Genomic DNA, 55,844 nt, shown 5'->3' with positions numbered 1-55,844 from the left:
CCGTGTCGTGCGTGCGTCGCGAACCTGCGCGAAACATCGTCATCACTCTCCGTCCGGGCACCCCCTGTGCCCTGCCGAAAAAGCTACGGAGACGCCGGGGCGACCACATTGGGCGCAGAACCCGTCTTGCCGGGTGTACTCAGCGACACCTCCGACGGGGGGCCGGCACCGTCGGCGGACGGCGTTGTCAGTGGCGGGCTGTACCTTCCGACACATGGGGATCTATCTGGTGAACGTCGGCGCGCGGGAGTGGTTCGGCGCGGACGAGGAGGGCCGGGGGGACGTCGCCGCCGCGCTGAACGAGGAGTTGGCGCGGCGCGGGCTCCCGCCGTACACGGGCGTTCCCGAGGAGACGGACTTCGCGCCCGGCTCCGGGACCGCCTTCGAGGAGAAACTCGTCCCGCCCATGGACGGCTTCGTCGCACTGTGCCGGGCGCATCTGTCGAAGGCCGAGCAGGAACTCCTCCTCGGCTGGACGGTGCTGGTGCCGGTGCCGCTCGACGAGGACATCGAGCTGCCGATCGAGTCCGCTTTCGACCTGACGACGACCGTCGCCGGAGCCCCGCAGGTCCTCGCCCTCACCGAACGGCTCGCGGCGGCCGTGGACCTGCCGACCGACGAGATACCGGCGACCTCCGACAACCTGGAGCTGACCGGCTGGTTCCTGGACGGCGAGGCGAAGCGGACCGCGGCGACCCGGCCGGGACGGTGGGCCGACGACCTCGACACCGCCTTCTACACGGCGGTGTATCTGCGCGCCGCCCAGCACTCGATACGACGCGGCTGCCCGATCGTCTACTCCTGACCTCCGGCGGAGGTCGCCGCTCCGTGAAATCGGTGACAGGACTGGTGCCTTGGAAGCCTTCCCCGCGATGCCTCGCTCCCGGTACAGGTGTGCCCATGACGGAAAACGGGGGACGCCACGAGACACGGTGGCGGGGAATGCGGGAGTCGGTCCAGGGGGCGGACACCGAGCTGTGGCCCGAGGGGCTGGCGGATGTGGTGCCGGGTGAGTCGGAGCCCGCCTACGTTCAGTTCGGTGAGCTCTATCCCGAGCAGCAGCTCCAATTACAGCTCCTCTACGGCGCCTCACAGCGCGCCTTCGAACGCCGGACGCGGGTCTCGGCACGGGTCACCGTGGTGCGGGTGCTGGGCAACGCGCTGAGTGACCCACGGCTGCGCGACACCAAGGCCGACGAGCATCTGAGCGAGTATCTCGACCAGGAGATCGCCGACCTGCGGGGCCGGCTGGCCCAGGACAGCGCGACCGCCGTCAGCCGGGGCCTCAACATCGGCCTCGCCATGGGCGCGGCCGCGAGTCTGGCGCTGCTCGTCGTCCCGCTGCTCTGGGGCGTCGACCTGCTCGGCGTCCTCGGCGTGACCCTGAACTGCACCAACCGCTGGAGCCTGTTGGGCGCCTTCGTCTGCGGCGGGGTCGGCGCGTTCGGGGCCGTGCTCAGTGTGCTGGTGCGGCTGCGGGGGAGCGCGGACCAGCTGGCGCGCCGTCAGACCAACGGCCGCGAGGGCATCGTGGTCCCCGGTCAGATGGCCCGCAGCATGCGGCACGAGGGCGTCTACCGGGTGTTCGTCGGCTGGATCCTCGCCCTCGCCGTCTACTTCCTGCTCAGCGGCGGCATCGTGACCGTCTTCGAACCGCCTGCCACCACAGCCGAGATCTGCCCCGCCCCGGGCCACCCGGGATCGGCCGCCGCGGGCACCGAGTTCTGGGGCTTCTGGTGCGCCATCGGCTTCGTGGCGGGCTTCAACGAGCGGTGGGCGTTCGGCATCCTCAGCCGCGACTCCACCAGACGATCGGGTAAGAACTCCTGATTCCGCTTTTGAACGGTTTCAATACCACGCCACTTCGGCTGGGGAGTTCTGTTGGATTCTGCACGCTACTTGTCCTGATCGATGCATGGACACTGACCACTTCTGCCACTAGCTTCAACCGTCGTTCGAGCTGAATCGTTCCAACTCCGAACCGAACCCAGCCGAAGGGACAACGGCATGAACGACGGAGTCGACGGCACGAAGGGCAGAGGGGTGCGCCGCCGCACCGTGCTCACCACAGCACTCGGCGCCGCACCACTGGCCGTGGCGGGCGGCGTCATCGGAGGGGCCCCCGCGGCGGCCGCACCGACCTCGCCCCGCACCGCGGTCGAGGGCCTGACGGTCGAGCACCGCACGAACCCCCTCGGCGTGGACGCCGAACACCCCAGGTTCGGCTGGCGCACCACCTCCTCGGTACGCGGCCGCCGCCAGTCGGCGTACCGGATCCTGGTGGCCACGACCCCCGACCGGCTGACCCCCTCCCGCGCGGACGTCTGGAACAGCGGCCGGGTCACCTCACCGGACTCGGTCGCCGTCCGCTACGACGGCCCCGCCCTGCGCCCCTCCACCCGCTACCACTGGACGGTGACGGTCTGGGACGAGACCGGCCGCACCGTCCCCGCCGCCCCGACCGCCCGCTTCGAGACCGGCCTGCTCAGTACCGACGGCGTCTCCGGCTGGGACGGCGCCCGGTGGATCGCCATGGCGGGCAAACGCCCCAACACCCCCGGCGCCCCGCTCCTGCGCCACCAGGCCAGGCTGACCGGGCGTCAAGTCAGCGCCGCCCGGCTCTACATCAGCGCTCTCGGCGTGTACGAGGCCCACATCAACGGCCATCGCGTCGCCGTGCCGCAGGGCGACGGCACCACCCACGAACTGCTGACGCCGGGCTGGACCAACTACGACAGCACCGTCAACTACCTCGCCTACGACGTCACGGACCTGGTCGCCAGACAGCGGCAGCAAGGCCAGGTCACCCTCGCCGCCGTACTCGGCAACGGCTGGTACAACAGCCGCGTCTCCGAGAACAGCGCCTACTGGTCCGCCGACGGCCACCCGCTCGCCCTCAAGGCCAAGCTCCTGATCCGCTACGCCGACGGATCCGAACAGACCGTCGTCACCGCGCCCGGCGAGGACTGGCGGGCCACCGACACCGGCCCCTACCGCGCCGACGACATCTACGACGGCCAGACCTACGACGCCCGCGCCGACCTCCCGGGCTGGACGGCGAACGGCTTCGACGCCTCCGGCTGGGCCGGCGTGACCGAGCACGACCACGACACCCGCTTCCCCGACGCGAAGCTGGTGGCCTACCCCGGCGAGAGCGCGCGGGTCATGCCGGAGTGGGATCAGCGGCCCCGGTCCGTCACCGTGTACACCGGCGTGACGGGGCAGAGCGGCAGCCCCAACGGCGAGGGACGTATCGTCACCGACCCCGCCCGCACCGTCACCGACCCGGCCGCCGCCGCGACCGCCTCCGTGACCCTGCGCCCCGGCGACACCGCCGTGCTCGACCTCGGCCAGAACCTGGTCGGCGTGCCCCGCTACACCCTGCGCGGCCCGGCCGGCGCCCAAGTCACCTTCAAACCGGGCGAGATGCTCAACGACGACAGCGAAGGCGCCGACGGGCCGGTCGGGTCCGTGTACCGTGCCAACCTGCGCAGCGCCAAGGCCACCAGCACCTACACCCTCAAGGGCGACCCCGACGGCGAGACCCACCAGGACTCGCTGACCTTCTACGGCTTCCGCTACGTCTCCGTCACCGCCACGGACACCGTCACCCTGACCCGGTTCACCGGCCGGGTCGCGACGTCCGCCCTCCGCGACATCGGCACCGTCACCACCGACGACACCGACGTCAACCAGCTGATCAGCAACGTCCGTTGGGGCCAGCGCGGCAACTACCTCTGGGTGCCCACCGACTGCCCCCAGCGCGACGAACGCCTCGGCTGGACCGGCGACACCCAGCTCTTCTCCCACACCGGCCTCTACAACGCGGACGTCGTCAACTTCCTCAGCCACTTCGAGGACATCCTGATCGACTCGCAGAAGACCTACGGCCAGGACGGCGCCCAATTCACCTGGGTCGCACCCGGCTCCCGCTACAACCAGCCGATCCCCGCCAGCGGTTGGGCGGACTGCGGAGTCGTCGTGCCCTGGACGGTGTGGCAGATGTCCGGCGACACCACGGTCATCGACCGCAGCTGGGCCGCCATGACGAAGTACCTGGACTGGATCCGGGCACGCACCGGCGACACCTACGCCGGACAGGGTGCGATCTTCGGCGACTGGCTGGCCTTCCAGGACACCAGCACCCAGCTGATCAGCGACGTCTACTACGGTTACAGCGCCCGCCTCATGGCCGACATGGCCCGGGCCACCGGCCGCACCGCCGACACCCGCACCTACGAGGATCTCTTCGCCCGCATCAAGCGGGCGTTCATCACCAAGTACCTGGCCACCGACGCGAACGGACAGGTCACCGTCCGCTCCAGCCTCGGCGACGCCCCGCCCACGGGCGGCAGGACGGAGGACGACAGCCAGACCGCCCTGCTGTGGGTCCTCAAACTCGGCTTCTACGACACCGAGGCCCAGCGCCGCCGCCTGGTCACGCTCCTCGCCGACAACATCGGCAACGACGAGGCCTACAAGCAGGCCCACCCCGACAGCACCCGCGTGAGGTACGCCGAGAACACCCTGTCCGTCGGCTTCCTCGGCGTTAACGTCCTCGCCCCCGTCCTCACCGACGAGGGCCGCGTCGACCTGGCGTACCGGCTGCTGCACCAGGACGCCATGCCGTCCTGGCTGTACTCCGTGCGCAACGGCGCCACCACCATCTGGGAGCGCTGGAACTCGTACTCGAAGGAGGACGGCTTCGGCCCCGTCGACATGAACTCCTTCAACCACTACTCCTACGGCGCGATCATGGAGTGGATGTACGAGAGCATGGCCGGCATCGCCAAGGACCCGGCCCAGCCGGGCTTCCGGCACTTCTTCCTCAGCCCCCACCTCGACCCGACCGGCAAGATCACCCAGGTCACCGGCACCCATCTCTCGCCCTACGGCGAGATCGTGAGCGAGTGGCACCGGGACGACCGCAAGCTGACCTACCGGGCCGTGGTGCCCGCCAACAGCACCGCGACCCTGCGCCTGCCCACCGCCGACCCGTCGACCGTCCGCGAGGGCCGGACACCCCTGGCCGAGGCCGAGGGCGTCGAGTACCTGGGCTTCACGGACGGCGTCGCCTCCTACCGGCTGCCGTCCGGCCGCTACACGGTGACGTCGGCGCTCGCCTGATCCCCGCCCACCAGCACCACCTCCAGGGTGCGCGGACCGTGCACCCCCTCGACCCGGTCCAGCTCGATGTCGCTGGTCGCCGACGGACCGGAGATCCACGTCAACGGACGGACCGGGTCGAGGCGTTCGAGGGCCTGCGGCACGGAGGAGACGACCTGCTCGGGCACCCGTACGACACAGATGTGGTGGTCGGGGACGAGGGTGATACGGCGGCGGCCCTGGTCGGGAGATCCGTCCAGGACGATCGTGCCGGTCTCGGCCACCGCCACGGCACACCCTGTGACGACGCTGTCGACCCGGTCCAGTTCGTCCGGAGTGCTCTCCGGCCGGTCCGCGATCCGCTCGGCATCGGCCGCCGCCAGCCATTCGGTGTCCAGACCGGGCGGCACGAGCACCGTCTTCGCCCCGCGCGCCGCGAGCATCCCGGCGATCGTCGCCGCGAGATCGGCGGGCGTGCAGCGGTGCACGATCGCCCGGTAGTCCGCGAGGTTCTCGGCCAGCAGATCGACCGTCTGCGCGACGCTCCGGTCCCCGTGCTCGCGCAGATAGTCCCGCGGAACCGCCTGTTCGTACGGCGACTCCTCACGCGGTACGTCGGCGAGCGCGCGCCGCACCCGGCCCAGGATTCGTTCCCTGCTGCTCACTCGGCGCCGTCCTTTCCACCGTTCGTGCGCCGCCACCAGTCCCGGAACGGCTCCGCGGGCACCGTCGGAAGATCCCGTGTCCCGCTCCACGCCTTGCCGGGTCCGGGCAGTGAGCGCGGATGCAGCCGCCGGGTGCGCGAGGCGAGCCGCTGGCCGGTGCGCAGGGCGCCGGGGTGGCTGAACGTCCAGCGTGCCGCCCGCATCGCGGCCCGCTCGGCGGCATGCCCCTTGGCGGGCTTCAGCACCACCTTGTTGCCCTTCGACGTCACCTCGCCGCCCGCCACCACCCGCTCCCGCAGATGCACCAGCACCTCGGGGATGTCGATGGCGACCGGGCACACGTCGTAGCAGGCGCCGCACAGCGATGACGCGTACGGCAGGGAGGCGTCGATCTCACTCGTCACGCCCCGCAGTTGCGGGCTGAGGATCGCGCCGATCGGGCCCGGATACACCGAGCCGTAGGCGTGCCCGCCGGCCCGCTCGTACACCGGGCACACATTGAGACACGCCGAGCAGCGGATGCACCGCAGCGCCTGGCGGCCGACCTCGTCGGCCAGGGTGTCGGTGCGGCCGTTGTCGAGCAGGACCAGATGGAAGGTGCCCGGCCCGTCGCCGTCCGTCGTACCGGTCCACATGGTGGTGTACGGATTCATGCGCTCGGCGGTGGAGGAGCGGGGGAGGGTCTGCAGGAACACCTCCAGGTCCCGCCACGTAGGCACGATCTTCTCGATGCCGACGACCGAGATCAGCGTCTCGGGCAGGGTCAGACACATCCGCCCGTTGCCCTCGGACTCCACGACCACCAGCGTGCCGGTCTCGGCGACCATGAAGTTGGCGCCGGAGATGCCGACCTTGGCGCGCAGGAACTTCTCCCGCAGGTGCAGGCGTGCCGCCTCGGCGAGTTCGGCGGGTGTGTCGGTGAGCCCTTCCGGGGCCGGGCGGCCCCACTCGCTCATCTCGCGCTCGAAGATGTCGCGGATCTCGCCCCGGTTGCGGTGGATGGCCGGCACCAGGATGTGCGAGGGGCGGTCCTTGCCCAACTGCACGATCAGCTCGGCGAGATCGGTCTCGTAGGCGCGGATGCCCTCCGCCTCGAGGGCTTCGTTCAGCCCGATCTCCTGCGTGGCCATCGACTTGACCTTGACGACCTCCGACTCACCGGTCGCCTTGACCAGATCGGCCACGATCCGGTTCGCCTCGTCGGCGTCGGCGGCCCAGTGGACGGTGCCGCCCGCCGCCGTCACCGACTCCTCCAACCGCACGAGATACCCGTCGAGATGACGCAGCGTGTGATCCTTGATCCGCTTGCCCGCCTCGCGCAGCGCCGCCCAGTCCGAGACCTCCGCGACGGCCTTCGCCCGCTTGCTGCGGATGGTGTGCGTGGCGTGGCGCAGATTGCCCCGCAGGGTCGCGTCGTGCACGGCCTCGTGCGCGGCCTGTGGAAAGGCCGGCATCCCCAGATACGTCCCGCTCATACAGCCGGTTCCTCCTCCGTGCTCGCCAGGATCTCCGCGATGTGCACCGGCCGCATGCCCGTCCGCAGCCGGGCCATGGTCCCGCCGATGTGCATCAGACAGGAGTTGTCGGCGGCGCACAGCACGTCCGCGCCCGTCGACTCGGCGTTGCGGACCTTGTCCGCGCCCATCGCCGCCGAGACATCGGAGTTCTTCAGGGCGAAGGTGCCCCCGAAACCGCAGCACTCCTCGGCGCCCGGCAATTCCGCCAACTCCAGCCCCCTGACGGCCCGCAGCAGCCGCCGGGGCCGGTCCCCGAGCCCCAGCCCGCGCAGCCCGTGACAGGTCGGGTGGTACGTCACCCGGTGCGGGTAGTAGGCGCCCACGTCCGTCACCTCCAGCACATCCACCAGGAACTCCGTCAGCTCGTACGTCTTCGGCACCACCGGTGCCAGCGTCGCCGCGAGCGAGTCCCCGCGCCCCTCGGCCCGGGCCCGCTCACCCATCCGCGGATACAGTTCCCGCACCATCGCGCCGCACGACCCGGACGGGGTGACGATCGCGTCGTACTCCCCGAAGACATCGGAGAAATGACGGGCCAGAGGCTCGGCCTCATGACGGTAGCCGGTGTTGTAGTGCGCCTGCCCGCAACAGGTCTGAGCCATCGGGAAGTCGACCTCTACGCCCAGCCTGGTCAGCAGTTTCACCACGGCGCGACCGGTGTCCGGATAAAGCGTGTCGTTGACGCAGGTCAGGAACAGGGCGACACGCATCGCGGCTCCTTGTGATCGATCATCGGATGAGTGCAGCGTAGTAGGGGCGGGCGGTGTGGGGGAGACCCCGTCACCCGCCGGTGAGCCGGGCTTCCGCCTCGTGCCAGCGCGCCGCGTCCCCGCGCGGCTCGTACCGGGTCAACGGCTGGGTACGGGTGAGCAGGCTCCGCCCGTCGCCCAGGTCGCCGACCAGACCGTGGGCCCGCGCCTGCACGAGGACGTTCCCGAGAGCGGCTGCCTCGGCCGGACCGGCCACCACCGGCAGTCCGCAGGCGTCGGCGGTCAGCTGGCACAGCAGGGCGTTGCGCGTGCCGCCGCCGACGACATGCACGACGTCCACGGGATGGCCGGCGAGCCGCTGCGCCTCGTCGATCGCCCGGCGGTGGGCGAGGGCCAGCGAGTCGAGGATGCACCGGGTGATCTCGGCGGGTGAGGCGGGCACCGGCTGCCCGGAGGCCCGGCACGCCTGGGCGATCCGCTCCGGCATCCGGCCCGGCGCCAGGAACGCCGCGTCCCCCGCGTCCACCACCGACCGCAGCGCCGGCACCCGGGCCGCCGCCGTCAGCAGCGGGCCCAACTCCGGCTCGCCCCAGGCTCGTACGCACTCCTGGAGCAGCCACAGCCCCATGATGTTCCGCAGATATCGGACCGTGCCGTCCAGCCCCAGCTCATTGGTGAAGTTGGCGGCCCGGCTCTCCTCGGAGAGCACGGGCGCGTCCAGCTCCAGACCGGCCAGCGACCAGGTGCCGGTGCAGATGTACGCGAACCGCTCGCCGTCGGCCGGCACGGCGGCCACCGCGGAGGCGGTGTCGTGCGACCCGACCGCGGTCACCGGCACCGGCCCGGCGAGCCCGGTCTCCTCCAGCACCTCGGCACGCAACAGACCCGCCGGATCACCGGGGTGCCTCAGCGGCGCGAACAGGCGCAGGTCGATGCCGAGCCTTGAGGCGATGTCGTACGACCAGTCGCGCGTGCGGGGATCGACGAGCTGGGTGGTGGAGGCGTTGGTCAGCTCGGTGCCCTGCTCGCCGGTGAGCCAGTACGTCAGGAGGTCAGGGATGAGCAGGAGCCGCTCGGCGTGGGCCAGCTGGGCGGAGTGACGGGCCGCCACCAGCTGGTACAGCGTGTTGAAGGGCGCGTACTGCAACCCGGTCGCGGCGTACAGCTCCTCGGCCGGAACGGTCGCCCACACCTTCTCGGCGATCCCCTCCGTCCGTGAGTCCCGGTAGTGCACGGGGTTCCCGAGCAGCGCCCCGTCCGCGTCCAGCAGCCCGTAGTCCACGGCCCAGCTGTCGACGCCGACGGAGTCGACCTGCCCGGCCGCCCGCAGTCCGTCCAGCACCCCGGCGTACAGCCCGAGGACGTCCCAGCGCAGCCCTTCGGAGGTGCGCACGGGCCGGTTCGGGAACCGGTGCGCCTCGGTCAGCTCCAGCCGGTCCGGGCCGACGCGGCCGACCATCACACGTCCGCTGGACGCGCCGAGGTCGACCGCGGCGTACGACTTCACCGGGGCGCTCACCGCAGGAACGCGGCCGCGACGCCGGCGTCGACCGGGATGTGCAGCCCGGTGGTGTGCGTCAGGTCGCCGCCGGTGAGGGCGAAGACGGCGTTCGCGACATGCTCGGGCAGCACCTCGCGTTTGAGGAGGGTCCGCCGGGCGTAGAACTCCCCGAGCTTCGCCTCCTCGACCCCGTACACGGCGGCACGCTGAGCACCCCATCCGCCCGCGAAGATCCCCGAGCCGCGCACCACACCGTCCGGGTTGACCCCGTTGACGCGGATGCCGTGCTCGCCGAGCTCGGCGGCCAGCAGCCGTACCTGGTGGGCCTGGTCGGCCTTGGTTGCGGAGTAGGCGATGTTGTTGGGACCGGCGAAGACGGCGTTCTTGGAGGCGATGTAGACGATGTCGCCGCCCAGTCCCTGCGCGATCATCACCCGGGCGGCCTCGCGGGAGACGAGGAAGGAACCGCGGGCCATGATGTCGTGCTGGAGGTCCCAGTCCTTGGCGGAGGTCTCCAGCAGCGGCTTGGAGATGGAGATGCCGGCGTTGTTCACCACCAGATCCACACCGCCGAACGCCAGCACCGCCGCCCTGAAGGACGCGGCGATCTGCTCCTCGGAGGTGACGTCCACGGTCACGGCCACGGCCTTGTCGGGCCCGCCGAGCTCCTCGGCGACGGCCGCGGCGTTCTCGGCGTCGAGATCGGCGACCACGACACAGGCGCCCTCGGCGACCAGCCGGTGCGCGATGGCCTTGCCGATCCCGCTGCCGGCGCCGGTCACCAGCGCGACCCGCGTCGCCAGCGGCCGGGGCTTCGGCATCCGCTGAAGCTTGGCCTCCTCCAGCGCCCAGTACTCGATCCGGAACTTCTCGGACTCCTCGATGGGCGCGTAGGTGGAGACGGCTTCGGCACCCCGCATCACGTTGATGGCGTTGAGGTAGAACTCGCCGGCCACCCGGGCGGTCTGCTTGTCCTTGCCGAAGGAGAACATGCCCACGCCCGGGATCAGCACGATCGCCGGGTCGGCGCCCCGCATCGCGGGGGAGTCGGGCAGGGCGTGCCGCCGGTAGTAGGCGGCGTACTCCTCGCGGTACCCGGCGTGCAGCTCCTTCAGCCGGGCGACGGCCTCGTCGAGCGGCGCGGTGGGCGGCAGATCGAGGACGAGCGGGCGCACCTTGGTCCGCAGGAAGTGGTCCGGGCACGAGGTCCCGAGCGCGGCGAGCCGCGGGTGCTCGGCCCGCGCCAGGAACTCCAGGACGGCGTCGGAGTCGTCGAAGTGCCCGACCTGGGCCTTGTCCTGGGAGGCGAGAGCGCGGACGTGTGGTGCGAGAGCGGCCGCACGCTCACGGCGCTCGGCGGCATCGAGCGCCCCGTATCCCTCGATGACACCTCCGAAGGGCTCCGCCTTCCCCCGCTCCTCCAGGAACTTCTCGGCGGTGCGGATGATGTGCAGCGAGTTGCGCTCGCACTCCTCGGAGGTGTCACCCCAGGCGGTGATGCCGTGCCCACCGAGCACACACCCGATGGCCTGCGGGTTGGCGGCCTTCACGGCGGCGATGTCCAGACCCAGCTGGAACCCGGGCCGCCGCCACGGCACCCACACCACGGTGTCCCCGAAGCACTCGGCGGTCAGTTTCTCCCCGTCGGCGGCACAGGCCAGCGCGATGCCCGAGTCCGGGTGCAGATGATCGACGTGCGCCGCTTCCACGAGCCCGTGCATGGCGGTGTCGATGGACGGAGCCGCCCCGCCCTTGCCGTGCAGGCAGTAGTCGAACGCGGCGGCCATCTCGTCCTCGCGCTCGACGCCGGGGTAGACGCCGGCGAGCGCCCGCATACGGTCCAGCCGCAACACGGCCAGCCCCGCCTCGGTGAGCGTCCCGAGGTCACCACCGGACCCCTTGACCCACATCAGCTCGACGTCACCCCCGGTGACGGGATCGACGTCGACGCCCTTGGCGGACGCGTTCCCACCGGCGTAGTTGGTGTTACGGGGATCGGAACCGAGCCGCTGGGACCGCGCGAGGAGGGCGGCGGCTTCGGGATGGGGAGCCATGTTCTCAGTCCTTAGAAGAAGAAGTACGTTCCTTGTCGGCGCCGTCAGGGGCGCAGGGGGATCAGGCGCCAAGCGCCGATTCCAGAGGCGCGGGGGGATCAGGCGCGGAGCGCCGATCTCAGGGGCGCGGGGCTGTGTTGAATCTGCGGCTACCGCCGCGCGGGCGCGACCGGCCACACACGGCCCGCAGCCCGCGGACAACAGAACCCGGCAGACGCCTACGCCCCCCACCCGGCCTGCTGCCCACCAACCCGCTCGGCCACGATCTTCTCGGCCCACCCCGACCGGCGGTACGCAGCCATGGGGTCGGCGTCGAGGCCCATCTCCTCCCGCACCTCGGCCAGCAGCCGCCGCACATCCGTGTTGTAGGCATCCATGACCACGGCGTTCGCTCCCAGCACATCCCCATCGGCCTGTGCCGCAGCCAACGCCGCCCGATCAACGAGCAGCGCCTTCGCCGTGGCCTCCTGCACATTCATCACCGACCGGATGATCGCCGGGATCTTCGCCTCGATGTTGTGGCACTGGTCGAGCATGAAGGCCACGTCCGAGGTGAACCCGCCCCCGCGCACGACCTCGTACATGATCCGGAACAGCTGGAAGGGATCGGCGGCCCCCACCATCAGGTCGTCGTCCGCGTAGAACCGGGAGTTGAAGTCGAATCCGCCGAGCTTCCCCTCCCGCAGCAGCGTCGCGACGATGAACTCGATGTTGGTGCCGGGCGCGTGATGCCCGGTGTCGACCACGACCTGCGCCTTCGGCCCGAGCTTCAGGCAGTGCGCGTACGCGGTCCCCCAGTCCGGCACGTCCGTCGTGTAGAAGGCCGGCTCGAAGAACTTGTACTCCAGCAGCATCCGCTGCCCGTCCCCGAGCCGCTCGTACACCTCCGCCAGCCCCTCGGCCAGCCGGTCCTGGCGCCCACGGATGTCGTCCTGCCCGGGATAGTTCGTGCCGTCCGCGAACCACAGCTTCAGATCCCGTGATCCCGTCGCGTCCATGATGTCGACGCACTCCAGCAGATGATCCACGGCCTTGCGCCGCACCACCGCCTCCGGATGGCAGATGCTGCCCAGCTTGTAGTCGTCGTCCTGGAAGGTGTTGGAGTTGATCGCGCCCAGCCGCACCCCACGCTCCTCGGCGTGCTTGGCCAGCGCCGCGTAGTCGTCGACCTTGTCCCAGGGGATGTGCAGCGCGACGGTCGGCGCGACGCCGGTGAACTCGTGCACCTGCGCGGCGTCGTCCAGCTTCTCCCGAGGTGTCCGGGGCACGCCCTGCTGGGCGAACACCTTGAACCGCGTCCCCGAGTTCCCGTACGCCCACGACGGCGTTTCGACGGCCTGGGTCTTGAGTGCGGCCTTCACCGCGGCGAGCTCGGTCACTTCAGGGCTCCTGTGACGTCGGGACGGAAGGGTTGGACGGTGGGCAGCTGAAACGCTTCACTGTGAAACGATTCAAGACGGGAACGTATGGGCCCCCCGAAAGGGTGTCAAGCCCCGTGGTCGAGGCTGTTTCCTGTGACTCGGCCGTGACCTACGTTCATCGAAACTTTTTCGACACGGACCCATTGACGGAACATGCACTCCGTGCCTAACGTCCCGGCAACCAAGTTGAAACCTTTCACGACGCCGGGAGGCCCGTCCCGCCGGCGTCGTCGAGGAGCCCCCATGACCCACCCGTCCACCACGGGTCCGGCCCCGGTTCTGGCGCTCAGGGACATCTCCAAGTCCTTCGGCGCGGTCCGCGCCCTGCGGGACGTCTCCCTGGAGCTGTTCCCCGGGGAGGTGCACGCCCTCGCCGGGGAGAACGGCGCGGGCAAGTCGACCCTGATCAAGACGCTCGCCGGCGTGCACCGGCCCGACGCGGGCCAGGTGCTGCTCGACGGCGCGCCCGTCGTCTTCCACGGCCCCGGTGACGCCCGCGACGCCGGCATCGCCGTGATCTACCAGGAGCCGACCCTTTTCCCCGACCTTTCGATCGCCGAGAACATCTTCATGGGCCGCCGCCCGCGCCGCGCCCTCGGCCGTATCGACCACAAGGCCACACACACCGCGACCCTGGCCCTGATGAGGCGCCTCGGCGTCGAACTCGACCCCGACCGCCCCGCACGCGGCCTGTCCATCGCCGACCAGCAGATCGTCGAGATCGCCAAGGCGCTCTCCTTCGACGCCCGCGTCCTGATCATGGACGAGCCGACCGCCGCCCTGACCGGCAGCGAGGTCGCCCGCCTCTTCGGAGTCGTACGCACCCTGCGCGACCAGGGCGCCGCAGTCCTCTTCATCTCCCACCGGCTGGAGGAGATCTTCCAGATCTGCCGGCAGGTCACGACCCTGCGCGACGGCGCCTGGATCGCCACTGAGCCGGTGGACGGCATGACCGAGGACGACCTCGTGCGCCGGATGGTCGGCCGCGCCCTCGACGAGCTGTACCCCAAGCAGGACGTGAAGCCGGGCGAGATCGCCCTGAGCGTGCGCCGGCTGACCCGCGAGGGCGTCTTCACCGACGTCTCCTTCGACGTACGGCGCGGTGAGATCGTCGGCCTCGCCGGACTCGTCGGCGCGGGCCGCACGGAAGTCGCGCGGGCGGTCTTCGGCATCGACCGCTGGGACGCCGGCGAGGTCAGCGTCGGCGGCAAGGCGCTCACCAACGGCGCCCCCTCCACCGCCATGGCCTCCGGACTCGCCCTCGTCCCCGAGGACCGGCGCGCCCAGGGCCTGGTGATGGACATGTCCATCGAGCGCAACATCGGCCTCACCGGACTGCGTACGACCGTCAAGGCCGGGCTGATGGACCGCGGCGCCGAACGCAGCCGCTCCCTCGACTGGGCCGTCAAGCTCCAGGTCAAGTACGCCCGGATCGCCGACACGGTCAACACCCTGTCCGGCGGCAACCAGCAGAAGGTCGTCCTCGCCAAGTGGCTGGCCACCGGCCCCAAGGTGCTCATCGTCGACGAACCCACCCGGGGCATCGACGTCGGCACCAAGGCCGAAGTGCACCGGCTGCTCAGCGAGCTGGCCGCCGACGGCGTGGCCGTCCTGATGATCTCCTCCGACCTGCCCGAGATCCTCGGCATGGCCGACCGCGTGCTCGTGATGCACGAGGGCCGGCTGACCGCCGAGATCCCGCGCTCCGAAGCAACCGAGGAAACCGTGATGGCCGCAGCCACCGGGAGGGCCGCCGCATGACGGTGACCACTCCCCAAGAGGCTCCCGTGACCGACGTGGCCAAGTCCAGCGGCACCCGCCTGGTCGACCGCGTCTTCAAGATGCGCGAACTCGCCATCCTGGTCGTCTTCGTGGTGATGATCGTCGTCACCCAGCTGGGCAACAGCGAGTTCCTCACCGAGCAGGGCATCAAGGACCTCCTGCTCAACGCGACCATCCTCGTCCTGGTCGCCACCGGACAGGCCCTGGTGGTGATCACACGGAACGTCGACCTGTCCGTCGGCTCCACGCTCGGCATCAGCGCCTTCGCCGCCGGCACGTTCCTCCAGGGCGGCGGCAACCCGGTCCTGGCCGTGCTCCTGGCGGTCCTGATGGGTGTCGGCTTCGGCCTGCTGAACGGACTGCTCGTCAGCCTCGGCCAGGTGCCGGCGCTGGTGGTCACCCTCGGCACGCTGTACATCATCCGCGGCATCGACTCCATCTGGGTCGGCTCCCGCCAGATCACCGCGGCCGACCTCCCGGACGGCTTCGTCGACTTCGGCTCGGGCGGCATCTCCGCCGTGCCGTGGCTGGCCCTGATCGCCCTCGTCGTCCTCGTCGCCACCGCCTACTACCTCAAGCACTACGGCAGCGGCCGCGAGCTGTACGCCCTCGGCTCCAACCCGGAAGCAGCCCGCCTCGCCGGCATCCCGGTGCGCAAGCGGATCCTCGCCGCCTACACCTTCTGCGGAGGGCTCGCCGGACTCGCCGGCGCCCTGTACCTGGCCCGGTTCGGCAACGTCGACTCCGGCACCGGCAACGGCTACGAACTCACCGTCGTCAGCGCGGTCGTGGTCGGCGGCGTCGTCTTCACCGGCGGCTCCGGCAGCGTCTACGGCGCCGCCCTCGGCGCGCTGCTGCTGACCTCCATCAACAGCGTGCTGCCCGCCCTCGGCGTCAGCTCCGTCTGGGTGCTCGCCATCAACGGCATCCTGCTCATCCTCGCCATCGCGGTCGACCGGATCGTCGCGCTGCGGGTGGCCACCGCCCTGAAGAAGAGGAACGCCCGCCATGGCTGACTTCTCGCTCGCGCGCGCCGTTCGCTGGGACACGGTGGTCGGCGCCCTGCTCATCGTCGTACTGCTGCTGTCCTTCACCACGGTCGACGGCTTCGGAAACGCCCTCAACCTGTCGTTCCTGATCGGCAACACGCTGCCCATCGCCCTGATCGCCCTGCCGATGACCCTGCTCGTGGTCTCGGGCGAGATCGATCTGTCGGTGGCGTCGACGGCGGGACTGTCGGGCGCCATCATGGGCGCCCTGTGGAACCAGGGCATGACCATCGAGACGATCATTCCGATCTGTCTGCTGCTCGGGGTCGTGTGCGGCCTGATCAACGGTCTGCTGGTGACCAAGCTGGGGCTGCCGTCGCTCGCCGTCACCATCGGCACGCTCGCCGCGTATCGGGGTATCGCGCAGATCGTGCTGGGGTCGGACGCGGTGACCGACTTCCCGACGCAGTATCTGGACTTCGCCGCCGGGCGGATCGGCGACACGTTCATCCCGTACGCCTTCCTGCCCTTCCTGGTGCTGCTCGCGATCGCCGTGGTCGCGCTGCACGCCACGCCGTTCGGGCGGTCGCTGTTCGCGATCGGCGCGAGCGAGGAGGCGGCGCGGTTCGCCGGGATCCGGGTCAAGCGGCAGAAGCTGATCCTGTTCACGGTGACGGGGCTGATGGCGTCACTGACCGGGATCTTCTGGGCGCTGCATTACGCGAGCGCTCGCTATGACAACGCCACCGGTCTCGAACTGTCGGTTGTCGCCGCCGTGTTGCTCGGTGGGATCGACTTCGACGGTGGGAAGGGGACGCTGGGCGGGGCGATCGCCGGGGTCTTCCTGCTCGGGGCGTTGCAGAACGTCATGAGTCTTCAGGACGTTTCGGCGCAGTCGCAGATCGTCGTCACGGGTGTGTTGCTCGTTCTTTCTGTCCTTGGGCCTCGGGTGGCTCGGCAAATCGCCGTCGTGCGTGCTCAATCGTCCGGCTAACGGCAGTACGTGGCTGGTCGCGCCCGCGCGGCGGAGCCGTAAATCAAACACAGCCCCGCGCCCCTGAAGGGGCGCTTCACCTCACCTTCGTCAAAAGGAACTCCCGTCATGCGTAAGTCATCCCTCCGGCGTGTCTGTGTGACCCTCGCCGCCGTCACCTCCCTCGCTCTGGCGGCCACCGCCTGCGGCGGCACCACCAAGGAGGACGTCAAGGACGAAGGGGCCTCCGCCGCCACCGCCGGCAAGGCCGACCCGAATGCCGAGCTGAAGAAGGGGCTGACCGTCGGGTTCCTGCCCAAGCAGGTCAACAACCCCTACTTCACCTCCGCCGACAAGGGCGGCGAGGCGGCCCTGAAGGAGCTGGGGTCCAGCTACAAGGAGGTCGGGCCGAGCAGTGCCACCGACACCGCCGGGCAGGTGAGTTACGTCAACACGCTCACCCAGCAGCAGGTCGACGCGATGGCCGTGTCCGCGCAGGACCCGGGCGCCCTGTGCACCGCGCTCAAGCAGGCCATGAAGAACGGCATCAAGGTCGTCACCTACGACTCCGACACCACCGCCGGCTGCCGCAACGCCTTCGTCTCGCAGGCCTCCGCCGAGGACCTGGGCCGCACCGAGGTGCAGCTGCTCGCCGAGCAACTGGACTACAAGGGCGAGATCGCGATCCTGTCCGCCGCGCAGACCGCGACGAACCAGAACACCTGGATCGACTTCATGAAGGACGAGCTCAAGGACCCCAAGTACAAGGACATGAAGCTCGTCAAGGTCGCCTACGGCGACGACGACGCCCAGAAGTCCTTCCAGCAGACCCAGGGCCTGCTCCAGGAGTACCCGAACCTGAAGGGGATCATCTCCCCGACCACGGTCGGCATCAAGGCCGCCGCCCAGTACCTCTCGGGCTCCAAGTACAAGGGCAAGGTCAAGCTGACCGGCCTCGGCACCCCCAACGACATGCGCAAGTACGTCAAGAACGGCACCGTCGAGGCGTTCGAGCTGTGGGACCCGGCGAAGCTGGGCGAGCTGGCCGCCCGTACCTCCGTGGCCCTGGTCTCCGGGCAGATCACCGGCAAGGAGGGCGAGACCTTCAAGGCCGGCGACATGGGCGAGTACACCATCGGCAAGGACGGTGTGATCAGCCTCGGCAAGCCGACCGTCTTCGACGCCAAGAACATCGACCAGTTCAACTTCTGACATCCGGAGGGTTGTTGATGCAGCGCGTGTGCTTCCTGCTGAAGGTCAGGGCGGACCGCCTCGACGAGTACCGCGAGCGGCACGCGGCCGTGTGGCCCGAGATGCTTCAGGCACTCTCGGCCACCGGCTGGCACAACTACTCGCTCTTCCTGCGTGACGACGGCCTGCTCGTCGGCTACCTGGAGACCGAGGACTTCGCCGCCGCCGTGGCCGGCATGGAAGCCACCGACGTCAACGCCCGCTGGCAGGCGGACATGGCGCCGTTCTTCGAGTCGCTGGACGGCGCCCGGCCCGACGAGGCCATGAAACCGCTCACGGAAGTGTTCCACCTGGCCTGACCCCTCCTCGCCGACAACGGAGTCCCCGCGATGAAGAGACGCACCCTGCTGGGCGCCGCACTCGCCGGAGCAGTCGTGACCCCCGCCCTCACCTCCGGCACCGCCCGCGCCGCCGACCCCGGCCCGTCCGTCACCCTGACCGGCACCACCACCCTCGACACCCAGGCCATCTTCTTCGTGTCGTACGACGGCCTGGTCAACAACAACGCCTTCCAGAAGAACGGCCTGCTGACGTACAAGGGCTACCAATACGCCGTCTGGTACACCGCCGACCGAGGCGCCGTCGTGGCCCGCCGCGCCCTCGGCTCCAGTACCTGGTCCACCGTGAAGGTCGGCCACACCCTGCGCTACAACGACTCCCACAACGTGATCTCGATGGGAATCTCCAAGGTCGACGGACGACTCCACCTCAACATGGACTCGCACAGCGACGGCTTCACCTACGTCAAGTCGGTCGCGGGGCTCGTCGACAACCCGGCCGGCCTGACCTGGACCGCGAGCCGGTTCGGCACGCCCCAGTCCACCCTCGACGGGCTCGCCCTCACCTCGCAGTTCACCTACCCGCAGTTCGTGTCCACGCCCGAGGGCAGACTGCAGCTCAGCTACCGCGTCGCGGTGTCCGGCAACGGCCGCAACGCCCTCGCCGAGTACGACGGTTCGGCCTGGACCGACCTTGGGGAGTGGAGCAGCTCCACCGGCACCTACACCAGCGAGCACGGCTCCTCCACCGCCCGCAACATGTACCTGCACGGCATCGACTACGACCGCGCCGGACGCCTGCACTCCTTCTTCACCTGGCGTGAGCAGAACGGCGCCGTGATGTGCGCCGGCGGCGGTATCACCAACCACGACACCGGCTACGTCTACTCCGACGACCGAGGCCGCACCTGGCGCAACAACGCGGGCACGGTCGTCGGCACCACCGGCGGCTCCGACAAGGTCGCCGTCACCGACAGCGGACTGGTGGTCGACCCGCTCAACCCGGATCACTCCCTGATGAACCAGGAGAGCCAGTTCACCGACTCCGCCGGCCTGCCGCACGCGATCATCAGCTACGTCCCCGGCCGGTTCGGGCAGTGCACCACCAACTACGTCGCCGACCGCACCGCCAACGGCCGAGCCTTCCACGTCCGCAAGAACGCCTCCGGCACCTGGCAGAAGACCGAGATCCCGGTCCCGCTCAACTCCAGCCAGCGCACCAAGCTGATCCTGGACAAGTACGACAACGCGTACGCGATCTTCCCGTTCTGCCGGATCGCCGGAGCCTCCAAGGCATCCGGGTACACGGACTGGGCGATCCTGTACGACGGCGTCGGCGCCGGGCTGAACGCCTTCGGCGAGGTCGTCATCGACGAGACCCGCGTCGGACAGGACAACTTCCTGTCGATCATGTACCAGGAGAAGTCCAGCGGTACGACGCCCTCGGCGCTGCGTAACCTCAACTTCCGCCTGCCTGCCTGATCGCAGCCGTTGTGGGCGGCTTGACGGTAATGTTCCTTCGCGCCGCTCCCACGCACCACGAGTCTTTCTGGAGGTCCCTGCCCGATGGCCCAGTCGGTGGGTATCAAGGACGTCGCCCGCGCCGCCGGAGTCTCCGTCGGCACGGTCTCCAACGTCATCAACCGTCCGGACACGGTCGCGACCGAGACCCGGGCGCGGGTGCAGTCCGCGATAGACCGGCTGGGCTACGTCCGCAGCGAGTCCGCGCGCCAGCTGCGCGCGGGCCGCAGCCGGATCATGGGCCTGCTCGTCCTCGACATGGGCAACCCCTTCTTCGTCGACGTGGCGCGCGGCGCCGAGCGCACCGCCCGCGACGCCGGGCTCGGCGTGATGGTCTGCAACAGCGCACAGAGCGCCGGCGAGGAGGCCGAGTACCTGTCGCTCTTCGCCGAGCAGCGGGTGCGGGGCGTGCTGCTCACCCCGGCCGACGCCACCGGCCGCAACATCGAGGCGTTCCGCCGGCACAACATCCCCTTCGTCCTCGTCGACCGGGTCGCCGAGGGCACGACCGAGTGCTCGGTCTCCGTCGACGACGTCGCGGGCGGCGCCCTCGCCGTACGCCACCTCGTCGACGCCGGGCACCGCTCCATCGCGTACGTCAGCGGCCCGCCCGGCCTCAACCAGGTCCGCGACCGCCGCACCGGCGCCCTGAACGCGCTCGCCGAGGCCGGACTCGGCCCGGAGAACCTGCGCGAGCTGCCCACCGAGCGGCTCGACGTCGCCGCGGGCCGGGACGCCGGCGCCCGTCTGCTCGGCCTCGCCGAGCGCCCCACCGCCGTCTTCTGCGCCAACGACCTGCTCGCCCTCGGCGTGCTCCAGGCCATGTACGCGGCGGGTGTCGGCGTCCCCGACGACCTGGCCATCGTCGGCTACGACGACATCGAGTTCGCGGCCGCCGCGGCCGTCCCGCTGACCTCCGTACGCCAGCCCGCGGTCACCATGGGCACCCTCGCGGCGGAGATGCTGCTGGAGGAGACGGAGGAGGAGACCGGGGCGAAGAAGCACGAGCACCGGCGGGTCGTCCTCCAGCCGGAGCTGGTGGTCCGGCGGTCCAGTCTCTCGGCCCGCTGATCGGCCGTTCAGTACGATTTCATGATCCCGGGGCTCGGTCGGCGCAGGAACATGTGCTGAACTGGGACGCGGCCCGAAAACCCTCCGTCCCGGGAGCACTGTTGACCGTCAGCTACCGCCAGCCCGGCGTCGTCCTCACCGACCGCCGCTACACCGTGCCCCTCGACCACGCCGACCCGGCGGGGGAGACGATCGAGCTCTACGCCCGTGAGGTCGTCGCCAGCGACAAGGCGCACCAGGAACAGCCGTGGCTGGTCTACCTCCAGGGCGGCCCCGGCTTCGGGGCGAACCGTTTCGTCGGCAAGGGTGCCTGGCTCGGCCGCGCACTGAAGGAGTTCCGCGTCCTCCTGCTGGACCAGCGCGGCACCGGGCACTCCACGCCCGCCAACCGCCAGACGCTCCCGCTGCGCGGCGGCCCCGCCGAACAGGCCGACTACCTCACGCACTTCCGCGCCGACTCGATCGTCCGCGACTGCGAGCTGATCCGCCGCGAGGTGACCGGTGGCGCCCCCTGGACCGTCCTCGGCCAGAGCTTCGGCGGCTTCTGCACGGTCAACTACCTCTCCTCCGCACCCGAGGGCCTGACCGCCGCCCTGATCACCGGCGGCCTGCCCTCCCTCGACGCGCACGCCGACGACGTCTACCGGGCGGCCTACCCGCGCATCGAGCGCAAGGTCGCCGCGCACTACGCCCGCTACCCGCAGGACGTCGAGCGCGCCCGCCGGATCGCCGACCACCTCCTCGCAGGCGACGTCGTCCTGCCGAACGGCTACCGCTTCACCGCCGAGGCCTTCCAGTCCCTCGGCATCCTGCTCGGCGGCAGCGAGGGCAGCCACCGACTGCACTATCTGCTGGAGCACGCCTTCGTCCGCACCCCGCAGGGCACCGCCCTCTCGGACGCCTTCCAGGAAGAGGCGCAGAACCTGCTGTCGTACGCGGGACACCCCCTGTACGCCCTCGTCCACGAGGCGATCTACGGCCAGGACGACCGGCCCACCGCCTGGTCCGCCGAGCGGGTGCGCGCCGAGTTCCCGCAGTTCGACGCGGCCAAGACGCTCGCCGGGGACGGCCCGCTGCTGTTCACCGGCGAGACGATCCACCCCTGGATGTTCGACTGCGACCCGGCGCTGCGCCCGCTGCGCGAGACCGCCGAACTCCTCGCCGCCCGCACCGACTGGACGCCCCTGTACGACTTCGCGCGCCTGGCCGCCAACGAGGTGCCGGTCGCGGCGGCCGTCTACCACGACGACATGTACGTCGACACCGCCCACTCCCTGGCCACCGCCCGAGCCGTGCGCGGCCTGCGGACATGGGTCACCGACGAGTTCGAGCACGACGGCGTCCGGGCCGGCGGCCCCCGCGTCCTCGACCGCCTGCTCGCGCTCACCCGTGACGAAGCGTGATGTCGGTGTGACGCGTTAGGGTGCGGGCATGACCGAGCCGACGATCACTCAGCTCCAAGCCATGCCCGACGACTGGCAGCGCGCGCTGGCCGTCGTCGCGCACCCGGACGACCTCGAGTACGGCTGCTCGGCGGCGATCGCCGCGTGGACCGACGCGGGCCGGGAGGTCGCCTATGTCCTGGCGACCCGCGGCGAAGCCGGCATCGACACCCTGGAGCCCGAGAAGTGCGCCCCGCTGCGGGAGCGCGAGCAGCGGGCCGGCGCGGCCCGCGTCGGTGTGACGACGGTGGAGTTCCTCGACCACAAGGACGGCGTGATCGAGTACGGAACCGCCCTGCGCCGCGACATCGCCGCAGCGATCCGCCGGCACCGGCCCGAGCTGGTGATCACGCTCAACCACCGGGACACCTGGGGCGGCGTCGCCTGGAACACGCCGGACCATGTGGCCGTCGGCCGGGCCACGCTGGACGCGGCCGGGGACGCGGGCAACCGCTGGATCTTCCCGGAGCTGATCGAGCAGGGCCTTCAGCCGTGGAACGGCGTCCGCTGGGTCGCGGTGGCCGGCTCCAGCACCCCCACGCACGCGGTCGAGGCGACCACGGGCCTGGAGCGGGCGGTGCACTCCCTGCTCGAACACCGCACCTACATCGAGGTGTTGACCGACGAGGACCCCGAGACGTACGTCCGCGGCTTCCTCACCGAGAACGCCCGGACGACGGGCGCGCGGTTCGGCGGCAAGCCCGCCGTGGCGTTCGAGCTGTTCGGCCGGTAGTCCGGACCGGCGACACGGGAGACGGGGGCATGGTGAACGACACGAACGGCACGCACGACACCGAGTTGCTGGCGGTGCGCTTCGAGGAGCATCGCGGCCGACTCAAGGCGGTCGCCTACCGCATGCTCGGCTCGCTCGCCGAGGCGGAGGACGCCGTCCAGGAGGCCTGGCTGAAGCTGAGCCGCACGGACGCGGACGCCATCGACAACCTCGGCGGCTGGCTGACCACGGTGGTCGGCCGGGTCTGTCTGGACCTGCTTCGCTCCCGTACCCGACGCCACGAGGAGCCCCTGGACGACACCTTCGTACCGGACCCCGTGATCCGTCCCCTGACCCAGATCGATCCGGAACAGGAGGTGCTCCAGGCCGACTCGGTGGGCCTGGCCCTGCTCGTGGTGCTGGAGACGCTGGAGCCGGCCGAGCGCATCGCGTTCGTCCTGCACGACATGTTCGCGGTGCCGTTCGACGACATCGCGCCGATCGTGGAACGCTCCTCGGCCGCCACCCGGCAACTCGCGAGCCGTGCCCGGCGCCGCGTGAAGGGCGCCACACCGTCGAGCGAGCCGGACCTCGGCCGGCAGCGGCAGGTCCTCGACGCCTTCATGGCCGCCGCCCGCGCGGGGGACTTCGAGGCGCTGCTCGCGGTCCTCGACCCCGAGGTCGTGCTGCGCGCCGACTCCGGACCGCTGGTGCGGGGCGCTGCGGCGTCCAAGCTGGTGCGCGGTGCGAAGCCGGTCGCCGAACAGGCGCTGCTGTTCGCGCAGTTCGCACAGTACGCGCAGTTCGTGCTGGTCAACGGGGAGGTCGGGGTCCTGCACGCGCCCGAGGGGCAACCGCAGTCCGTCATGGCCGTCACCATCGTCGGCGGCCGGATCACGCACATGTACATCCTGGCGGACCCGGAGCGGCTCGGCGGTCTCGGCCTGTCGGACCTCGGCGACTGAGTCAGGCCGCGACGACCAGCGTGCCGACCCCGCGGCGCGGGCCGACCACCCGCCCGTCGGGGAGCAGCTCACCGGTGTCGTCGAAGACGATGGTGCCGTTGCACAGCAGGCTCCAGCCCTGTTCGGGGTGGGCCGAGACGATCACGGCGGCGTGCGGGTCGGGGCTGTCGGCGGTGGGGCACGGGGGCTGGTGGCTGCACATGACGTCTCCTTGGAATCCTCGATGCGGTGCTGCTCCTGCTTTCGTCGGCTCCAGTACCAGTGGTAGCCGAACTTGTTTTCCGTTGTATGAGAGGACCCCCACACCGCAGGAAACTCATCGGTGAGTTCCGGTGCCGGGCCGGACATTAGGCTGGGTGACATGCAAGATCACCCCGGCGACCTCGTCGACCTGCACGGAGACTGCGCGAACTGCTTCGGGCTGTGCTGTGTCGCGCTGCCCTTCACCGCCTCGGCGGACTTCGCGCTCGACAAGGACGCCGGCACCCCCTGCCGGAACCTCCGGGACGACCACCGCTGCGGTATCCACGCCCGGCTCCGGCAGAGCGGCTTCACCGGGTGCACGGTCTACGACTGCTTCGGCGCCGGGCAGAAGGTCTCGCAGGTCACCTTCGCCGGGAAGGACTGGCGCGCGGCCTCCCGTGAGCACGCCCGGCGGATGTTCGACGTCTTCCCCGTCGTCCGCCAGCTGCACGAGCTGCTCTGGTACCTGACCGAGGCACTGACCCTGTCCGCCGCCCGTCCCGTCCACGCCGAGCTGCACGAACTCCTCGACGCGACGGAAGCCCTCACCCGAGGGACCCCGGAGGAACTGGCCTCGCTGGACGTGGCCGCCCACCGGCAGCGGGTCAACGTCCTGCTGCTGAAGACCAGCGAGCTGGCGCGAGCCGGAGTGCGCGGCCGCAAGAAGGAACGCCGGGGCGCGGACCTGATGGGCGCCCGCCTCAGGGGCGCGGATCTGCGGGGCGCGAACCTGCGCGGGGCCTATCTCATCGCCGCGGACCTGACCGGCGCCGATCTGCGCGGGGCGGACCTCATCGGCGCCGATCTGCGCGACACCGACCTCACGGACGCCGATCTGACCGGCGCCTTCTTCCTGACCCAGCCCCAGCTGAACGCGGCCCGTGGCAGCGCCGGCACTCGGCTGCCCGGCTCAGTCCGCCGTCCCGTGCACTGGACAGCCGAGGGCTGACGGCGCGTCATGACCGGTCGGCGACGCGTCGGCCCGGGGTGCGGGCAGGGGCGCCCGGCGTTCCAGGTTCAGCCGCAGCCCCTCCGGCATCAGCGTCAGCCGTTCCGTCACCCGCAGCCGGTAGGCCGGGTCGCCCTTGAACTCGTAGCGGCGCAGCAGCAGGCCCAGCACCAAGGTGGCCTCGTGCAGCGCGAACTGGCGCCCGATGCAGGCCCGCGCACCCGTCCCGAACGGCTTGAAGGTGTGCGGCGCCCGCGTCCGTACCTCCTTCGGGTCGAAGCGGTCCGGGTCGAACCGTTCGGCGTCCGCGCCCCAGACCTCCGGATCGCGGTGCAGCATCGCCGTGAGCACCAGCGCCCAGGCGCCCCGCCGCATCGGATGCACCCCGCCCAGCACGGTGTCCTCGCGGGCCTCCCGGGCGAAGGCGGGCGCCGTCGGCCACAGCCGCAGCGCCTCGTCCAGCACCCGGCGCACATAGCGCAGCCGCGCCACCTGGTCGTAGCCGGGTGTCCGCGTCGTGCCCCAGACGCGGTCGACCTCGGCGCGGGCGCGGGCCGCGACGTCGGGGTGGCGGGAGAGGTAGTGCAGGGCGAAGGAGAGCGCGCCCGAGGTGGTCTCGTGGCCGGCCACGAGGAAGGTGATCACCTGTCGGCGGACGTTCTCCGCGGAGAGCCGCTCGCCGGTCTCCGGGTGAGACGTGCCGAGCATGCGGTCCAGCAGGTCCCCGTCGCCGGGTCCGTCGGCGATCCGGGCGCGGACCAGGTCGTCGACGGTGTCGTTGAGGTGGGCGATGTCGGCGTCGTTGCGGCGTGCGGCGCGCCGCAGCAGGAACGGCCACGGCACGGTGTTCAGGCGCTGGGCGTAGCTGAGCGTGCCGACCATCGCCGTCACGAAGGGGTGCGGTCGGGCGCGTTCGAAGGAGCCGAAGTCATGCCCGAACCCCGTGCGGGCGATGGTCTCCAGGGTCAGCTTGGTCATGTCGCCGGGCACGTCCACCGCCCGGCCCGCCGTGAGCGCCCGGTCCCAGTGGTCCATGAGCCGTTCGGCCACGTCCAGCATCATCGGGTGGTATCCGGCCATCGCCTCCCGGCTGAACCCGGGTGCCAGGACGTCGTGCGCCAACTGCCAGTTCGGCTCGTGGTTGTACGCCGTGAAGAGGCCGTCCCCGGCGACGGGGCGCAGGTTGGCGACGCCGAGCCCGACATGCTTGGCGAAGCGCGTCTCGTCCGCCATGTCGGCCGCGAGTTCCGCGCCCCACACGAAGACGAACTCCCGGTCGAACGCCCGCCGTCGGAAGATCGGCCCCAGCTCGCGGGCGAAGCGCAGGGAGTCCTGCAGCGGTGTACGCCTGCTCGCGCCCAGCACATCGCCGAGCAGCGGGAGCCGGTGCGGGGGGTGGGGTATCCGGAACAGCTCCGGCCAGCCCTGCTCGGCGCTGCGGAACCCCTTCGGAAGTCCGGTCCCGGTCGTCGTCTCCGCCATGACGCGATCTCCCTTGATCCGCTGACACCCTGCGACGCGGCGCTCGTTGTACGTGGGTTCAATAACGCGGATTCAGTCTGATCCCGTTATTGAATCCACGTCAAGTAAAGTGCGGGCATGGCCGCGAACCAGGGTGAGCGCACACGACGCCGGCTCAGCACCGAGGAGCGTCGTGAGCAGCTACTCGCGGTCGGGGCGCGGCTGTTCTCGGAGAGTCCGTACGACGAGGTGTGGATCGAGCAGGTCGCCGAGATCGCCGGAGTGTCGCGCGGGCTGCTCTACCACTACTTCCCGAACAAGCGGGACTTCTTCGCGGCCGTGGTCGAGCGCGAGAGTGCGCGCATGCTGCGGATGACGGCCGCCGTGCCCGGGATCCCGGTGCGCGAACAGCTCGGCGCCGGACTCGACACCTTTCTGGAGTACGTCGAGGCCCATGCCCACGGCTACCGTGCCTTCCATCGCGCCGACGCGGCCGGGGACCAGGCCGTACGCAAGGTCTACCAACGGGCCCTGGCGGCCCAGGAGAAGCAGATCCTCGCGGCGATGGCGGCCGACCCCGAGTTCGGTCCGCTCTGTGCACAGCGGCCCGACATCCCGCTCGCCGTGCGGGGCTGGCTGGCGTTCACCACCGCGGTCTGTCTGGAGTGGCTGCGGGGCGCCGGCCTCTCCCGGGACCAGGTGCGCGACCTGTGCACCCGTGCATTGCTGGGCGTCATCGCCCCCTGATCGCCCCTCACCTCCGCAAAGACATCGCACAGGATCGGTGGTGCCGGTTGGCCTGCGGCCCGATCTTCGATAGGTTAGGCAAGCCTTACCTTAGGAGGAACGGGATGGGTGACAGCCAAACCTGGACGGCCGCGCCTTCCGCGGCGGAACGGGCCCGGTCGGTGCTGGCCGGCGCGTGGTCCTGCTCGGTGACCGCGGAGAACTGCCGAGAGGAACTCGTCGGCGCGCACACCGCGACCGACGACGGCCGTGTCCTGCTGGAGGTGCCCGAGGACAGTGTGCTGGTCACGGCCGCGATCTGCGCGCCGCGCGGAGAGCCCTCCGCCGTCCTGGAGTTCGCCGACGTCGCCCCCGTGCCCGTCCGCAAGCGGATCCGCTCCCGGCTCTGGCTGTCCGGCTGGTTCACCCCCGAGGAGGGCAGGCTCGCCTTCCGGGCGACCCGCGTGGTGCTGCGGGAGCCGTCCGGAGCCAAGGCCGTCGACCTGGAGGAGTTCGCCACCGCGGCGCCCGACCCGCTGGCCACCGCCGAGGCCCGGCTGCTCACCCATCTTGCCGACTGCCACCCGGACGCCGTCGAGCGGCTGACCCGCCTCGTCGAATCCGACAGCCTGCACGGCGCCGTCCGCGTCCAGCCGCTCGCCGTCGACCGGCACGGACTCACCCTGCGCATCGAGCGCGCCCGCTCCCACGGCGACGTACGGCTGCCGTTCCACCGGCCCGCCGACGACGTCGCCCAGCTCACCGAGCGCATGCACATCCTGCTCTCGCAGGCCAGCGCCGCCTCTTGCCCGCGCGCCCTACAGCGGCAGCGCACAGACGGCGACGGGTGACGCGAACGGCTCGCCCGCGAGCCGCAGTTCACCGCTCGCCTCGTCGACGCGGAAGACGCTGACGGTGCTCGACCGCTGGTTCGCCGCGAACAGCAGCGCACCGTCCGGCGACAGCGCGATCTGCCGCGGGAAGTCCCCGGACACCGGCACCGTGTCGAGCAGCCTGAGCCGGGCTCCCTTCGCCTCCACCGCGTAGCGCGCGAGGCTGTTGTGGCCCCGGTTGGCGAGATAGGCGAACCGGCCGTTCGGCGTCACCACGATCTGCGCCGGATAGCTGGTGCCCGAGCCCGTGCCCGTCTCCTGCTCCGCGCCGACGGTCAGCCGGCCCGTGGACGGGTCGTACCCGCAGACCGCGACGCTGTTGTCGACCTCGTTGGCCAGATAGGCGTAGCGGCCGCCCGGGTGGAAGGTGAGATGGCGCGGGCCCGCGCCCGGCTTGGTCCGCGCCCGGGCGACCTCGCCGAGCGTGCCCGCCTCGACGTCGAGGCGGTAGGTGTAGACGGTGTCCGTGCCCAGGTCGACGGCGAGCACATGGCGGCCGTCCGGGCTGGTGACGAACTGGTGGGCGTGCGGGCCGTCCTGGCCGGGACCGGGTGCCGGACTGGAGTGCGTGACCAGGTCGGTGCGCTCACCAAGGACGCCCGAGGCGTCGATCGGGTGCACGGCCACGCTGCCCGTGCCGTAGTTGGCGCTCAACAGCCAGCGTCCGCCCGGATGCACCGACAGATGACAGGGCGCCGCCCCGCCGGTACTGCGACTGCCCAGAACCTCGCGGTCGGCGACCCGGACGGCGGTCACGGCGCCGTCCTCGCGCTCGTTCACCGCGTACAGGATCCGGCCGTTCGGGTGCAGCGCCAGATACGACGGGTCGGCGACGCCCTCGATGGTCCCGGCCCCGGTGATGCCGCCCGTGGCCGGGTCGTACGTGGCGAGGCCGATGCCCTTGCCGCCGCCCTCGGCGGATGTGTAGGTGCCGAGGTAGAGGGGGCGCGGGCCGGACGGTGCGCGGCTCTCGGACTGGGCGCTCGGACGTGTTTCGGGGCCGGACGTCGCCGTGCCGGACGGGTCCGCGGGGGCGGGCGCGTCGTCGCACGCCGTGGCCGCCGGGAGGGTCACTCCGGCGGCCGACCCCGCGAGGGTGCCGACGAATCGGCGCCTGCTCAGCCCACCACTGCCCATGTCCACACCTCAGGTCGTCGGTCGTCGTGGTCGCGACAGCAACCTTGGCGTGGATCACCCGTCCTGCGCAAGAACAGCAACAGGCGTTGCGTTCTGTGCAATGGCAGGGGAAGGGGTGGGCCGGAGCGTGCCGCTTACCAGTCGCCGTCCTCCACCGGCTTGCCCTGCGCGTCCTTCAACGGCATCACCTGGCCCGGCTTCGGCGCCTGCCAGGGCTCGTGGTCGTCACCGAGCCAGTCACCGACCGGCTGCACCGCCCCCAGCGTGTCCGTCGGGGCGAGATCGGCGGCGTCCTCGTCGTAGTAGTCGAACCAGGGCAGCCCCGCGCGCGTGTACGCCGCCCGGTCGACCGGCGACGGCGGGGGAGCCTCACCGGTGATCCGGCGCCACTCCGGAGGCGTCACCAGATGGACGAACACCCGCCCGCCGGGCCGCTCGGCCCAGTCCGACAGCGGACGGTCGTCCTCGTAGACCTCCTGGCGCATCGAACCGCCGACGCCCAGCCCCATCGCCGCGGCGGCCCGCGGCGCCCCGCCGGCGGGAGCGGCGGCCGGTGCCGGGACCGAACCGGGAGCGGGCGGTGCCGCCATCGGCATCGCGGCGCCGTAGCCACCGAACTGCGGCATCGGGGGTGCCTGCGCCGCAAGGCGCCGCTGCTCCTCGCGCCACGCCGCCAGCTTCGGCTCCTTCAGCGCGAAGGACTGAAGCTGCACGCCGCCCCAGACCTCCTCGCCGGTGACCTGGCCCTCGACGGTCGCGCCGAGCCCCAGCGGCACCGCCACGAACTGGCGGACCGTGCCCTTGCCGGAGTTGATGCCGTCAAGCCATGGCTGCCGTGGGAGGCAGAGGTAGTTCTGGGGCTTGCGGGCCAGGCGATCGCTCCACGGCTTCCCCGAGACCGCGCACACCTTGCCCACCCCGACCTGCAGGGCGGCCGGCTCCGTGGTGCCGCCGAAGCTCAGCCACATCGCCTCGCGCAGATACACCGGCAGCATCACCCCACCGCGCGCCCGCCATGCCTCGGGCACGGTGTCCGGGAAGTCCGCCACGCGCCGGATCGGGAACTCGCCGAGCCCCGGCGGCAGCGGATGCGTGCCCGACTCCGGCAGCCGCAGCGTGCGGATGAACCGCACCGCCACATCGCCCGGCAGCCGCAGGGTGTTTCCGTCGATCCGTACCGTCGTGTCGGTCATAGGCCCGCTCCCTCGCTTCCGGCGCCGGCCCGTCCCGGCGTCCCCCTAGCGAGAACGCCTGCCCATCCCGGTACGGTTCCGCCACAGCTGCTCCTGGACGCCCATGCGCTCGCGCAGCCGGGTCAGCCCCGGCATCCGCACGCGCTGCTCCTGCGACACCCGGTCCAGCTCCTCCAGCAGCCGTTGCGAGCGGTGCTCGGTGTCGAGCTCGTCGATCATGCGGTTCACCTCGGTCAGGACGGCACCGAGCAGCTGCCAGCGCTCCGTCTCGCGGTCGGCCTCCTCGCGCAGCAGCAGGGCCAGCTTGTCGCGGGTGCCCGCCGCCGTGCGCAGCTCGGCCGACAGCCGGGACTCCGCCGCGTCGGCGTTGCTGCTGACATGTGTGGTGACCAGCACCGAGAAACTGACGACCGCGTCGGCGATCTCGGAGAGGAGCTGCTCCAGGACCGCGCCCGTCTCGTTCGCGAACAGCGGATCGGGCTCGCGGTCCTTGGCGAGGTCGGTGAGGGTGCGGGCGAGCACCCTGAGGACGACCGTGCAGATCTCCAGCGTGTCCAGGCCGGTGCGCAGCACCACCCGGTGCAGCAGGCTGTCCCGCACGCGGGGATTGAGCCGCAGACTGTCCTCGGCCTGCCGCAGGTCCGCGTCCACCTCGACGATGTCGTGGTCGAGCCGACGTGCCTCGTGCAGCCGGGCCGCGGCCTGCTCGTAGGGCTGCCGGCCGGCCGCCTCCTCGCCGATGCGCAGCATCAACTGCCGCAGCCGGCGGGCCAGTGCCTCCATCGACTCCCCGGCCTCGTCCACCCACACCGGCGGCGCGAGCAGCAGATTGAAGCCGAGGCCGACCACCGCGCCGATCAGTGTCTCCAGCACCCGCGCCCATGCCGTGTCCCCGACGGTGGTGACACCGAGGACCAGCATCGCGCTGATCGCCACCTCGGGGACGTACTCGTTCACCCGCACCAGATGTCCGACGGCCAGCGAGGCCACGATCAGCAGGGCCAGACTCCACCAGGTCAGACCGACCAGGAGGCTGAAAGCGATGGCCACCAGGACGCCGGCCACCACGGAGTTCACCCGGCGGATACCGTTGGTGAGCGTGGCGTAGAAAGTGACCTGGACGACCAGCAGCGCGGTCAGGGGCGCCGTCAGCGGCGCGGCCTCGGGGCTCAGGCGCAGCGCGATGACATACGCGATCGTCGCCGCTGCCGCCGACCGCAGGGTCTGGACGACCACGGGGTCCCGGCCCAGCTTCGCCAGCCGCTCCCGGTAGGGCGTCTCCTCACGTGCCACTCGCATCCTCGGGCTGTTCCCTTTCACCGATGCATCCCGCCCACCGCTTGCGGAACGTAACGGTCCGCAAGGAACCCCAGATTGATCGCTGTGGCCGTGTCACGGCAAGGGGCTGGGCCGGTGATCGTCGACACCCGTGCGAGGCCGGGCGTCGACCGGGTCCGGGACTGGGGAAAACCCCCGCCGCCACCCCGTGGTTGTCCGCATCCGGGAACGGCGGACCGCCGGATGGTCCCCGCCCGCCCGCGGCGCGAGCCTTGGATCATGAGACGGCATCGGACCGGATTAGTACTGACCCTGTTCATCATCCTCGCCGCCCTGACGACCGGCATCCCGGCCACGGCGGCGCCGACCCCCACCACTGTCGTCTCGGCGCTCGACCGCGCGGCCCGTCCGCTGCGCACCGTCGAACCGGGCGGCGACAGCCGTGATCTGCGCGCCCTGGACCGGATGATCGGCCCCGCCCGGGTCGTCGGCCTGGGCGAGGCCACGCACGGCTCGCACGACTTCTTCGCCCTCAAGGACCGCGTCTTCCGCCATCTCGTGCGGGAGAAGGGCTTTCGCACCTTCGCCCTGGAGTCGCCCTGGAGCACCGGCCTGCGCCTCAACGACTACGTCCTGTACGGCAAGGGCGACCCGCGGCGCATCATGCGCGAGGAGTTCCAGCGGGACTACCTGTGGTGGAACAACACCGACTATCTGCGGCTCGTCGAGTGGATGCGCGCGTACAACGTCCGCCACCCGCATGACCCGGTCCGCTTCATCGGCGACGACATCGCCTGGACCGGACCCGAGTTGTACGACGCGGTCGAGGACTGGGCGGCCCGCACCCACCCCGAGCTCGGCGCGCGGCTGGGCGAGCTCTACCGCGGCCTGCGGCCCACCGTGCAGACCGGCGAGTACATCGAGCGGTACCTGAATCTGCCGTACGCCGAACGCAAGGACCGCGCGGACCGCACCGGCCAGGCGCTGCGGCTGCTGGAGCGGCAGAGGCCGGGCGCCGACCGCGCGGCGTACGACCGGGCCGTCCAGCACGCGAGGGTGATCGACCGGACCGCCCGGCAGTACGCCTTCGACCTCACCGACCCGGCCGGGATCGCCGCCGCCATGCGCTACCGCGACGGGGCGATGGCCGCCAACGTGGTGTGGTGGCAGCAGCACACCGGCACCAAGGTGCTGCTGTCGGCGCACAACAACCACGTCGGCTATGTGCCGGAGGAGCCCGAGGAGAACCCGAAGGTGCAGGGTGCGTTCCTGCGCGAGAGCCTCGGTGCCGGGTATGTCAGCGTCGGCCTGACCTTTGGCCACGGCTCATTCAACGCCACCGGCCAGGACGACGACGTCATCCGCCGCTGGACGCTGGGACCGGCGGGTCCGGGCAGCAACGAGCGGACCCTCGACCGGGTGCGGTACCGCGACTACCTGCTCGACCTGCGGTCCGTCGGGGCACCTGCCCGCGACTGGCTGCGGCAGGCACGGCCCACGCGCGGCATCGGTACGGCCTACCCGGACGGCCCGCACGACATCGCGCTCGCCCGCAGCCACGACGTCCTGATCCATCTGCACCGGGTGGAGGCGGCGCGCCTGCGGGACCGGTAGGGCGGCGGTCCTGTCAGGTGTACAGCTTGTCGAGGAACGAGGACAGATTGGCCGTCGTCCGGGCGATCTGCTCCTCCACCGTCAGGCTCTCCTCGAAGCGGCTCCCCGGCCCCGGGAGCTTCTTGCCGCGGACGTAGAGGGAACACGCGAGGTCGGTGCACATGTACAGGCCGACCGAGTTGCCCTCGCGTCCGGCCGCACCCGATTTGCGGGCCGTCATCAGCGAGACCCCGCCGCCCGGATGGGTCGTCAGACACAGGGAGCACATGCTGCGGTGCAGGAACCCGCGCCGGGATGACGGGAAACGGAAGGTGACGCCCACCGGGCGGCCTTCCCGCTCGGTCACCAGATAACTGCGATCGGGCGCCCCAGGATCCCGCCAGCCCAGGAAGTCGAGGTCGTCCCAGGGGCGTTCGTCGAGATCGCGGGGGAGGGACACCCGTTTGGCCTCGCCCTTGGAGCAGTTGATAAATGAGTTGCGGATGTCCTGCTCGGCGAGTGGCCTCATGGGGGAGCCTCCTGGGAGTCGGTCTGCAAAACCTAGGAGCCCTAGGTTGACACCTAGATTAGGCAGGCTGGACGAAAGGGAGCCAGTGGATTTCGGCGATCCCGGGGCACCCAGGGCCAGGGCGGCACTGCGGCATGTCGCGGCCTCCTCCGCGGGGCCGGCCCTCGACCCCGATGTGCGCATCACCCTCAACTTCCATCCCGACAGGCTGGCGCGGGACGTGCCGATCCTGCGCGCGCTGGCCGAGGACGGCGCCTACCACTCGCAGTTCGTCACCGGCACCAGCAACGGTGGCCTCACGGCCCACCCCGGCGGCGACCGCAGGCGCTGGGAGAGTCGGATCTTCGGCGGGGCGTACGACGAGGCGAGCCCGCACGAGCGGCCCGTGTACGGCGCGCTGAACTTCCGTCGCCAAGTCGTCGGCGCCGCCCCGCGGTTCGGCTCCTCGCACTTCCGCCTACGGGGCGAGACCTTGGCCCGCGCCACGTTCTGCTATCCCGACAGTGCCGCCGAACCCACCGACTTCGGCGTCGCGGCCGGTCTGCACCTCCTCGCCCTCGCCGAGGCCGACGACCGCGACGCCCTCGACGACTACGTCGAGGCGCACATCCACGGCGGCGTCGTCCTCGCCCGGGACGTGGAGGCCGTCGTCCTGGACGCCGGCTACCGCGGCACCCCGGTCGAGGCTGCGGCCCGTCAGCTGCCCTGCCCCCTCGAATGGCACCCCGGCTACCGTCTCACCGTGCCCGGACTGCTCCGCCATGCGGAGTACCGCGGCCAGGAGTACGTCGACCTGGGCGCCCGGATCGCCGAGGACGGCCACATCGACCCGCGCGTCATCGGAGACGCCGCGCGCACCGGACGGTACGCACTCCAGGACCTGAAGAAGGTGTGGCACACCCTGGCACGGTTCGGCGCCCCGCCGGGCGCGGGCACGGCCTACTCCGACCCGGCCGGGGCAGTGGGCGCCGGCGGCCACACCCCCGCCGCGAGCACCCCCAGCGCATAGGCGCGCGCGACCAGTTCCGTGCGGTTCGCCGCGTTCCACCGGGTTGACAGGCGGCGCAGGTGGTAGTTCACGCCGTCGACTGTGAGGGCGGTCTCCCGGGCTGCGCGTGCCGTCGTGGCGCCCCCGGCGAGCAGTGCCAGGATGCGGGCCTCCATCGGTGTGACGCGCGTGGGCGGCTCCTCGGCGGACGGCTCGCGTTCACCCAGGACACGGAGCATCACCAGCAGCGCCGGTGTCTCCTCCACCGTGTCGCTCACTGGGTCCGCCGTCAGCTCCCCGTAGCGCTCCGCGCCGTCGGGAGCCCGCCAGCGCACCGACACCTGGTAGCGCGAACGGTGCCGCAGCCGCAACGCCTCGGCGATCCGCTCGACCTGGGTGGCCTCCTGCGGCCGGAACAGCTCCAGCACGTCCCGGCCGCGCAACCGCCCCGGAGTCGTACCGCACTCCGCCGCCATCGCCGGATTGGCCAGTTGGACCGCGCCGTACACATCACACACCGCGACCGGCACGGCGACGCGGTCGAAGACCATCAGGGCGCGGTTGCGCCACACGACGGCATCCGGGTGGGTCCGGTCCACCAGCACCTCCGGTGACTCGGGGCAAGAGCGGGACATGGCCGTGCACTACATAATCATGTAGTGCGGGCGCTCCGGCGTGCCGGGGCCGTCGACCAACCTGGATCGCAGTACTCCCGTACCGCGAAAGGCAGTTGTCGCGCCATGCCCCCCACCGCGCTCGACCCGCAGACCGCAGACACCCTCCCCGGCGTCCCCGTCGCCGACATCTCCGCCACCGGACCCGGCGACACACCCGTGCAGCAGGCCATGCAGCTGATGCGCGAGCACGGGCCCGTGTTCGTGCGGCGGCTGTACGGGCGGGACGCCCTGTTCGTCGGCGACCCGGACCTGGTGGCCGAGCTCGCCGACGAGCGGCGGTTCGCCAAGCACGTCGGGCCCGGTCTGGAGAACGTCCGCGAGTTCGCCGCCGACGGACTGTTCACCGCGTACAACGACGAGCCCAACTGGGCCAAGGCGCACGACATCCTCATGCCCGCCTTCGCGCTCGGCTCGATGCGTACCTACCACCCCGTGATGCTGAAGGTGGCCCGCCGGCTCATCGACTCCTGGGACCGCGACGCCCGCGCCGGGCGGCCGGTGAACGTCCCCGACGACATGACCCGCATGACCCTGGACACCATCGGTCTCGCCGGGTTCGACTACGACTTCGGCTCCTTCGAGCGGCCCGAGCCGCACCCCTTCGTCGAGTCCATGGTCCGGTGCCTGGAGTGGAGCATGAAGCGGCTCGCCCGGGTCCCCGGCCGGGACTACTCGGCGGCCGACGCGGCCTTCCGGGACGACGCCGCCTATCTCGCCCAGGTCGTCGACGACGTCATCGCCGCCCGCACCGGCACCGACCAGAGCGCCGCCGAGGACCTCCTCGGCCTGATGCTCACCGCCGCGCACCCCGCCGACGGCACCACCCTCGACACCGCCAACATCCGCAACCAGGTCATCACCTTCCTGATCGCCGGCCACGAGACCACCTCCGGCGCGATGTCCTTCGCCCTCTACTACCTCGCCAAGCACCCGACGGCGCTCGATCGCGTACGGCGTGAGGTGGACGACCTGTGGGGCGATCAGGCCGATCCCGAGCCGACCTACGACGAGATCGGCCGGCTGACGTACACCCGGCAGGTCCTCAACGAGGCGCTGCGGCTGTGGCCGACGGCCGCCGTGTTCTCCCGGGAGGCCCGCGAGGACACCCTGCTCGGCGGGCGCATCCCGCTGCGTGCCGGACAGGCCGCCCTCGTGCTGACCCCGATGCTCCACCGGCAGCCCGTCTGGGGCGACAACCCCGAGCTGTTCGACCCGGCACGCTTCACCGCCGAGGCCGAACAGGCCCGGCCGGTGCACGCCTTCAAACCGTTCGGGACCGGTGAACGCGCTTGTATCGGGCGGCAGTTCGCGCTGCACGAGGCGACCATGCTGCTGGCGATGCTCGTCCACCGCTACCGGCTGCACGACCACGCCGACTACCGCCTCACCGTCAAGGAGACCCTCACCCTCAAGCCCGAGGGCTTCACCCTCACCCTGACCCCGCGCACCACCGCCGAGCGCGGGCCCATGCCGGTGCCCGAAGCGCCGCGGCACACGGACACCGGGTCCCTCCCCGCCCGTGTCCGCCCCGGCACCCGCGCCCTCTTCCTGCACGGCAGCAACTACGGCACCTGCCGGGAGTTCGCCGCGTCCCTCGCCGACGAGGCCGCCGCCGTCGGCTGCGGGACCGACATCGCGCCCCTGGACGCCTACGCGGACGGCCTGCCCACCGACCGGCCCGTCGTGATCACCGCCGCCTCCTACAACGGTCGCCCCACCGACGACGCCGCCGTCTTCACCGCCCGGCTGGAGGACCCGCACGACCTGAAGGACGTCACCTACGCCGTCCTCGGCGTCGGCGACCGCAACTGGGCCGCCACCTACCAGCAGGTCCCCACCCGCATCGACGACCGTCTCGCCGAGCTCGGCGCCACGCGCCTCCTCGACCGCGCCGCCGCCGACGCCTCGGGCGACCTCACCGGCGCCGTCCGCGACTTCACGGCCCGCCTGCGCACGGCTCTGCTGGAGCGGTACGGCGACCCCGACGCGACCGCCCCGGCCGACGACGAGCCGACAGCGGCGTACGAGGTCCGCGCCCTGACCGGCGGCCCGCTGGACGCCGTCGCCGAACGGCACGGGCTCGTCCCCATGACGGTCACCGAGGCGTACGACCTCACCGCACCCGACCACCCGCGCCGCAAGCGGTTCGTCCGCCTCGCGCTCCCGGAAGGCGTCACGTACCGCACCGCCGATCACCTCACCGTGCTGCCCGCCAACGCCCCTGCCCTGGTCGAGCGGTTCGCCGCCGCGCTCGGCGTCGACCTCGATACCGTCCTGGACATCCGCGCCACCCGCCCGCGCCGCGACGGCCCGGCCGTCGACCGGCCCCTGACCGTACGCCAACTCCTCACCCACCACGTCGAGTTGACGGAACACCCGAGCGTCACTCAGCTCGCCGCGCTCGCCGCCGCCAACCCGTGCCCGCCGGAGCGCATGGCCCTGGCGGGGCTGAGCGACGATCCACGCACCCTCGTCGAGGTGATCGAGGACTTCCCGGCCCTGTGCGGCGCCCTGGACTGGCCGACGCTCCTCGACCTGCTCACCCCGCTGCGCCCGCGCCCCTACTCGATCTCCTCCTCGCCCGCCGTCGACCCCGGCCACGCGGACCTGATGATCTCCCTGCTCCAGGCGCCCGCACGCTCCGGCAGGGGCATCCACACGGGCACCGGATCCGGCTACCTCACCGAGGTCCGCCCAGGCGACACGGTGTACGCCCGCATCCAGCCGTGCCGGGACGTCTTCCGCATCGAACCCGGCGAGCCCGTCGTGATGGTGGCCGCGGGCACCGGCCTCGCCCCGTTCCGCGGCGCCGTCGCCGACCGCACCGCGGCCCTCGCGACCCGCACCGAACTCGCCCCGGCCCTGTGCTACTTCGGCTGCGACGCCCCCGACGCCGACTTCCTGCACGCCGAGGAACTGCACGCCGCCGAGTCGGCCGGAGCCGTCTCGCTCCGCCCCGCCTTCAGCACCGCCGGAACCTTCGTCCAGCACCGCATCGCCGCCGAGGCCGACGACGTCTGGGAGCTGCTCGGCGCGGGCGCCCGGGTATACGTCTGCGGCGACGGCGCCAGGATGGCACCGGGCGTACGGGACGCCTTCCGTACCCTGTACCGGGACCGCACACCGGGCGCCGACGACGCGGCGGCCCAGCGCTGGCTGGACGCCCTGATCGCGGACGGCCGGTACGTGGAGGACGTCTACGCGGCGTAGGTCACAATGGGAGTCGGTCCGAACACGGCGGGGGACCAGGGCTGATCCGGAGGGAGCCGCATGGCGGGGCGTAATGGGCGCACGGTACGGGACCTCAGGCGGGGCAACCGTACCGCCGTACTGCAGCGCCTGTACTTCGACGGCCCGCTCAGCCGCTTCGAGCTCGGGCCGGCCACCGGACTGAGCTCCGGCTCCGTCAGCAACGTCGTCGCCGAGCTGATCGCCGACGGCCTGGTAGAGGAGGCCGGCAGCGTCGACTCCGACGGCGGCCGGCCCCGCATCCTGCTGCGCGTCGCCCCGGGCAGCGGCCACATGATCGGCGTCGACGTCGGCGAGACCCGGGTACGGATCGGCCTGTTCGATCTGACCCTCACCGAACTCGCCCGCGCCGAACGGCCGTTGACACGGGAGCGGTACGAGGTCGAGGGCATCGTCGGGCACATCCGCGACGGCATCGCCGAGGTGCTCACGGAGGCCGGCATCGGCCCCGAGCGTCTCCTCGGCGTCGGCATAGGAGTCCCCGGCATCGTCGAGGACACCGGCGACCTCGGCGCCGTGGTGCACGGCCAGACCATCGGCTGGGACGCCGTACCGCTGGAGAAGCTCCTGCGCGACGGCACCCAGCTCCCCGACGACGTGCCCTACTTCATCGACAACGGCGCGCGGACCCTCGGCCAGGCCGAGATGTGGTTCGGCGGCGGGCGAGGCGCCCGCAGCGCCGTCGTCGTGCTCTTCGGCTCCGGCGTCGGCGCCTGCCTGGTCACCCCCGAGGTGGAGCACGGGCGGGCCGTCGAGTGGGGGCATCTGACGGTACGGGTCAGAGGGCGCCGCTGCCGGTGCGGAGCCCTCGGCTGCCTGGAGGCCTACGCGGGCGCCGAGTCGCTGATCGACCGCTGGCGGGAGCAGGGCGGGAGCGTGCCGGAGGGCGCCGACGAGGAGACCGCGCTGACGGCGATGCTGGCCGGCGTGTACCCCGCCGAGGGGCGGGAGCCCGACCCGGTGGCCCTCGCCGTGCTGGAGGAGACGGCCGAGTACGTGGGCGCGGGCCTGTCCGACCTGATCAACCTCTTTCAGCCCGAGCGCATCCTGATCGGCGGCTGGGCCGGGCTCCAGCTCGGCGCCCGCTTCCTGCCCGCCGTACGCCGGCACGCGGCCTCCTACGCCCTGCGCCATCCCGCCCACAAGGTCACCATCGACCTCGGCAGGCTCGGCCCGGACGCGGTCACCGTCGGCGCCGCGATCCTGCCGCTCGCCGACTTCTTCGCGCACGGCGGCCGCCGCGCCGAGGCCCCGTCGCCGCTGCCCACGGCGGTGGCGCAGCGGGTGCCGCACTGAGGTTTCGCCCTCGGCGGGGACGGTACTCGCGGGCCCTCGGGGGCGATGCGAAGGAGGTGCCACCATGGCCGACCGTCGTCGAGGAACAGCCGACGGCACGGGCGAGCCGGTGCCGAGGGACCTGCCTGACCAGCAGGCCGACACGGGGGACGACCCGTGGGAGGTGCCCGTCGAGCCCGCCGACGACACCACCGAGGCGGACGACGTGCCCGACACGGACGAGGCGGGCACGGGCCGGCAGGGAGCGCCGCAGCCGGGCACGGTCCACCCGGAACATCCCGCACCCGAGGAGTCCCCGGGCTGAACCCGAGGAGTCACCGGGCTGAGTCAGCCCACTTTGCGGCCCCGCAGCGGCTCGGTGGCCGCGCCCGCGCCCTGCCGGAAGCCCTGGAGGAACTCTTCCAGCACCTCGGGAGCCGTGCGTTGCGGATGCCAGCCGAGCTCCGTACGGGCGCGTGTGCAGTTCATCAGGGGCAGCCTGAGGACCGCGTCGAACAGATGCGGTGAGGCGGGCAGCAGATGCAGCCCCCACGCGGCGGCGATCGCCGACCGTGCCGCGGTGCGTGGGAGCCGCAGTGGGCGAGCCCCGAGCATCTCGCCCAGCAGGGCCGCGTCGACCGGTGGGTCGGCCGCGAGATTGAACGCGCCCCGGACGTCGGACTTCACCGCCAGCACATACGCCGTCGCCGCGTCGTCGGTGTGCAGGGCCTGCACCCGCAGTCCCGGAATGTCGGGCAGGAACGGCAGCAACTCGGGGCGGGCCGCCGGACCCGGCAGGAAACGGCCGCCGAAGATGCGGCGCTGCTCGCTCGCCGACTCCCGCTTGAACAGGAACGCCGGCCGCATCCGCACCACCCGCACCTGGGGATGGGCACGGTCGAAGGTGTCCAGCACCCGTTCCAGGTAGGCCTTCTCCCGGCAGTACGCGGCGTCCGGCCAGCCGTGCGTCGGCCAGGACTCGTCGACGGCGTGGTCCTTCGGGCCGGGCGAGTAGGCACCGACCGACGACGCGTGGATCAGCTTCGGGACCCTGGCCGCCGCTGCCGCCTCGAAGACATGGAGGCCGCCCAGCACATTGGTCCGCCAGGTCGCCGCAGGATCGTGCGTCGGCTGGAACGCCCAGGCCAGATGGATCACGGCGGTGGCGTCGGCGAACAGGTCCGCCAGGTCGCCCCGCTCGGCGGCCAGGTCGACCGCCGCCCAGTCGGTCTTCGGCGGTGACCAGTCGGGGATCCGGCGGGCCAGTCCCAGGACGGAACCGACCTCCGGATCCTCCGAGAGGAGTCGCACCACGCTGGTACCGACATTGCCGGTGGCGCCGGTGACCACGATTCTGCGGGCCGCTTCACTGCTCACCTGCGGCTCCTCCCGGAGAGTGGGGACGGGAGCCTGCGAGTACCCCGTTTCGGGCCGTTCGCACGCTCGGTCCCGCACTACGCGGCGAACGCGTCCACGCCGGTCAGCTCCGCCGACAGCGCCCACAGCCGCGCCGCCTGCTCCGGGTCGGTCGCCCAGGCCATGACGCCGCTGCGCTCCTCGCCGTCGACCGCGGGCTCGGCGATGTCGCAGTCCTCCAGATAGACCCCACCCATGCCGTCGAGCTGCGGGGACGTCGCGGCCCACACCTGGGTGGCCGCGCCCTGCTCGGGGCTCTTGAAGCCCTCGGGGTTGAGTGCGTTGCCCTGCTCGTCGATCCAGCCGCGCTCCACCATCTCCTCCGTGCGGAGATGGCGCTGGAGCGGGGTGAGGATGCCGCCGGGGTGGAGCGCGAAGGCCCGCACGCCCCGGTCGGCCGCGAGGCGGTCGAGGTGAACGGCGAACAGGACGTTCGCGGTCTTGGCCTGACCGTAGGCCTCCCACTTGTCGTAGCCCTGCCGCCAGTGCACGTCGTCCCAGCGGATCCCGGAGAGGTGGTGACCGCGCGACGACACGGACACCACGCGGGCGCCGCCCTGCTCGATCGCCGGCCACAGGCGGTTGACCAGGGCGAAGTGACCGAGGTGGTTGGTGGCGAACTGCGCCTCCCAGCCCGGCCCCACGCGGGTCTCCGGGCAGGCCATGATCCCGGCGTTGTCGATCACGAAGTCGATCGTGCGGCCGGAGGCGAGGAACCGCTCGGCGAAGCCGCGCACGCTCTGCAGGTCGCCCAGGTCCAGCTCGTCCACCTCGACGCCGTCGAGACCGGCCAGCGCCTTCTCGGCGGTGGCCCGGCGGCGGGCGGGGACGACGACCCGCGCGCCGGCTTGGGTGAGGGCCCGGGTGGTCTCCAGGCCGAGTCCCGAGTAGCCGCCGGTGACGACCGCGAGCTTCCCGGTCAGGTCGATTCCCGCGAGGACGTCGTCGGCGGTGCTGTGCGCCCCGAAACCGGAGCCGATCTTGTGCTGTGCAGTGCTCATAAGCGGAACGCTACGAATTGGAGTGCTCTCGAAGTCAAGCCGACCCGGCGGACACGCGCCCGGACAGGAGAAAGCCCCGACCGGTCGGGGCGGTCAGAGGTGGGCACGGATGGCGGTCGCCTCTCGGCGAAAGGCTCCACAGGGCTTCAGCCGAACGATCTTCCCTGTGGGCGAATGGTGAGGCCCGGGGACACTGTCCCATCCGCACCCACGGCTGGTTCAACGGGAAACTACCGACGGGTGTTCCTGGGTTCGCCGCGATACGCGGTGATCTGCGTCACGCCCGGCAGCGCGGCTCGCCTCGTCACTTCTCCCGTGTCCACGCCAACAGCTCCTCAGCGGTCCAGGTGGTCAGCACCCGCTCGGCGGGTACCCCGCACTCCTCCGCTCGGGCACAGCCGTAGCGCTGCCAGTCGAGCTGCCCGGGGGCGTGGGCGTCGGTGTCGACGGAGAACAGCACGCCCGTGTCCACGGCCTGGCGCAGCAGCCGCCGGGGCGGGTCCAGCCGCTCGGGCCGGCTGTTGATCTCCACCGCCGTACCGGACTCCGCGCACGCGGCGAACACCTCGTCCGCGTCGAACTCCGACTCCGGCCGGCCCCGCCCGGTGATCAGCCGTCCGGTGCAGTGGCCGAGGATGTCCGCGTTGGGATCGCGTACGGCGGTGACCATCCGGCGGGTCATCGCGCGGGCCTCCATGCGCAGCTTGGAGTGCACGGACACCACCACGACGTCGAGCCGCTCCAGCAGCTCGGGTTCCTGGTCGAGGGAGCCGTCCTCCAGGATGTCGCACTCGATGCCGGTGAGCAGCCGGAACGGCGCCCAGGTCGTATTGAGCTCCGCCACCACGTCCAGCTGCTCGCGCAGCCGGTCCGCCGACAGTCCGCGGGCGACGGTCAGCCGGGGCGAGTGGTCGGTGAGCACCGCCCACTCGTGGCCCAGCTCGGCCGCCGTGCGGCCCATCTCCTCGATCGGGCTGCCGCCGTCGGACCAGTCTGAGTGCAGATGGCAGTCCCCGCGCAGCTGCTGCCACAGCGGCCCGCCCTCGGGCGGCTCGGCCTGCGGCCGGTCCTCCAGATCCGACAGGTACCCGGGCACCTGCCCGGCCAGCGCCTCACGCACCACCTGTGCCGTCTTCGGACCGACACCCCGAAGCGACTCCAGCGTTCCGGCCTCGGCCCGCGCCCGCACCTCGTCCCCGGGCAGCTCCGCCAGGACCCGCGCGGCCGTACGGAAGGCGCGTACGCGATACGTCGGCGCCAGGGACCGCTCCAGCAGAAAGGCGATCCGGTCCAGCGCCTGTACGGGATCCATCGCCACCTCCACCTCCAGGGTTCCCCGGCGGTGCCGCCCCCGCACGGCGGACCGGTGAGTCGGCGATCTTCGTGTCCCTCACCGGGAACGTCCTGGAGGATTCGTCGACGCGGGTTGCGCTCTACGCTCTATTCATGACCGAAAGCGCGAGTCCGCACATCTCACAACCGCGGATCATGGTGCTCGGGGTTCAGCCGGGCACGCCTCCGTTCCGCATCATGGAGATCGACGGTGTGGTCGTCGGTTCGGCGAGGGCCGTCACCGACGTACTGGAGACCGCCGCCCTCTACGGCATCAACGTCCACGACCTGGACGACCCCGACGTGGTCCGCTGGGTCGGGGGCGACAAGTTCACCTGGCACCACCACTAGCCGGACGGGTCGGCCGACCCGTCGATGTGCGGGGCCGGATCCGCGGCCGGGTGCCGTCGGCCGAGTTGTTCCCGGTCGGCTCGGGGCACTGGCCGGCCCGCGGATCGACTGTGTCGCGCGCCGCCTCGGGCCTAGCCCCCGGTGGTCACCGAGACGTGGTCCACCACGAGCTGCTGCGGGAACACCGTGGAGCCGTCGGGGTCGCCGGGCCAGTAGCCGCCCACCGCGAGGTTCAGGATCAGGAAGTACGGCTTGTTGAAGACCCACTGCTTGCCGCCCAGGTCGGCCGGGGTGCGCCGCTGGTAGACGTTGCCGTCCACGGACCAGGTGATGGAGTCGGGCGCCCAGTCAACGGCGAAGGTGTGGAAGGCGTCGGCGAACGCCTGGCCGCCCGGCAGGGAGTAGCCGGCACCTATCCCGCCCGACCCGGAGTAGCCGGGGCCGTGGATGGTCCCGTGCACGGTCGAGGGCTCGAAGCCGACGTTCTCCATGATGTCGATCTCGCCCGAGTCCGGCCAGTTCACCGGGGTGCCGAGCATCCAGAAGGCGGGCCACATGCCCTGGCCCCGTGGCACCTTGATCCGGGCCTCGACGTGCCCGTACTGGGCGTTGAACTTCCCGGAGGTGTTCAGCCGGGCCGAGGTGTACTGACAAGTGCCGTACCAGCACTGGTAGTTGGCCGGGTTCTCGCGCCTGGCCGTGATCACCAGGTGGCCCTGGCCGTCCAGCGCCGCGTTCTTGTTGCCGGACGTGTAGTACTGCCGCTCGTGGTTGTTGACGTTGTCGCCGGTCTCGATCTGCCACTTCGACGAGTCGACCGCGGCACCCGCGGGCCCGTCGAAGGTGTCGGAGAACGCCACCGCGGCGGCCGCGGCTTCGGGCGGTTCCGCCTGAGCGGGCCCGATCGCGGCGGATGCGACCAGGACGCCGGACAGAGTGGCGAGCAGGACACTGCGGAGCAGGCGTGGGCGTGGGGAGGCCATGCTGCTTCCTTCCGTGCGGCGACCCGAGGGACGGGCGCGCCGACTGTGGTGGGGGGTGAAGGTGTCGCCACTTGATTTAAGGAGTGAGGTAAGGGGGCGTCAATACTTTGGTACGGACCAGTGATTGAAGAGGGTCGCAACCGCCCGGATCGGGCCGCTCTGTCCCTCGGTCACCCTTCGTCCACCGCCGAACTGTTGCGTTCCTAGGCTTCTCGCCATGGACGCCGCACATATCGGCGAGCTGCTCGCCGTCCTGGGCGCCGGCACAGCCGCCGGTGCCGTCAACGCCGTCGTCGGGTCGGGCACGCTGATCACGTTCCCGGTGCTGCTCGCGACCGGTCTGCCGCCCGTCACCGCCACGGTCTCCAACGCGCTCGGCCTGATCCCCGGCTCGATCAGCGGAGCCATCGGGTACCGGCGCGAACTGCGCGGCCAGCGCCGGCGCATCCTGAAGTGGGGCGCCGGCGCCCTGCTCGGCGGGCTCACCGGCGCGACGCTGCTGCTCGCCCTGCCCGCCTCGGCGTTCGAAAGGATCGTGCCGGTCCTGGTCGGGCTCGCCCTCGTACTGGTCGTCCTGCAGCCACTGATCAGCAGGCGACTGCGCGACCGCCGGGCCCGTACCGGACGGTCCGCACGGCCCGACGGCGGCCCCCTGCTGCTCGTCGGGCTGACCCTGGCCAGCGTCTACGGCGGCTACTTCTCGGCCGCCCAGGGCATCATCTACGTGGCCCTGATGGGGATGCTCCTCGACGACGGCCTGCAACGCCTCACCGCGGTCAAGAACGTGCTCGTCGCCGTCGTCAACTCCGTCGCCGCGCTGTTCTTCCTCGTCGTCGCCGACTTCGACTGGACGTCGGTGGCCCTCCTCGCGGTCGGGTCCGCGGCCGGCGGCCACTTCGGAGCCACCGTGGGCCGCCGGCTGCGTCCCGCCGTACTGCGCGCGTTCATCGTCGTGGTCGGCACGGTCGCGATCGTCCAGCTCGTGCTGCGCTAGGAGGAGCGGGGCCTGCGGGCGTGCACCACGCGGCTCAGCCGCCGTCCCAGCAGCAGGTAGCCGATCAGGGCACCGGTCGTGTTGAGGATGACGTCGTCGATGTCGAAGGCCCGCCCCGTCACCAGCGCACCCTGCGCGAACTCGACGAGGAGCATCACGGTCGCCGTCAGCAGCAGCACGCGCAGGACGCCGCGCGTCCGCGGGGCGACGACGGGGACCAGGACGCCGAACGGAACGCCCAGCAGCAGATTGCCGCCGATCTGCCGCACGGCGTCACGCAGTTCGGGCTGGTCCAGATAGGCCCGCAACGTGCTTCCCGGCCGCAGGTTGGTGTGCGTCAGGGCCTCCGACGCGGGCGACGGCTGAAGGGTGAGCTTCGCCAGTACGACGGCGAAGGCGACCATGAACGTGAAGGCACACAGCATCGCCAGCAGCCGCGCGACGAAACGCAGCGGACCCATGCCGGCACGCGGAGTGGGCCGAGTCTTGGCGGGGCTCTTCGGCTTGGCGGAGCTCTTGGCTTTGGCGGAGCCTTTGGGTTTGGTGGAGATCTTGGGTTTGGTGGAGCTCTTGGACTTGGCCGGGCCCTTCGTATCGGCCGAGCCCTTCGACTTGGCACCACCGCCCTTCGATGGGGCACCGCCGCCCGCCGACTTGGCGCCCCCGGCGGATGTGCGGCCCGCCCTGGACTCACGGCCGCCCGAGGGCGTCCTGCCGACGACTGCGGAGATGAGAGTGCCGGGGTGCAAGGCGGCACGCGAACGTGGGGTTCCACGGGCCATGCGATCCTCCAGTCTTCAACTTCCCTGCGTAGTAAGGGGGTTACCCCGAACCTGCGAGGCGATGCCCGCCGAGTGCCCGACCGGCGGTGTCCCTGTCCGGTTTCCCTTCACGCTGCCGGGGCACTCCGGGCGGAGACCCGCGCGTGCCGCCACCCCTGGCGACCGGGGCGGTGCTTGGATGGCGCGGAACACAAGAAAACGGACAATCCAGGGCTCGGGGAGGTGGCGTGTGAACCGGCGTACGACGCTGCTTGCCGCAGCCGAGTTCCTGACCTGGTGGGTCGCGCTCGCCCTGCTGTGGCTCGTCCTGATCAGCGCCGTGGACACCCTGGAACTCGCGGTCGGCACGGCCGCCGCCGGCGTGTCGGCCCTCGCGGCGGTCGCCGCCCGCCGGGCGGTGACCGGACGATGAACGGCTGGCTCCTCGCGGCGGCCCTCATGCTCGGCGGGGGAGTGGGCGCCACCCTCTGGGGCGTCGCCACCGGACCACTGCGCCGCCGCGTCATGGCCCAGAACCTGTCCACCGCCCTGGCCTGCCCGGGACTGCTCCTGCTGGCCCACGGCTATGACCGCCCCACGTACGTCGATCTCGCCCTGGTCCTCGCCCTGCTCGGCCCGGTGGGCACCCTCGTCTTCGCCCGGCTGCTGACCGACGAACTCACCGCCGATCCACCCCGGGCCTGGGGCCCGACCTGGGCGGCAGCCGGACTTGGCGCCACGGTGGTCCTGGCGTTGTGCGCGGCGACCGGTCCGAGCAGGGCAATGGTCAAGCTCCTCGTCACGGGCGCGCTGCTGATCGGCGGGAACGTCGTCGCCTCCCGCGCGCTGTCCGGCGGCATCACGGGGGTGCGCGGTGGCTGACGCGCTGATCGTCGTGGCGCTGCTGCTCGTGGCCGGCTGCGCGACCGTGGCCGTCCTGGTCCGTGACCCCGTACGCCAGGCCCTGGTGCTGGCCGTCCTGGGCGTCGCGCTCGCCGTGCTGTTCACGGTGCTCCAGGCGCCCGACGTCGCACTGTCGCAGCTGGCGGTCGGCGGCGCCCTCACCCCGCTGCTGCTGCTCCTGTCCGTCCGCAAGGTCAAACGGCGCAAGGGGCGCGAGCGGTGAACCCGCGCACCCGGCTGTGGCTCGTGGCCGTCGGCATCGCCGGCGTCGGCGCACTCCTCGCCGCCGCCTGCCTGGACCTGCCGCACTTCGGCGGCGAGACGCACCCGTACGGCGATCGCGCGGTGCACGCCTCCCTCGACCGGCACACCGCCAACACCGTCGCCTCCGTCAACTTCGACCAGCGCGCCTTCGACACCCTCGGCGAGATGACCATCCTCTTCGCGGCCGTCGTCGGCTGCGTGGTCCTGCTGCGGCAGACCCGCGACGAGCACCGCGCCCGGCCGGAACCCGCCGACGTGGCCCCGCCCGTGCGCCGCTACGCCCTCCTCGTCCTGCCGATCGCGCTGCTCACCGGCCTCTACGTCATCGCGCACGGGCAGCTCAGCCCCGGCGGCGGCTTCCAGGGCGGCGTCGTCGCGGCGACCTCCCTGCACCTGCTCTACCTGGGCGCCGACTACCGCGCTCTGGAACGGATCCGCCCGCTCGGCCTGTTCGAGGTCGGCGACGCCCTGTCCGCCTCGGCCTACCTGGTCACGGGCCTTGCCGGGCTCATCGGCGGCACCGCCTTCCTGGCCAACACCCTGCTGCCGTACGGCACGTTCAACACCCTGTCCTCAGGCGGCACCGTGCCGCTGCTGAACGCGGCCGTCGGCATGGAGGTCGCCTGCGCGGTCGTCGTGCTGCTCGCCCGCTTCCTGGACCAGGCCGTCGAGATCGAGGAGGAGAGCGGGAAGTGAGAGCACCGTGATGGACGTCCTGCCCTATCTCGTCGCCGCCTGGGTCTTCCTCGTCGGCTGCTACGGCCTCGCCACCAGCCGCAATCTCATCCACGCCGTCGGCTGTCTGTCCGTGTGCCAGTGCGGCACCTATGTCCTGTTGCTGGCCGTCGGCTACCGCGACGACGCCACCGCGCCCGTCTTCTCCGACCTCGAACCGGGCTCCCGTCCCGTCGTCGACCCCGTGGTCCAGGCCCTCGCCCTCACCGACGTCGTCGTCGGCGCCACCGTCACCGCCCTGCTCCTCGCGCTCGTCATCCAGGTCGCCAAGCGGCACGGCACCGTCGACCCCGACGAACTCTCCGAGCTGCGCGGCTGATGAACGCCCTGCTTCCGCTGCTCGTCGCCGTACCGCTCCTTGGGGCAGCCCTCCTGGTCGCGGGCGGACGCCGAGTGCCGCGCGTCCTCGCGGAGTCGGTGGCGTGCGCCGTCTCGGCGGGCACCGCCGGACTCGCGATCACCCTGCTGCTGAACGCCTCACCGCCGATGGCCGAATGGGCCGGCGGCTGGACGCCCGTCGACGGTCACAGCGTCGGCATCGTCCTGGTCGGCGACGGCCCCGGGCTCGGCATGGCCGCCCTGGCCTGTGTGCTGACGCTGGCCGCCCTGGCGTACTCCTGGCACTACTTCGACGAACCCCCGCGCCGCCACGCGGGGTCGTTCCCCGCACTGATGCTGCTCTTCCAGGCCGGCATGTGCGGGTTCTCGATCGCGGGCGACCTGTTCAACGCGTTCGTGTGGTTCGAGCTGATGAGCGTCGTCGCCTACGCGCTGACCGGCACCCGTGTCGAGGAGGCCAAGGCCGTGCAGGGCGCGCTGACCTTCGGTGTCGTCACCTCGCTCGGCGCGTACGCCATGCTCATGGGCATCGGCCTGCTGTACGCCCGCACCGGCGAGCTCGCCATGGCCCAGATCGGCCGCGCACTCGACGCGCAGGGGTCGCCGGACGGGCTGGTCCTCGCCGCCTTCGTGCTCGTCCTGACCGGCCTGCTGATCAAGTCCGCCGCCGTCCCCTTCCACTTCTGGCTCCCGGACGCCCACGCCGTCGCACCCACCCCGGTGTGCATGCTGCTCTCGGGCGTCATGGTCGAACTCGGCGTGTACGGCGTCTGGCGGGTGTACGGCACGGTCTTCGCCGGACCGGGCGGCATCCCGGCGGCCGACCTGGAGCGGGCGCTGCTCGTGCTCGGTTCGGTGACCGCGATGATCGGCGCCGCCATGTGCTGGTACCAGCGCCACATCAAACGGCTTCTGGCGTACTCGACGGTCGCCCACACCGGGCTGTTCCTGATCGGCGTCGGCGTACTGAGCCCGGAGGCCGACGACGGGGTCGCGCTGTACATCCTCGGACACGCGGGCGTGAAGGCCGCGCTGTTCGCGTGCACCGGCATCCTCCTCGACCGGTACGGCAACGTCGACGAGCACGCGCTGCACGGCCGGGCCCGCAAGCTGCGGGGCGTTGCCGTGATGTACGCCGTCGGCGGGCTCGCGCTCGCGGGGCTCCCGCCCTTCGGCACGGGGTTCGGCAAGGCCGTCACGGAGAAGGCTGTCGGCGGGCCGCTGGTCGCCCTGTACGTCGTCGCGAGCGCGGTCACCGCCGGGGCGGTCCTGCGGGTCGCGGCCAGGGTGTTCCTCGGCCTCGGCCAGGCCCCCGAGGACGGCACCGAGTACGAGACGACCGGCACCGGCGAGCGGCCCGAGACCCGGCACCGGCTCGGCCGGATCCCCGACACGATGACCGCCGTCCCCGCGCTGCTGCTCGCCGGATCGCTCGCCGTCGGCGTCGCCCCCGGCTTCGGCGAGGTGGTCTCGCACGCCGTCAACGAGGCCGGGTCCGGCGGCGCCGTGGTGCCGGCACCGCACTGGAGCCCGGCGGGTGTCCTGCTGGACCTCGCCTCGACCGCCCTGGCCCTCGGCCTGGCGGCGGTGGCCGTCACCCGGCCGGGGCTGCTCGCCGCCCCGAGCCGGGCACTGCCGCTGCGGCGCCTGCAGTCCGGGCACGTCGGGGACTACGTGGCCTGGGTCCTGGTGGGCGCCACCGTGCTCGGCGCGCTGGCGCTGCCGGGCCTGTCGGGGTAGGGGTCAGGTCCCGTACGTCACCTTCACCTCCTTGAAGCCGAGGGAGTGGAGCAGCCCTTCGAGCATGTCGGTCGTGTTGGTCTCGGCGCGCGAGGTCAGCCCGCTCTCCTCGGCCGCGTCGCCGATGTGCCGCACCGCGAGCTTCTGCACGGCCTGTTCGCTGTTCGGGTTGTCCGAGAAGAGGTCGCCCAGACGGTCGAGCAGACCGCGCTCCTTGGAGACCGCGTAGGAGCGGTCGGGGTCGAGTGACGGATCGCCCAGTGCCGCGTGCGGCAGCCGGAGCGTGGCGGACGTACGGTCGTCGTCGACCGTGACGTCGTCCTCGCCGACCTTTCCGAGGTCGACGTAGGCGTCCACGGTGCCCGCGCCGACGTACAGCGTGCGGGTGCCGCGGATCGCGTCGGGCAGGAACTTGGCGTCCTTCTCCAGATCCACGACGATCTGGAAGTTGCCGGAGGCGGCGTCGTAACGGCTCATGTCCTGGATGGACTGGAGCAGTGCCGGACCGGAACGGTCGTTGGTCTCGGTGCCGAACAGGTCCTTCAGGCCGGGGAGCACGCTCAGCCGGATCCCGGCGAAGAAGACCACGAGCACCAGGACCAGGGCGCTCACCGCCTTCACCCAGCCGGGCATGCGCTTGTTGATGCGCTTGATGGAAGTCGTCATGTCGACGTTCCTCCTTCCCTATGTTGGGAGTACCCCCAAATCCCTTGCCGGATCGGCTCGTTGGCCGGTCGCCGCCCTCTGACCGAAGCAGGGAGGCGCACTGGTGGGCTCGACCGTGCGGTCGCATGCGACGGCGACGCGCACACGGGTGGGCAGCAACGTTTCTGCTGAGGTAAGTAGCATGAGTCCGCCACCCGGAATGATCATGCGAGGAGCGGATCGTGCGAGAGATCGCCGTGTTCAGCGGTAGTGCCCACCCCGAGCTGGCGGCAGAAGTCTGCGCTCATCTGGGGGTACCGCTCAGCCCGACCCGGGTCAGCCGGTTCGCCAACGACTGCCTGGAGGTGCAGCTTCAGGCCAACTGCCGGGAGCGCGACGTCTTCCTGATCCAGCCGCTGGTCAAGCCGGTCCAGGAGCATCTCGTCGAGCTGCTGCTGATGTGCGACGCCGCACGCGGGGCGTCCGCCAGCCGCATCACCGTCGTCATGCCGCACTACTCCTACGCCCGCTCCGACAAGAAGGACGCGCCCCGCATCTCCCTCGGCGGCCGGCTCGTCGCCGACCTGATGGTGGCGGCCGGCGCGAGCCGGGTTCTGGCGATGACCCTGCACGCGCCCCAGGTACACGGCTTCTTCACGGTGCCGGTGGACCACCTGCACGCGCTGCGCGAGCTCGCCGCGCACTTCCGGCAGTACGACCTCTCCCGTACGACCGTCGTCTCCCCGGACCTCGGCAACGCCAAGGAGGCCGCCGCGTTCGCCCGGCTGATCGGCGCCCAGGTCGCAGCCGGCGCCAAGCAGCGGTTCGCCGACGACCGGGTGAGTATCAGCTCCGTCATCGGCGAGGTGACCGGGCGCGACGTCATCATCCTGGACGACGAGATCGCCAAGGGCAGCACTGTCATCGAACTCCTCGACCGGCTGCGGGAGTTGGGTCCGCGCTCGATCCGCGTCGCCTGCACGCACGGCCTGTTCGCGGCCGGCGCGCTGAAGCGGATCGGCGAGCAGCCGGACGTACTGGAGATCGTGTGCACCAACACCGTGCCGATCCAGGCCGAGGAGCGCACCGAGAAGCTGAAGGTCCTCTCCATCGCCCCGGCGCTCGCCGAGGCCGTGCGCCGCATTCACAACGGGGAGTCCGTCAGCGCCCTGTTCGACGCGCCGGGAACCGAATAGACATGAGGTACCCGGATGCTCAGGAGGGCTCGCCATGGCGAAGGCGAAGTTCGAACGGACCAAGCCGCACGTGAACATCGGGACCATCGGCCACATCGACCACGGGAAGACCACCCTGACGGCGGCCATCACCAAGGTGCTGCACGACCGGTTTCCCGATCTGAACCCGTTCACGCCGTTCGACATGATCGACAAGGCTCCCGAGGAGCGTCAGCGCGGTATCACCATCTCCATCGCCCACGTCGAGTACCAGACGGAGCGTCGGCACTACGCGCACGTCGACTGCCCCGGTCACGCGGACTACATCAAGAACATGATCACCGGCGCGGCACAGATGGACGGCGCGATCCTGGTCGTCGCGGCGACGGACGGCCCGATGCCGCAGACCAAGGAGCATGTGCTGCTGGCCCGTCAGGTCGGCGTGCCGTACATCGTCGTGGCGCTCAACAAGACCGACATGGTCGACGACGAGGAGATCCTGGAGCTCGTCGAGCTGGAGGTGCGTGAGCTGCTGACGGAGTACGAGTTCCCGGGTGACGACGTCCCCGTGGTGCGGGTCTCCGCCCTGAAGGCCCTGGAGGGGGACCCGACGTGGACGCAGGCGGTCCTCGATCTGCTGGACGCCGTCGACACGGCCGTACCGGAGCCCGAGCGCGACGTCGACAAGCCGTTCCTGATGCCGATCGAGGACGTGTTCACCATCACCGGGCGCGGCACGGTCGTCACCGGCCGGATCGAGCGCGGCCGGCTGCTGGTGAACAGCGAGGTCGAGATCATCGGCATCCACGACCAGAAGACGAAGACGACCGTCACCGGCATCGAGATGTTCCGCAAGCTGCTGGACGAGGGCCGGGCCGGCGAGAACGTGGGGCTGCTGCTGAGGGGCGTCAAGCGCGAGGACGTCGAGCGCGGCCAGGTCGTCATCAAGCCCGGTTCGGTCACCCCGCACACCCAGTTCGAGGCGCAGGCCTACATCCTGTCGAAGGACGAGGGCGGGCGGCACACGCCGTTCTTCGACAACTACCGCCCGCAGTTCTACTTCCGCACGACGGATGTGACGGGTGTGGTCACCCTGCCGAGGGGCACTGAGATGGTCATGCCGGGCGACAACACCGGCATGCTCGTCCAGCTGATCCAGCCCATCGCGATGGAGGAGGGGCTGAAGTTCGCCATTCGCGAGGGCGGGCGGACGGTGGGGGCCGGTCAGGTCACCAGGATCATCAAGTAGAGATCGGTGCCCTCATAAGGTGCCGGACGTGGCCTCGGGCTGGCCGAGTGCCGCGTCCGGCGTCGGATGCGGCGGCAGCAGACGGTTCAGGCCCGTGATCCTGAGCACGCGCAGCGTCAGCGGGTGGGTGCAGACCAGGTGCAGTTGCCCGCCGTTGTCGTGCGTCCGGCTCAGGGCCCGGTACAGCAGGCGCAGCCCGGAGCAGTCGAAGAACTCGATGCTCCGCAGGTCGATCACGATCCGCGCCCCGGGATGCGCCGTCACCCGGTCCAGGTAGGGCGCGATCTCCACCGCGGCCGCGATGTCGATCTCACCCAGGAACTCCAGCACCGTGTGGTCGCGGTGCCGGTGGACGCGCAGATGCCGGCTGAACGGCGCAGGATCCTGCTGCACGACGACATCGCCTCCACCCTGTCCACTTGCGGCGGGCTGCTCAAAACCAGTCCCCGCACTGCAAGTTACCCTCGATTGAGCGAATCTGAGCATGTTCGATTGACATATGTCTTCGAATTGCGACAGATGCTTCGCGTGATGTGCGGGGCGTGACTACGACAGCGCGTGCCAGGCCTTGGTGAGTGCCTGACGGAACTGTTCGGTCTGATGGGCCGTGAGCTCCCGCACCATCCGCTCCTCCAGTTCCCGTACCGGCCCCTCGTGCCGGGCGAGCAGCTCACGGGCGGTGTCGGTCAGCAGGATCAGCAGCTCGCGGCGGCTGTGCGGATTGCGCTCCCGGCGCACCAGGCCGCGGGTCTCCAGGCCCCGTACCAGATCGGCGATCGACTGCGCCGTGACGAAGGAGTCCCTGGCCAGCTGGGCGGCCGACAGCCCGTCGTGCCGCTGGAGCACGGTGAGCGCCGTGTACTGCAGGGCGGTGATCCCGGACGGCTTGACCAGCTCGTCCAGGTGTGAACGCACCACGAGCTCCACCTGTTTGACCATGTAGAGCAGTGACGGCGGTGCCTTGGCCGCCTGGGTCTCCAGCATGGGTTCAGCCTAGAGCATTGACAGGAATCCTGTCCGTAAAGAGACTGCGGACAGACAGGAATCCTGTTGGTTGAAAACTTGGCGACGAGGCTGAGGAGTGGCGATGACCACCTTCGAGATCGAACCCGGCCGGCTGTTCGTCGGCGGCCGGTGGCGCGAGGCCGCCGACGGAGCGCGCACCGAGGTGGTCGACCCGTCCCGCGGCACGGTCCTCACCACCGTCGCGGACGCCGGCGCCGCCGACGTGGACGCGGCCGTACGCGCCGCCCGTGACGCCTTCGACGACGGGGCCTGGTCCGGGCTGAGCGGCCGGGAACGCGGCCGGGTGCTGCACCGGGTCGCCGCGCTGATCCGGGAGAACGCCGACCGGATCGCCGAGTTGGAGAGCCTGGACGTCGGCAAGCCGATCACACTCGCGCACGCCGTCGACATCACCAACGCGGCCAACGACTACGAGCACTTCGCCGCGCTCGCCCACTCCCTGGACGGCGCCGTCCGCGACACCCCCATGAACGCCCTCGCCTATGTCCGGCGCCGGCCGATCGGCGTGGTCGGGGCGATCACCCCGTACAACTTCCCCCTGATCCTCTCCGGTTCGAAGATCGCCCCGGCGCTCGCGGCCGGCAACACGGTGGTGCACAAGCCGGCCGAGGAGACGCCGCTGAGCGCCCTGTACATGGCCGACCTCTTCAAGCGGGCCGGTGTCCCCGACGGTGTGGTCAACGTCGTCACCGGCGGACCCACGGCCGGCGAGGCGCTGCTGCGGCACCCCGGCGTGGACAAGGTCGCCTTCACCGGCTCGACCACCGTCGGCCGCAAGGTC

Annotated in this window: 54 protein-coding genes (2 of these 54 cut by a window edge); 32 read left to right on the top strand and 22 right to left on the bottom strand. The window is 71.2% G+C overall.

Annotation, left to right across the window (positions count from 1 at the left end):
* Positions 1-43 carry the beginning of an ABC transporter ATP-binding protein gene (locus ACFPQ9_RS07800; protein WP_380848782.1) on the bottom strand. Its footprint begins 749 nt before the window's first position, so only the first 43 of its 792 coding nucleotides appear in the window; the start codon lies at positions 41-43; the stop codon falls past the left edge of the window.
* 171 nt (positions 44-214) lie between these two features.
* Here ACFPQ9_RS07800 and ACFPQ9_RS07795 point away from each other — a divergent pair, with 171 nt between their 5' ends.
* From ACFPQ9_RS07795 to ACFPQ9_RS07785, 3 genes are all read left to right on the top strand, one after another.
* A complete protein-coding gene (locus ACFPQ9_RS07795; protein WP_380848779.1) occupies positions 215-805 on the top strand; it encodes a hypothetical protein in 591 nt (196 codons plus the stop codon).
* 95 nt (positions 806-900) lie between these two features.
* A complete protein-coding gene (locus ACFPQ9_RS07790; protein WP_380848776.1) occupies positions 901-1,830 on the top strand; it encodes a hypothetical protein in 930 nt (309 codons plus the stop codon).
* A gap of 177 nt (positions 1,831-2,007) precedes the next feature.
* Complete coding sequence (locus tag ACFPQ9_RS07785; protein ID WP_380848773.1) at positions 2,008-5,127, top strand: family 78 glycoside hydrolase catalytic domain; 3,120 nt, start codon at positions 2,008-2,010, stop codon at positions 5,125-5,127.
* On the opposite strand, the gene ACFPQ9_RS07780 is transcribed toward ACFPQ9_RS07785, so the two are convergent.
* The 6 genes from ACFPQ9_RS07780 to rhaI all read right to left on the bottom strand — a co-directional run bounded on the left by ACFPQ9_RS07780 (position 5,100) and on the right by rhaI (position 12,932).
* Positions 5,100-5,771, bottom strand: coding sequence for a LutC/YkgG family protein (locus ACFPQ9_RS07780; protein ID WP_380848770.1), 672 nt, complete (start codon positions 5,769-5,771; stop codon positions 5,100-5,102). The genes ACFPQ9_RS07785 and ACFPQ9_RS07780 overlap by 28 nt on opposite strands.
* Complete coding sequence (locus ACFPQ9_RS07775) at positions 5,768-7,246, bottom strand: LutB/LldF family L-lactate oxidation iron-sulfur protein (protein WP_380848767.1); 1,479 nt, start codon at positions 7,244-7,246, stop codon at positions 5,768-5,770. Before ACFPQ9_RS07775 ends, ACFPQ9_RS07780 begins: the two co-directional genes overlap by 4 nt.
* Positions 7,243-7,998, bottom strand: coding sequence for a (Fe-S)-binding protein (locus tag ACFPQ9_RS07770; RefSeq protein WP_380848764.1), 756 nt, complete (start codon positions 7,996-7,998; stop codon positions 7,243-7,245). Before ACFPQ9_RS07770 ends, ACFPQ9_RS07775 begins: the two co-directional genes overlap by 4 nt.
* Positions 7,999-8,068: 70 nt before the next feature.
* A complete protein-coding gene (locus ACFPQ9_RS07765; protein ID WP_380849098.1) occupies positions 8,069-9,505 on the bottom strand; it encodes a rhamnulokinase in 1,437 nt (478 codons plus the stop codon).
* Positions 9,506-9,513: 8 nt separating this feature from the next.
* Positions 9,514-11,553: a bifunctional aldolase/short-chain dehydrogenase gene (locus ACFPQ9_RS07760; RefSeq protein ID WP_380848761.1), complete on the bottom strand. Its 2,040-nt coding sequence runs from the start codon at positions 11,551-11,553 to the stop codon at positions 9,514-9,516.
* A 218-nt stretch (positions 11,554-11,771) separates the two neighbouring features.
* The gene (gene rhaI / locus ACFPQ9_RS07755) at positions 11,772-12,932 is read right to left on the bottom strand and encodes an L-rhamnose isomerase (RefSeq protein WP_380848758.1); all 1,161 of its coding nucleotides are present in this window, start codon (positions 12,930-12,932) and stop codon (positions 11,772-11,774) included.
* A 285-nt stretch (positions 12,933-13,217) separates the two neighbouring features.
* Between rhaI and ACFPQ9_RS07750 the strand changes: the two genes are divergently transcribed.
* From ACFPQ9_RS07750 to sigJ, 10 genes are all read left to right on the top strand, one after another.
* Positions 13,218-14,735: a sugar ABC transporter ATP-binding protein gene (locus ACFPQ9_RS07750; RefSeq protein WP_380848755.1), complete on the top strand. Its 1,518-nt coding sequence runs from the start codon at positions 13,218-13,220 to the stop codon at positions 14,733-14,735.
* Positions 14,732-15,772, top strand: coding sequence for an ABC transporter permease (locus ACFPQ9_RS07745; protein WP_380848752.1), 1,041 nt, complete (start codon positions 14,732-14,734; stop codon positions 15,770-15,772). Before ACFPQ9_RS07750 ends, ACFPQ9_RS07745 begins: the two co-directional genes overlap by 4 nt.
* A complete protein-coding gene (locus ACFPQ9_RS07740; protein WP_380848749.1) occupies positions 15,765-16,739 on the top strand; it encodes an ABC transporter permease in 975 nt (324 codons plus the stop codon). Before ACFPQ9_RS07745 ends, ACFPQ9_RS07740 begins: the two co-directional genes overlap by 8 nt.
* Positions 16,740-16,847: 108 nt before the next feature.
* Positions 16,848-17,930, top strand: a complete 1,083-nt coding sequence (gene rhaS, locus ACFPQ9_RS07735; protein ID WP_380848746.1) for a rhamnose ABC transporter substrate-binding protein — start codon at positions 16,848-16,850, stop codon at positions 17,928-17,930.
* Positions 17,931-17,947: 17 nt separating this feature from the next.
* Positions 17,948-18,268 carry an L-rhamnose mutarotase gene (locus ACFPQ9_RS07730; protein ID WP_107906445.1) on the top strand — a complete coding sequence of 107 codons (321 nt, stop codon included), beginning with the start codon at positions 17,948-17,950 and terminating at the stop codon, positions 18,266-18,268.
* Positions 18,269-18,298: 30 nt separating this feature from the next.
* The gene (locus ACFPQ9_RS07725) at positions 18,299-19,729 is read left to right on the top strand and encodes a BNR repeat-containing protein (RefSeq protein ID WP_380848743.1); all 1,431 of its coding nucleotides are present in this window, start codon (positions 18,299-18,301) and stop codon (positions 19,727-19,729) included.
* Positions 19,730-19,813: 84 nt separating this feature from the next.
* Positions 19,814-20,839: a LacI family DNA-binding transcriptional regulator gene (locus ACFPQ9_RS07720; RefSeq protein ID WP_380848740.1), complete on the top strand. Its 1,026-nt coding sequence runs from the start codon at positions 19,814-19,816 to the stop codon at positions 20,837-20,839.
* Positions 20,840-20,940: 101 nt separating this feature from the next.
* Entirely contained in the window at positions 20,941-22,242 is a 1,302-nt protein-coding gene (locus ACFPQ9_RS07715) for an alpha/beta fold hydrolase (RefSeq protein WP_380848737.1), read from the top strand.
* Positions 22,243-22,270: 28 nt separating this feature from the next.
* Positions 22,271-23,014 (top strand): PIG-L deacetylase family protein, encoded by a 744-nt coding sequence (locus tag ACFPQ9_RS07710; protein WP_380848734.1) that lies wholly within the window; start codon positions 22,271-22,273, stop codon positions 23,012-23,014.
* A 29-nt stretch (positions 23,015-23,043) separates the two neighbouring features.
* Positions 23,044-23,958 (top strand): RNA polymerase sigma factor SigJ, encoded by a 915-nt coding sequence (gene sigJ, locus ACFPQ9_RS07705; RefSeq protein WP_380848732.1) that lies wholly within the window; start codon positions 23,044-23,046, stop codon positions 23,956-23,958.
* Between the two features lies 1 nt (position 23,959).
* Here sigJ and ACFPQ9_RS07700 read toward each other — a convergent pair whose 3' ends face one another.
* Positions 23,960-24,160 (bottom strand): DUF5999 family protein, encoded by a 201-nt coding sequence (locus ACFPQ9_RS07700; protein ID WP_380848729.1) that lies wholly within the window; start codon positions 24,158-24,160, stop codon positions 23,960-23,962.
* A gap of 159 nt (positions 24,161-24,319) precedes the next feature.
* Here ACFPQ9_RS07700 and ACFPQ9_RS07695 point away from each other — a divergent pair, with 159 nt between their 5' ends.
* Positions 24,320-25,150 (top strand): pentapeptide repeat-containing protein, encoded by an 831-nt coding sequence (locus ACFPQ9_RS07695; protein WP_380848726.1) that lies wholly within the window; start codon positions 24,320-24,322, stop codon positions 25,148-25,150.
* Here the strand turns inward: ACFPQ9_RS07695 and ACFPQ9_RS07690 are convergent.
* Positions 25,112-26,632: a cytochrome P450 gene (locus ACFPQ9_RS07690; RefSeq protein WP_380848723.1), complete on the bottom strand. Its 1,521-nt coding sequence runs from the start codon at positions 26,630-26,632 to the stop codon at positions 25,112-25,114. The genes ACFPQ9_RS07695 and ACFPQ9_RS07690 overlap by 39 nt on opposite strands.
* Before the next feature lie 117 nt (positions 26,633-26,749).
* Here ACFPQ9_RS07690 and ACFPQ9_RS07685 point away from each other — a divergent pair, with 117 nt between their 5' ends.
* Together ACFPQ9_RS07685 and ACFPQ9_RS07680 are read left to right on the top strand one after the other, a co-directional pair.
* Positions 26,750-27,358 carry a TetR/AcrR family transcriptional regulator gene (locus tag ACFPQ9_RS07685; protein WP_380848720.1) on the top strand — a complete coding sequence of 203 codons (609 nt, stop codon included), beginning with the start codon at positions 26,750-26,752 and terminating at the stop codon, positions 27,356-27,358.
* A gap of 104 nt (positions 27,359-27,462) precedes the next feature.
* Complete coding sequence (locus ACFPQ9_RS07680) at positions 27,463-28,188, top strand: DUF2470 domain-containing protein (protein WP_380848717.1); 726 nt, start codon at positions 27,463-27,465, stop codon at positions 28,186-28,188.
* On the opposite strand, the gene ACFPQ9_RS07675 is transcribed toward ACFPQ9_RS07680, so the two are convergent.
* The 3 genes from ACFPQ9_RS07675 to ACFPQ9_RS07665 form a co-directional block, all read right to left on the bottom strand.
* Positions 28,156-29,367 carry a lactonase family protein gene (locus ACFPQ9_RS07675; RefSeq protein WP_380848714.1) on the bottom strand — a complete coding sequence of 404 codons (1,212 nt, stop codon included), beginning with the start codon at positions 29,365-29,367 and terminating at the stop codon, positions 28,156-28,158. The two genes, ACFPQ9_RS07680 and ACFPQ9_RS07675, sit on opposite strands and share 33 nt — an antisense overlap.
* A gap of 134 nt (positions 29,368-29,501) precedes the next feature.
* Positions 29,502-30,560, bottom strand: a complete 1,059-nt coding sequence (locus ACFPQ9_RS07670; protein WP_380848711.1) for a hypothetical protein — start codon at positions 30,558-30,560, stop codon at positions 29,502-29,504.
* A 45-nt stretch (positions 30,561-30,605) separates the two neighbouring features.
* On the bottom strand, positions 30,606-31,859 hold the full coding sequence (locus ACFPQ9_RS07665) for an FUSC family protein (protein WP_380848708.1): 1,254 nt from the start codon (positions 31,857-31,859) through the stop codon (positions 30,606-30,608).
* Positions 31,860-32,117: 258 nt separating this feature from the next.
* Between ACFPQ9_RS07665 and ACFPQ9_RS07660 the strand changes: the two genes are divergently transcribed.
* Positions 32,118-33,452, top strand: a complete 1,335-nt coding sequence (locus ACFPQ9_RS07660) for an erythromycin esterase family protein (protein ID WP_380848705.1) — start codon at positions 32,118-32,120, stop codon at positions 33,450-33,452.
* A 13-nt stretch (positions 33,453-33,465) separates the two neighbouring features.
* Here ACFPQ9_RS07660 and ACFPQ9_RS07655 read toward each other — a convergent pair whose 3' ends face one another.
* The gene (locus ACFPQ9_RS07655) at positions 33,466-33,960 is read right to left on the bottom strand and encodes an FBP domain-containing protein (protein WP_380848702.1); all 495 of its coding nucleotides are present in this window, start codon (positions 33,958-33,960) and stop codon (positions 33,466-33,468) included.
* An 85-nt stretch (positions 33,961-34,045) separates the two neighbouring features.
* Between ACFPQ9_RS07655 and ACFPQ9_RS07650 the strand changes: the two genes are divergently transcribed.
* Positions 34,046-34,969, top strand: coding sequence for a DUF3626 domain-containing protein (locus tag ACFPQ9_RS07650; RefSeq protein WP_380848699.1), 924 nt, complete (start codon positions 34,046-34,048; stop codon positions 34,967-34,969).
* On the opposite strand, the gene ACFPQ9_RS07645 is transcribed toward ACFPQ9_RS07650, so the two are convergent.
* Positions 34,900-35,583 carry a PAS domain S-box protein gene (locus tag ACFPQ9_RS07645; protein WP_380848696.1) on the bottom strand — a complete coding sequence of 228 codons (684 nt, stop codon included), beginning with the start codon at positions 35,581-35,583 and terminating at the stop codon, positions 34,900-34,902. The genes ACFPQ9_RS07650 and ACFPQ9_RS07645 overlap by 70 nt on opposite strands.
* Before the next feature lie 105 nt (positions 35,584-35,688).
* Here ACFPQ9_RS07645 and ACFPQ9_RS07640 point away from each other — a divergent pair, with 105 nt between their 5' ends.
* From ACFPQ9_RS07640 to ACFPQ9_RS07630, 3 genes are all read left to right on the top strand, one after another.
* Positions 35,689-38,835, top strand: a complete 3,147-nt coding sequence (locus ACFPQ9_RS07640) for a cytochrome P450 (protein WP_380848693.1) — start codon at positions 35,689-35,691, stop codon at positions 38,833-38,835.
* 60 nt (positions 38,836-38,895) lie between these two features.
* Positions 38,896-40,170: an ROK family transcriptional regulator gene (locus ACFPQ9_RS07635; RefSeq protein WP_380848690.1), complete on the top strand. Its 1,275-nt coding sequence runs from the start codon at positions 38,896-38,898 to the stop codon at positions 40,168-40,170.
* Positions 40,171-40,234: 64 nt separating this feature from the next.
* On the top strand, positions 40,235-40,474 hold the full coding sequence (locus tag ACFPQ9_RS07630; RefSeq protein WP_380848687.1) for a hypothetical protein: 240 nt from the start codon (positions 40,235-40,237) through the stop codon (positions 40,472-40,474).
* A 23-nt stretch (positions 40,475-40,497) separates the two neighbouring features.
* Here the strand turns inward: ACFPQ9_RS07630 and ACFPQ9_RS07625 are convergent, their stop codons facing one another.
* From ACFPQ9_RS07625 to ACFPQ9_RS07615, 3 genes are all read right to left on the bottom strand, one after another.
* Complete coding sequence (locus tag ACFPQ9_RS07625) at positions 40,498-41,526, bottom strand: SDR family oxidoreductase (protein ID WP_380848684.1); 1,029 nt, start codon at positions 41,524-41,526, stop codon at positions 40,498-40,500.
* Between the two features lie 77 nt (positions 41,527-41,603).
* A complete protein-coding gene (locus ACFPQ9_RS07620; protein ID WP_380848681.1) occupies positions 41,604-42,566 on the bottom strand; it encodes an SDR family NAD(P)-dependent oxidoreductase in 963 nt (320 codons plus the stop codon).
* Between the two features lie 304 nt (positions 42,567-42,870).
* The gene (locus ACFPQ9_RS07615) at positions 42,871-43,878 is read right to left on the bottom strand and encodes a PHP domain-containing protein (protein WP_380848678.1); all 1,008 of its coding nucleotides are present in this window, start codon (positions 43,876-43,878) and stop codon (positions 42,871-42,873) included.
* Positions 43,879-44,012: 134 nt separating this feature from the next.
* On the opposite strand from ACFPQ9_RS07615, the gene ACFPQ9_RS07610 reads away from it, so the two are divergent.
* Positions 44,013-44,249, top strand: a complete 237-nt coding sequence (locus ACFPQ9_RS07610) for a hypothetical protein (protein WP_380848675.1) — start codon at positions 44,013-44,015, stop codon at positions 44,247-44,249.
* Positions 44,250-44,380: 131 nt separating this feature from the next.
* Here ACFPQ9_RS07610 and ACFPQ9_RS07605 read toward each other — a convergent pair whose 3' ends face one another.
* Complete coding sequence (locus ACFPQ9_RS07605; protein ID WP_380848672.1) at positions 44,381-45,232, bottom strand: glycoside hydrolase family 16 protein; 852 nt, start codon at positions 45,230-45,232, stop codon at positions 44,381-44,383.
* A gap of 217 nt (positions 45,233-45,449) precedes the next feature.
* On the opposite strand from ACFPQ9_RS07605, the gene ACFPQ9_RS07600 reads away from it, so the two are divergent.
* Entirely contained in the window at positions 45,450-46,226 is a 777-nt protein-coding gene (locus tag ACFPQ9_RS07600) for a sulfite exporter TauE/SafE family protein (RefSeq protein WP_380848669.1), read from the top strand.
* Here the strand turns inward: ACFPQ9_RS07600 and ACFPQ9_RS07595 are convergent.
* Complete coding sequence (locus tag ACFPQ9_RS07595) at positions 46,223-46,687, bottom strand: VanZ family protein (RefSeq protein ID WP_380849095.1); 465 nt, start codon at positions 46,685-46,687, stop codon at positions 46,223-46,225. The two genes, ACFPQ9_RS07600 and ACFPQ9_RS07595, sit on opposite strands and share 4 nt — an antisense overlap.
* Positions 46,688-47,237: 550 nt before the next feature.
* On the opposite strand from ACFPQ9_RS07595, the gene ACFPQ9_RS07590 reads away from it, so the two are divergent.
* The 6 genes from ACFPQ9_RS07590 to ACFPQ9_RS07565 are packed head-to-tail and all read left to right on the top strand — an operon-like array spanning position 47,238 to position 50,968.
* Complete coding sequence (locus tag ACFPQ9_RS07590) at positions 47,238-47,420, top strand: hypothetical protein (protein ID WP_380848666.1); 183 nt, start codon at positions 47,238-47,240, stop codon at positions 47,418-47,420.
* Positions 47,417-47,869 (top strand): monovalent cation/H+ antiporter complex subunit F, encoded by a 453-nt coding sequence (locus ACFPQ9_RS07585; RefSeq protein ID WP_380848663.1) that lies wholly within the window; start codon positions 47,417-47,419, stop codon positions 47,867-47,869. Before ACFPQ9_RS07590 ends, ACFPQ9_RS07585 begins: the two co-directional genes overlap by 4 nt.
* Positions 47,862-48,113, top strand: a complete 252-nt coding sequence (locus ACFPQ9_RS07580; RefSeq protein ID WP_125525822.1) for a Na(+)/H(+) antiporter subunit B — start codon at positions 47,862-47,864, stop codon at positions 48,111-48,113. The genes ACFPQ9_RS07585 and ACFPQ9_RS07580 overlap by 8 nt, the downstream gene beginning before the upstream one ends.
* Positions 48,110-48,850 (top strand): MnhB domain-containing protein, encoded by a 741-nt coding sequence (locus ACFPQ9_RS07575; protein ID WP_380848660.1) that lies wholly within the window; start codon positions 48,110-48,112, stop codon positions 48,848-48,850. The genes ACFPQ9_RS07580 and ACFPQ9_RS07575 overlap by 4 nt, the downstream gene beginning before the upstream one ends.
* Before the next feature lie 10 nt (positions 48,851-48,860).
* Positions 48,861-49,208 carry a sodium:proton antiporter gene (locus tag ACFPQ9_RS07570; protein WP_030958796.1) on the top strand — a complete coding sequence of 116 codons (348 nt, stop codon included), beginning with the start codon at positions 48,861-48,863 and terminating at the stop codon, positions 49,206-49,208.
* The gene (locus ACFPQ9_RS07565) at positions 49,208-50,968 is read left to right on the top strand and encodes a complex I subunit 5 family protein (RefSeq protein WP_380848657.1); all 1,761 of its coding nucleotides are present in this window, start codon (positions 49,208-49,210) and stop codon (positions 50,966-50,968) included. The genes ACFPQ9_RS07570 and ACFPQ9_RS07565 overlap by 1 nt, the downstream gene beginning before the upstream one ends.
* 3 nt (positions 50,969-50,971) lie before the next feature.
* On the opposite strand, the gene ACFPQ9_RS07560 is transcribed toward ACFPQ9_RS07565, so the two are convergent.
* Entirely contained in the window at positions 50,972-51,634 is a 663-nt protein-coding gene (locus tag ACFPQ9_RS07560; protein WP_380848654.1) for a DUF4230 domain-containing protein, read from the bottom strand.
* Between the two features lie 221 nt (positions 51,635-51,855).
* Between ACFPQ9_RS07560 and ACFPQ9_RS07555 the strand changes: the two genes are divergently transcribed.
* Together ACFPQ9_RS07555 and tuf are read left to right on the top strand one after the other, a co-directional pair.
* Entirely contained in the window at positions 51,856-52,809 is a 954-nt protein-coding gene (locus ACFPQ9_RS07555; RefSeq protein WP_380848651.1) for a ribose-phosphate diphosphokinase, read from the top strand.
* Between the two features lie 34 nt (positions 52,810-52,843).
* The gene (tuf, locus tag ACFPQ9_RS07550; protein WP_380848648.1) at positions 52,844-54,037 is read left to right on the top strand and encodes an elongation factor Tu; all 1,194 of its coding nucleotides are present in this window, start codon (positions 52,844-52,846) and stop codon (positions 54,035-54,037) included.
* 12 nt (positions 54,038-54,049) lie between these two features.
* Here tuf and ACFPQ9_RS07545 read toward each other — a convergent pair whose 3' ends face one another.
* On the bottom strand, positions 54,050-54,430 hold the full coding sequence (locus ACFPQ9_RS07545; protein ID WP_380848645.1) for an anti-sigma factor antagonist: 381 nt from the start codon (positions 54,428-54,430) through the stop codon (positions 54,050-54,052).
* Positions 54,431-54,583: 153 nt separating this feature from the next.
* The gene (locus ACFPQ9_RS07540; protein ID WP_380848642.1) at positions 54,584-55,021 is read right to left on the bottom strand and encodes a MarR family winged helix-turn-helix transcriptional regulator; all 438 of its coding nucleotides are present in this window, start codon (positions 55,019-55,021) and stop codon (positions 54,584-54,586) included.
* 103 nt (positions 55,022-55,124) lie between these two features.
* On the opposite strand from ACFPQ9_RS07540, the gene ACFPQ9_RS07535 reads away from it, so the two are divergent.
* Positions 55,125-55,844 carry the 5' end (the start) of an aldehyde dehydrogenase family protein gene (locus ACFPQ9_RS07535; RefSeq protein WP_380848639.1) on the top strand. Its footprint extends 732 nt past the window's final position, so 720 of the gene's 1,452 nt are visible here — the first part of the coding sequence; its start codon is at positions 55,125-55,127; the stop codon falls past the right edge of the window.

The sequence above is a fragment of the Streptomyces coerulescens genome (assembly GCF_042657965.1).
GTDB classification, from domain to species: domain Bacteria; phylum Actinomycetota; class Actinomycetes; order Streptomycetales; family Streptomycetaceae; genus Streptomyces; species Streptomyces coerulescens.
This window is presented reverse-complemented; position numbering and strand designations above follow the sequence as displayed.

Bases quoted from the DNA above. Each gene is read 5' to 3' on its own strand.
- ACFPQ9_RS07795 (WP_380848779.1), top strand. From the start codon at position 215: ATGGGGATCTATCTGGTGAACGTCGGCGCGCGGGAGTGGTTCGGCGCG.
- ACFPQ9_RS07790 (WP_380848776.1), top strand. From the start codon at position 901: ATGACGGAAAACGGGGGACGCCACGAGACACGGTGGCGGGGAATGCGG.
- ACFPQ9_RS07785 (WP_380848773.1), top strand. From the start codon at position 2,008: ATGAACGACGGAGTCGACGGCACGAAGGGCAGAGGGGTGCGCCGCCGC.
- ACFPQ9_RS07775 (WP_380848767.1), bottom strand. From the start codon at position 7,246: ATGAGCGGGACGTATCTGGGGATGCCGGCCTTTCCACAGGCCGCGCAC.
- ACFPQ9_RS07770 (WP_380848764.1), bottom strand. From the start codon at position 7,998: ATGCGTGTCGCCCTGTTCCTGACCTGCGTCAACGACACGCTTTATCCG.
- ACFPQ9_RS07760 (WP_380848761.1), bottom strand. From the start codon at position 11,553: ATGGCTCCCCATCCCGAAGCCGCCGCCCTCCTCGCGCGGTCCCAGCGG.
- ACFPQ9_RS07750 (WP_380848755.1), top strand. From the start codon at position 13,218: ATGACCCACCCGTCCACCACGGGTCCGGCCCCGGTTCTGGCGCTCAGG.
- ACFPQ9_RS07745 (WP_380848752.1), top strand. From the start codon at position 14,732: ATGACGGTGACCACTCCCCAAGAGGCTCCCGTGACCGACGTGGCCAAG.
- ACFPQ9_RS07740 (WP_380848749.1), top strand. From the start codon at position 15,765: ATGGCTGACTTCTCGCTCGCGCGCGCCGTTCGCTGGGACACGGTGGTC.
- rhaS (WP_380848746.1), top strand. From the start codon at position 16,848: ATGCGTAAGTCATCCCTCCGGCGTGTCTGTGTGACCCTCGCCGCCGTC.
- ACFPQ9_RS07730 (WP_107906445.1), top strand. From the start codon at position 17,948: ATGCAGCGCGTGTGCTTCCTGCTGAAGGTCAGGGCGGACCGCCTCGAC.
- ACFPQ9_RS07725 (WP_380848743.1), top strand. From the start codon at position 18,299: ATGAAGAGACGCACCCTGCTGGGCGCCGCACTCGCCGGAGCAGTCGTG.
- ACFPQ9_RS07720 (WP_380848740.1), top strand. From the start codon at position 19,814: ATGGCCCAGTCGGTGGGTATCAAGGACGTCGCCCGCGCCGCCGGAGTC.
- ACFPQ9_RS07710 (WP_380848734.1), top strand. From the start codon at position 22,271: ATGACCGAGCCGACGATCACTCAGCTCCAAGCCATGCCCGACGACTGG.
- sigJ (WP_380848732.1), top strand. From the start codon at position 23,044: ATGGTGAACGACACGAACGGCACGCACGACACCGAGTTGCTGGCGGTG.
- ACFPQ9_RS07700 (WP_380848729.1), bottom strand. From the start codon at position 24,160: ATGTGCAGCCACCAGCCCCCGTGCCCCACCGCCGACAGCCCCGACCCG.
- ACFPQ9_RS07695 (WP_380848726.1), top strand. From the start codon at position 24,320: ATGCAAGATCACCCCGGCGACCTCGTCGACCTGCACGGAGACTGCGCG.
- ACFPQ9_RS07690 (WP_380848723.1), bottom strand. From the start codon at position 26,632: ATGGCGGAGACGACGACCGGGACCGGACTTCCGAAGGGGTTCCGCAGC.
- ACFPQ9_RS07685 (WP_380848720.1), top strand. From the start codon at position 26,750: ATGGCCGCGAACCAGGGTGAGCGCACACGACGCCGGCTCAGCACCGAG.
- ACFPQ9_RS07680 (WP_380848717.1), top strand. From the start codon at position 27,463: ATGGGTGACAGCCAAACCTGGACGGCCGCGCCTTCCGCGGCGGAACGG.
- ACFPQ9_RS07675 (WP_380848714.1), bottom strand. From the start codon at position 29,367: ATGGGCAGTGGTGGGCTGAGCAGGCGCCGATTCGTCGGCACCCTCGCG.
- ACFPQ9_RS07670 (WP_380848711.1), bottom strand. From the start codon at position 30,560: ATGACCGACACGACGGTACGGATCGACGGAAACACCCTGCGGCTGCCG.
- ACFPQ9_RS07665 (WP_380848708.1), bottom strand. From the start codon at position 31,859: ATGCGAGTGGCACGTGAGGAGACGCCCTACCGGGAGCGGCTGGCGAAG.
- ACFPQ9_RS07660 (WP_380848705.1), top strand. From the start codon at position 32,118: ATGAGACGGCATCGGACCGGATTAGTACTGACCCTGTTCATCATCCTC.
- ACFPQ9_RS07655 (WP_380848702.1), bottom strand. From the start codon at position 33,960: ATGAGGCCACTCGCCGAGCAGGACATCCGCAACTCATTTATCAACTGC.
- ACFPQ9_RS07645 (WP_380848696.1), bottom strand. From the start codon at position 35,583: ATGTCCCGCTCTTGCCCCGAGTCACCGGAGGTGCTGGTGGACCGGACC.
- ACFPQ9_RS07640 (WP_380848693.1), top strand. From the start codon at position 35,689: ATGCCCCCCACCGCGCTCGACCCGCAGACCGCAGACACCCTCCCCGGC.
- ACFPQ9_RS07635 (WP_380848690.1), top strand. From the start codon at position 38,896: ATGGCGGGGCGTAATGGGCGCACGGTACGGGACCTCAGGCGGGGCAAC.
- ACFPQ9_RS07630 (WP_380848687.1), top strand. From the start codon at position 40,235: ATGGCCGACCGTCGTCGAGGAACAGCCGACGGCACGGGCGAGCCGGTG.
- ACFPQ9_RS07620 (WP_380848681.1), bottom strand. From the start codon at position 42,566: ATGAGCACTGCACAGCACAAGATCGGCTCCGGTTTCGGGGCGCACAGC.
- ACFPQ9_RS07615 (WP_380848678.1), bottom strand. From the start codon at position 43,878: ATGGATCCCGTACAGGCGCTGGACCGGATCGCCTTTCTGCTGGAGCGG.
- ACFPQ9_RS07610 (WP_380848675.1), top strand. From the start codon at position 44,013: ATGACCGAAAGCGCGAGTCCGCACATCTCACAACCGCGGATCATGGTG.
- ACFPQ9_RS07605 (WP_380848672.1), bottom strand. From the start codon at position 45,232: ATGGCCTCCCCACGCCCACGCCTGCTCCGCAGTGTCCTGCTCGCCACT.
- ACFPQ9_RS07600 (WP_380848669.1), top strand. From the start codon at position 45,450: ATGGACGCCGCACATATCGGCGAGCTGCTCGCCGTCCTGGGCGCCGGC.
- ACFPQ9_RS07595 (WP_380849095.1), bottom strand. From the start codon at position 46,687: ATGGGTCCGCTGCGTTTCGTCGCGCGGCTGCTGGCGATGCTGTGTGCC.
- ACFPQ9_RS07585 (WP_380848663.1), top strand. From the start codon at position 47,417: ATGAACGGCTGGCTCCTCGCGGCGGCCCTCATGCTCGGCGGGGGAGTG.
- ACFPQ9_RS07570 (WP_030958796.1), top strand. From the start codon at position 48,861: ATGGACGTCCTGCCCTATCTCGTCGCCGCCTGGGTCTTCCTCGTCGGC.
- ACFPQ9_RS07565 (WP_380848657.1), top strand. From the start codon at position 49,208: ATGAACGCCCTGCTTCCGCTGCTCGTCGCCGTACCGCTCCTTGGGGCA.
- ACFPQ9_RS07560 (WP_380848654.1), bottom strand. From the start codon at position 51,634: ATGACGACTTCCATCAAGCGCATCAACAAGCGCATGCCCGGCTGGGTG.
- tuf (WP_380848648.1), top strand. From the start codon at position 52,844: ATGGCGAAGGCGAAGTTCGAACGGACCAAGCCGCACGTGAACATCGGG.
- ACFPQ9_RS07540 (WP_380848642.1), bottom strand. From the start codon at position 55,021: ATGCTGGAGACCCAGGCGGCCAAGGCACCGCCGTCACTGCTCTACATG.